Genomic DNA, 56699 nt, shown 5'->3' with positions numbered 1-56699 from the left:
AGCAGGCCGCCGGGCTGCTGACCGAGCAGATCGTGATCCCGGCCGGCTCGAAGTACGTCGGTCGGCGGCTCGGCGACACGAAGGCCCGCACCCGGACCAGCGCGTCCATCGTGGCCGTGCTGCGTCAGGGCGAGGTGAACGTCTCGCCCGACCCCACCTTCCGGTTCGAATCCGGCGATGTGGTCGTCGTGGTCGGCACCCGACAGGGTCTCGACGGCGTCACCTCCATCCTCGCCGAGACCGACCCGGACGGCTGACGCGTATGCACGAAACCCAAATCCTGCTCGTCGAGGTCGGCGCGCTGCTGCTCCTGCTCGGCCTGCTCGGCCGGCTCAGCCGTCGCGTCGGCGTCTCGCCCATCCCGCTCTATCTGCTGGCCGGCCTCGCCTTCGGGCACGGCGGCCTGCTGCCGCTCAACGCCAGCGAGGAGTTCTTCGCCGTCGGCGCGGAGATCGGCGTGATCCTGCTGCTGGTCATGCTCGGCCTGGAGTACAGCGCGAACGAACTGGTCGGCAACCTCCGCTCGGCCGCGCCCGCCGGGGTCATCGACGCGGTGTTCAACGCGCTGCCCGGCTTCGCGTTCGCGCTGCTGCTCGGCTGGGGCTGGGTCGCCGCCGTGGTGCTCGCCGGCGTCACCTGGGTGTCGTCCTCGGGCGTGATCGCCAAGGTGCTCGGCGACCTGGGCCGGGTCGGTAACCGGGAGACCCCGGTGATCCTCTCCGTCCTGGTGATCGAGGACCTGGCGATGGCGCTCTACCTGCCGCTGGTCACCGCGCTGCTCGCCGGGGTCGGCCTGATGAAGGGCGGCATCGCGCTCGCCATCGCGGTGTTCACCGTGGTCGTCGTGCTGGCCGTGGCGATCCGGTACGGGCATCTGATCTCCACCGCGCTCTCCGCCAAGGATCCGGAGGCGCTGCTGCTCGGCGTGCTCGGCCTGACCCTGCTGGTCGCCGGTATCGCGGCCAAGCTCCAGGTCTCCGCCGCGGTCGGCGCGTTCCTGGTCGGCATCGCGCTGTCCGGGCCGGTCGCGCACCACGCCACCCAGTTGCTGTCGCCGCTGCGGGACCTCTTCGCCGCGGTCTTCTTCGTGTTCTTCGGGCTGGTCACCAACCCGCTGGACATGCCACCGGTGCTCCTGCCCGCGCTGCTGCTGGCCGTGGTGACCATGGCGACGAAGGTGGCCACCGGCTACCTGGCCGCCCGTCGGGCCGGGATCGCCGAGCCCGGACGCTGGCGGGCCGGCCTGGCGCTCACCCCGCGCGGTGAGTTCTCCATCGTCATCGCCGGGCTGGCCGTGGCCGCCGTCTACCCGGTGGAGCCGAAGCTGGCCGCGCTCGCCACCGCGTACGTGCTGATCACGGTGGTGACCGGTCCGCTGCTCGCCCGGTTGCCGGACACCCCCTGGTTCAAGCAGTGGCTGCGCCGACGTGCCGCCGCCACCCGACCGGTCACGGTGCCGGTGGGCGACTGACCCGTGGCCGGGCCTGATCGGCTGCTCATCCGGTCCGGCCCGGCCAACGGTTGTCAAATTGATCCCGGGAAGGGCTACCACTGCTCCGCCGAAGCGCGTTAACGTGTCGCCCCAGCAGCCAGGGTCCGCGGGTGGCCGGAGCCCCCGCCAGCGTCAGCGGAAGGTCGGCCGGTGAACGTGCGGGAAGAGACGTTCCACGGCTTCGCCAACCCGGTCGACCCGTCGCCCGCCGAACTGCGGGCCTGGGCGTACCAACCGGACTCGGTGCCACTGGCCTCCATGCCGCCCGACTGGGACCTGCTGGTCGCCGGTGACCACCTGGTGCAGACGCTGTTCGACCTGGCCATGGACCGGTCCTGTCCGGCCCGCCGGTTCGCGCTGCACTGCCTCTACATCTACGCCGCCGACGGCATCCGGACGAACTTCCGCGCGCACCCGAAACGCCGCTTTCGCAAGCTCGTCGAGCAGGCCGAACGGACCGGCGACGACCTGATGCGCAACTGGGCGCACAACAGCCGGGTGCTGCTCGCCCGCCCGGATCTCTTCGTCTACCGCGACTGGTGCGAGGGTGGCCTGGTGCGCGAGAACCGCCGCCTCTAGCTCGGCTCACGGCACCTCGCCTCCGCCGTGATCATGAAGTCGACGGCGATGTCGATCTCCGCCGATGCCGCCAACTTCATGATCACCGGGTCAGGGTGGGCCCGAGTGGCGTCCGGCCCGCACGTCGACGGATCGGTCAGGTCGATCCGCCCTGTTTCTTGCGCCGTTCGTCGTCCCTAGCGCGGTCCACACCGTGGTCGGTCTGGTCGGCGAAGCGCCCTTCCTTGACCTTGTCGCTGAAGCGGCCCTCGGTTACCCGGTCGAATCGCTCCTTGACGTTCTCGGCCACCTTTTCGAGGCGCTCCTCCGCGCGTTCCGCCACTTTCTTCGCCGGTTCCGCCATGGCTCCCCCCGCCAGCCCGGATTCCGTTTCAGGGCTTTCATCCCTGATCAAAGCGTAGTGGAGCGGGCCCCGCCGCGCCCCGGTTTCCGCGACCTCCCCGTCGACCGGCAAGGGCCGGCACGCCTCCGGGAACAGCGGGGGACGTGCCGGCCCTCGGACGAGCGCGAGCAGCAGGTGTCAGCGATCGGGGGTACGACGGGGGCGCCAGACCACGAGCGCGGTGGAGGTGCGGTTGGTGGGCACCAGGTCGCCACGGGGGAAGCCACCCAGCGACTCCAGCTCGGCGATCCGCCGGTACGCGGCGTCCAGCTCCGCCTCCAGCCGGGCCACCCGCTGCTGCGCCTCCTCCAGCAGCCGCTCCAGCCCGATGATCCGCTTCACCCCGGCCAGGTTGATCCCGTCGTCCTGACTGAGCCGCTGCACCTCGCGCAGCAGCACCACGTCCCGGACGCTGTACCGGCGACCGCCGCCGGCCGCCCGGCCGGGCTGCACCAGGCCCAGCCGGTCGTACTGGCGCAGCGTCTGGGGGTGCATGCCCGCCATCCGCGCCGCCACCGAGATCATCAGAATCTTGGCTTCGTAGGCCGGGTCACCCGAGCCGACGTACTCCTCCGACATGCCCGCTCACCTCCGCTGCCGCCGTCAACTGAATCGACGTACCCGCGCGTCGAGATGTTCCCGCGCGGCGGGCGGAGTCTGCGCCGCGAAGGTCTCCAGCGCCGCCCGCGCCTCGTCCGACACCTTCGCCGGGACCACCACGTCGAGCGTGACCAGCAGATCACCGGCGCGGCCGTCATTGCGTACGACGCCCTTGCCGCGGGCCCGCAGCACCCGTCCGGTGGGGGTACCCGGTGGCACCCGCAACGTCACCGTGCCGTCCAGGGTCGGCACCCGCAGGTCGGTCCCGAGCACCGCCTCGGCGTACGTGATCGGGACGTTCAGGGTCAGATCGTCCCCGGTGCGTCCGAACAACTCGTCCGGGCGCACCTTCACGTGCACGAACAGGTCGCCCGCCGGGCCGCCCCGGTCGCCGGGTTCGCCGCGACCGGCCAGCCGGATCCGCTGGCCGTCGGCCACCCCGGCCGGGAAGCGCACGGTCAGCGTGCGGGTCTTGGTGACCCCGCCGGTGCCGTGGCACTCCGGGCACTTCTCCTCGACGATCGTGCCGACGCCCTGGCAGTTGCGGCAGGGCTCGGAGAAGCTGAACGACCCCTGGTTGCGGGTGGTCACCCCGGCACCGTGACAGACCGGGCAGGCCAGCGGCGTGGTGCCCGGCTTGGCGCCGTTGCCGTGGCAGGTGTCGCAGACCCCTGGTGCGCGCAGGGTCAGCGGCAGGGTGACGCCGCGGACCGCGTCCGTGAAGTCCAGCGCCACCTCGGCCTCGACGTCCCGGCCCCGGGCCGGACCGCGCGGGCGTGCCGCGCCGCCGGCGCCGCCACCGGAGAAGATCGTGCTGAACAGGTCGGTGAAGCCGCCGCCACCGAACCGGGCGTCGCCGCCACCGCCGGCACCGCCGCCGCCGAACAGGTCGGAGACGTCGAACGGCGCGCCCCCGGACTGGCCCGTGCCGCGGGCGCCGCGCCGGAACGCGCCCGAGCCGAAGAGCGACCGCATCTCGTCGTACTCGCGACGCTTCTTCTCGTCGCCGAGCACCGCGTACGCCTCGGAGACGGTCTTGAACCGCTCCTCGGCCCCGGCATCACCGGGGTTGTGGTCCGGATGCGACTCCCGGGCCAGCTTCCGGTACGACTTCTTGATCTCGTCCGAGGAGGCGGACTTGTCCACGCCCAACGCGGCGTAGTAGTCCTTCTCGATCCAGTCCTTGGAACTCACCGGTCCACCCCCTTCCACGGGTCGAATCCCGGTCGTCCCGCCCGCCCGGTGCGGGCGGGCGGGACGTCACGGGTCGGCACTACTCCGGGTCCGCGACCGCGACCAGGGCCGGCCGCAGCAGGCGCTCGCCGAGTTGGTAGCCCCGGCGCATGACCTGCACGCAGGTCGGCTCCGTCACGTCGGCGGAGGTCTGGTGCGCCACCGCCTCGTGCCGGGTCGGGTCGAACGGGTCGCCCTGCTCACCGAACGCGGTCAGGCCGAACTTGCCCAGCGCGGCGGTGAGCTGGTCGGCCACACTGCCGAACGGACCCACCAGGTCGCCGTGCTCGCGGGCCCGGTCCAGGTCGTCGAGGATCGGCAGGAGCGCGGTGAGCACCCCGCCGGTCGCCTGCTCCTGGACCAGGTTGCGGTCGCGGTCGACCCGCTTGCGGTAGTTGGCGTACTCCGCCGACACCCGCTGGAGGTCGCGGGTGCGCTCCTCCAGGTCGGAGCGGAGCGACTCCAGCTCGGCGCCGAGCGGCGCCTTGCCGGTCTCGTCGCTCGGCTCGGCCGGCGCGTCGACCACGGGGGGCCCGGCGACCTCGGCCTCGCCGCCGATCTCGTCGACGACGACCTCGGCCTCCTCGACCAGCCCTTCGGCGGGCGCGTCGGCGGCGGCGTCGGCGGCGGACGGGTCGTTCGCCGGCTCCTCCGTCACCTTGCCGAGCTTGCGCTTGTCACGGATGACGACCCGCGGCTCGTCGCCGGCGTCCTTGCCGGCGCCCGCGGAGCCACCCGGCGCCGACCCGGTGGAACCCGGGTCGGCCGCTCGTGGCGTGTCCGTCATGCGGTCACCTCATCCCTCTGCGGTGCGGATCGTGCCGGGGACCGACTGTCACTTCTTGTCCTCGTCCACGATCTCCGCGTCGACCACGTCGTCGGCGCCACCGGCCTGCGGACCGCCGGTCGCACCCGCACCGGCACCCGGCCCGGCCGCACCCGCACCGGGAGCGCCCGGCTCACCCTCCTGCTGCTGCGCGTAGAGCAGCGAGCCGGCCTGCTGGGAGACCTGGGCCAGCTTCTCGTGCGCGGCCTTGATCTTCTCGATGTCCTGCCCGCCGAGGGCGCTGCGCAGCTCGCCGAGCGCCTCGTTGAGCTGGTCCCGGTTCTCGGCCGGCAGCTTGTCGCCGCTCTCGGCGAGGAACTTCTCGGTCTGCCACTGGAGCGCCTCGGCGACGTTGCGGGTCTCCGCCTCCTCGCGGCGGCGCTTGTCCTCGTCGGCGTGCTCCTCGGCGTCCCGGCGCATGCGCTCGATGTCGTCCTTCGGCAGCGAGGAGCCGCCGGTGATCGTCATCTTCTGTTCCTTGCCGGTGCCCAGGTCCTTGGCGTGCACGTTGACGATGCCGTTGGCGTCGATGTCGAACGTGACCTCGATCTGCGGCACGCCGCGCGGCGCCGGCGGGAGGCCGGTCAGCTCGAACGTGCCGAGCTTCTTGTTGTAGGCCGCGATCTCCCGCTCGCCCTGGAACACCTGGATCAGCACCGACGGCTGGTTGTCGTCGGCCGTGGTGAAGACCTCGGAGCGCTTGGTCGGGATGGTGGTGTTGCGCTCGATGAGCTTGGTGAAGATGCCGCCCTTGGTCTCGATGCCGAGGCTCAGCGGCGTCACGTCGAGCAGCAGGACGTCCTTGACCTCGCCCTTGAGCACGCCCGCCTGGAGCGCGGCGCCGACGGCGACGACCTCGTCCGGGTTGACGCCCTTGTTCGGGTCGCGGCCGGTGAGCTGCTTGACCAGGTCGGTGACGGCGGGCATCCGGGTCGAGCCGCCGACCAGGATGACGTGGTCGACGTCGGAGACCTTGATCCCGGCGTCCTTGACGGCCTGCTCGAACGGGCCCTTGCAGCGGTCCAGCAGGTCCTGCGTCATGCGCTGGAACTCGGCGCGGCTCAGCGTCACGTCGAGGTGCAGCGGGCCGGCCGAGCCGGCGGTGATGTACGGCAGGTTGATGTTGCTGGTGGTGGCCGCGGACAGCTCGATCTTGGCCTTCTCGGCCGCCTCCTTGAGCCGCTGCATGGCCATCTTGTCCTGCGAGAGGTCGATGCCGTGCTCGCCGCGGAACGTCTTCACCAGGTGGTCGATGATCCGCTGGTCCCAGTCGTCGCCGCCGAGCTGGTTGTCACCGCTCGTCGACTTCACCTCGACGACGCCCTCGGCCAGCTCCAGCAGGGACACGTCGAACGTGCCGCCACCGAGGTCGAAGACCAGGACGGTCTGCTCCTTGGAGCCCTTGTCCAGGCCGTACGCCAGGGCGGCCGCGGTCGGCTCGTTCACGATCCGCAGCACGTTGAAGCCGGCGATCTCACCGGCCTCCTTGGTGGCCTGGCGCTGCCCGTCGTTGAAGTAGGCCGGGACGGTGATCACCGCGTCGGCGATCTGCTCGCCCAGGTACGCCTCGGCGTCCCGCTTGAGCTTCATCAGCGTCCGCGCGGAGATCTCCTGCGGGGTGTACTTCTTGCCGTCGATGTCGACGGTCCAGTTGGTGCCGATCTCCCGCTTGACCGAGCGGATGGTCCGGTCGGGGTTGGTCACCGCCTGGCGCTTGGCGACCTCACCGACGAGCACCTCGCCGTTGCGGGCGAACGCGACGATCGAGGGAGTCGTACGCGAGCCCTCGGCGTTGGCGATGACGGTGGGCTCACCGCCCTCGAGAACGCTGACGCAGGAGTTCGTCGTGCCGAGGTCGATGCCGACCGCACGTGCCATGTTCGCTTCCTCGCTTCATAACGGGTGAGCAGGTCGGTTGGCCTGCCCGGCGGGGTCGCCCGGAAGGCGGCCGCGCCACAAGTTGAGTGAACTTGACTCAATAGTGCCACGCGATCGGCAAACCGCAAGTCGAGGTTGAGTCGACTCGGCGCAACCTGACCGTTATTACCGTCCGGTTGTCTTACCTTGCGTCGGTCGGGCACGCTTTAGCGGTGACGACGCATGGCGATTCCGCCACCCGTGCCGGCGCGCCCGCCGTCGCAGCCCGCACCGGAACCCCCACCGGCGACGACCAGCCCGCCGAGGCCACGGCGGGCCTGTCCGCCGCGCTCACCGACCTGCGGGCCGCGATCGACGCGGCTCGCTTCCCGCTCGCCCTGCCCTCGGCCGAGTCGGCCCGGCACGCCGCCCGGAGCCTCACCGACCAGCTCGACGACTACCTGCTGCCGAGGTTGGCCCGACTCGACGCCCCGCTGCTCGTGGTGGTCGGCGGCTCGACCGGCGCCGGCAAGTCGACGCTCGTCAACAGCCTGGTCCAGGCGCGGGTCAGCGCGGCCGGGGTGCTCCGGCCCACCACCCGTTCCCCGGTGCTGGTCTGCAACCCGGCCGACGCCGCCTGGTTCCGCCAGGGCGAGCTGCTGCCCGGCCTGACCCGCACCACCGAGCCGAGCGAACACCCGGGCACCCTCCAACTGGTCACCGCCCCGGCGCTGCCGGCCGGGCTGGCCTTCCTCGACGCCCCCGACATCGACTCGGTGGTGGACGCCAACCGGGCGCTCGCCGGGCAACTGCTCGCCGCCGCCGACCTGTGGTTGTTCGTCACCACCGCCGCGCGCTACGCCGACGCCGTGCCCTGGGAGCTGCTGCGCAGCGCCCGGGCCCGGGGCACCGCCGTCGCCATGGTGCTCGACCGGGTCCCGCCCGAGGCCGCCGACGAGATCGCCGCCCACCTGTCCGAGATGCTCGCCTCGCAGGATCTGGGCGCCGCGCCGCTGTTCGTGCTGCCGGAGACCTGGGTGGACGGGCAGGGCCTGCTGCCGGACCGGATGACCGCGCCGTTGAGCGGCTGGTTCGCCCGGCTCGCCGGCGACGCGGAGGCCCGCTCGGCGGTGGTCCGGCAGACGCTCGACGGCGCGCTGGCCGCCCTGCATCCGGTGGTCGAGGGGTTGGCCGACGCCGCCGACGAGCAGATGGCCGCCGCCGAGGCGCTCGACGAGCGGGTCCGGGCCGCCTATCGGGGCGCGGAGCGCACCGTCGACCAGGGGCTCCGGGACGGCCGGCTGCTCCGGGGCGAGGTGCTGGCCCGCTGGCAGGAGTTCGTCGGCACCGGCGAGTTCTTCCGCAGCCTGGAGGCACGGATCGGCCGGCTGCGGGACCGGATGGTCGCGGCGGTCACCGGCCGGCCCGCCCCGGCGGCGGAACTGCGGACCGCGATCGAGTCCCAACTGGTGACGCTGCTGCGCGGGGTGGCCGCCGAGGCGGCCGAGAACGCGTACACCGGTTGGAAGGCGCACCCGGCCGGCGCGGCGCTGCTCGAACCGGAGCTGGCGTACGCGTCGGCCGACCTGCCGGCACGCGGCGAGCAACTGGTCCGCGACTGGCAGCGCGCGGTGCTGGAACTGGTCCGCGTCGAGGGCGGCGACCGGCGGTTCGTGGCCCGCACCGCGGCGTACGCGGTCAACGCCACCGGCCTGGCCGTCATGATCGGCGTCTTCGCCTCCACCGCGTTCATCCCGACCGGCCTGGAGGTCGCCGCCGGCACCGGCACCGCGGTCGCCGGGCAGACCGTGCTCCAGGCCATCTTCGGCGACCAGGCGGTGCGTAACCTGTCCCGCAAGGCGCGGGTGGACCTGCTCGACCGGGTCGGCGCGCTGCTCACCGAGGAGGCCGCCCGCTTCCTGGCCCGCACCGAGGCCGCCCGCCCGGCCACCGACGCCGGTGCGGCGTTGCGCCAGGCGGCGGTGACGGTCGAGCGGGCCCGGCACCGCAGCGGCCTCACCACCGCCGACGGCGCCCCGTCGCCCACCGACACCGACCAGGACGGACGCGACCACCCGTGAGCGCGAGGAGTGAGCCGGTGTTGCGAGCCCCGCAGTCGCGGACAAGGACGGCATCATGACGAACCTCGTGGGACGGATGCGCGAGGCGTTCCGCACCGACCAGCGGATCGACCCGGACGTCCTGATCGCGCGCCTCCAGGCGGTCCAGCGGTTCCTCGGCGCGGTGGACGGCCAGGTACCGGATGCCCAACTGGTGGCCGCGCACACCGTGGTCGAGCGGGCCGGTGACCGGCTCGCCCTCTCCGGCCGGCACACCGTGGTCGCGCTCGCCGGCGCCACCGGCAGCGGGAAGTCGAGCCTGTTCAACGCGCTGGCCCGGATGGACCTCTCCCCGGTCGGCGTGCGCCGGCCGACCACCGGCGTGGCCCACGCCTGCGTGTGGGGCCCGCTCGACGGCGCGGTACGCCTGCTCGACTGGGTCGGGGTGCTGCCCCGGCACCGGTTCGTCCGGGAGAGCCCGCTGGACGGCGACGACGAGTCCAACCTGCACGGTCTGGTCCTGCTGGACCTGCCCGACTTCGACTCGGTGCAGCACCACCACCGGCTGGAGGTCGACCGGCTGCTCGGCCTGGTCGACCTGGTGGTCTGGGTGGTCGACCCGCAGAAGTACGCCGACCGCGTGATCCACACCAGCTACCTGCGCGAGTTCCACCGGCACCGGGACGTGACAGTGGTGGTGCTCAACCAGGCCGACCGGTTGCACCCGACCGCGTTGCCCACCGTCCTCGACGACCTGCGCCGGCTGCTCGACGCCGACGGGCTGGGCGGGGTGCCGCTGCTGCCCACCGTGGCCACGGACCCGGCCGGGCTGGCCGGGCTGCGGGCCGAGCTGGAGAAGACGGTCGCCGAGCGGCAGGCCGCGCTGCGCCGGCTCTCCGGTGACGTGGACGCCGTGGTGACCGACCTCGAACCGCTGGTCGGGCCGGAGCCGCCACGCACCCGGCCGGGTGACGCCTCGGCCCGGGAGCTCACCCGGGCACTGGCCGGGGCGGCCGGCGTGCCGACCGTGGCGCAGGCGGTCCAGGGCGCGTACCGGCACCGGGCGGTGAGCAGCACCGGCTGGCCGCTGGTGCGGAGCTGGCGGAAGCTGCGCCCGGATCCGCTACGCCGGTTGCACCTGCCGGGGCGGGACCCGGACGCGCCGGCCGAGAGCCTGATCTCGGCCACCTCCGTACCCGATCCGACCGCCGCGCAGCGCTCGGCGCTGAACCTGGCCATCCGGGCGGTGGCCGACCGGTCCGGCGCCGACCTGCCGGCGCCGTGGCCGACCGCGGTGACCGCCGCGGCCCGGTCCCGGCTGGCCGAGCTGCCGGGCGCGCTCGACCACGCGGTCGCCGCCACCGATCTCGGCATGAACCGGCGGCCGGCCTGGTGGCGGGTGGTCGGCGCGATCCAGTGGCTGGTCACGCTCGCGGCAGTGGGCGGCCTGGTCTGGCTGGTCCTGGGGTACGCGCTGCGCTTCCTCGGCCTGCCACCGCTGGAACACCCGAAGCTCGGCGAGGTGCCCTGGCCCACCGTGCTGCTGCTCGGCGGCCTGCTGGCCGGGCTGCTGGTGGCGGCGCTGACCCGGCCGGTGGTCGGGTGGGCGGCCCGGCGGGCCCGCGACCGGGCCGAGCAGCGCCTGCTCACCTCGGTCGGCAGCGTCGGCGAGAAGTACGTGCTGGATCCGGTCTGGGCGTTGCTGGCGCGGTACGGCGCGGCACGGAACGCGCTGCACGAGGCCGGCCGGCGCTGAATCGGGTGCGCGGAGCGGTGTGACGGCCGTCGACGCGGCGTAGGGTCGATGCATGGCCACGCCACAGACCCCCTACGACGCGGTGCTGCACGCCGCGCGCGACGTGACGAGGCTCGACTCCGCCCTGGACGCGGAGATGCTCGGCGCCGCGTTGCTGGGCAGCGTCTACGCCGTCGCGGAGCACGACCGACAGCGAGCCGTCCACGAGTTCGTGGCCGGCTTCCTCGCCGCCACGTCACGCCGGCGCAGTGCCGCCGCGACCACCATCCGCGCCGTCTTCGCCGCCCTGGTGCCGGACGCCGAGGGCGCCGCCCGGGTCCGGCCCGGCGCGTACGCCCCGGCGTGGGCCGGCCAGCTCGGCCGGGTGCGCCTCACCGGCACCTGGGCGTACGGCGACGTGTACGGCGACCAGACCTCCTACCTGGCCACGTTCGCCTACGAGGACGAGGAGCAGGGCGGGCCGGAGCACGCCCTGGTGGTCCTCGTCGACCACAACATCGGCATCACCAAGGACGTGTTCGTCGGCGGTCCGGCGGCCCGGATCGTCGAGCAGGCCCGGGAGATCTGCACCGAGGACGAGCTGACCTGGTTCCGTGCCGAGGACCCGGCCCGGATGCACGCGGAGGTGGGCCGCCACCTGGCGGTCACCGACGACCTCGGCGAGCTGCCCGCCCAGGGTTCGCTCGCCACCGATCGGGCCCTGGTGGGCGCCCGCCTGGCGGCCCTGCCCGGGCCGCGACCGCCGACCGGCCCGGCGGTCGTGCCGCCGGCCACCGACGAGGAGCGGACCAGGCTGGTACGCGCCTTCCTCGACTCACCCGAGGCCGCCCGTTTCGGCCTGCCCGAGGTGGCCGACGGCGAGCTGGCCTCGTTGCACTTCTGCCTGGGTCTGCTGCTGGATCACGCGGCGAGCTTCCCGGACGCCGACCCGATGCGGTGGAGCCCGATGGTCGCCGAGCTGTTCCTGCTCGACTGGGTGCACCGTCGTGCCGTGCTGGACATGGACGACGCCGCGATGCTGCCCCGGGTGCTGCGGGCCTGGGCGGCGTACGCGGGCCGGCAGCGAGGGCTGGCGCCACCCGCGACCACCCGGACGGACGAGGCGATCACCGAGATGGTCCCCGAGTTCGCCCGGCTCTACAGCACCGGTGAGCGGCGTAGCGCGGCCACCGCGGCGGTGGCGCAGTTGATGGCCGACGGGGTGGACCCGGACGACCCGGCGGCGCTGGACGCCTGGATCGAGGCGAACCGGCACCGCCTCACCGACGACCCCGCCTGAGCCGGTCCGGCTCACCACTCGGCGACGGCCCCTGACTCGGCTCCGACGTGGGCCCGGAGGTCGGCGCCGAGGTGGGCCCGGACGACGTCGGCTCGGCGGTCGGCCCGGAGGACGGCTCCGAGGTGGGCCCGGACGTCGGCTCGGCGGTCGGTCCGGACGAGGTGCCGGTCGGCTCGGGGGCGGGCGCGGAGGAGGTGGTGGTGGGCTCGGGCACCGGGACCGGATCCTGCGCCGGGTCGGACGCCGAGGGCGAGGGCGAGGGCACCGGCGACGGCCGCGGCGGCCGGACCGGTGTGGGCCGAGGCGGTTCGAGTGGCGCCACCGGCGCGGTGGCCGGCCGGGACCGACGCGCGGAGCCGAGGTCGCTCCGGTCGGGCGGGATCGGGGCGGCCGGGAACGCCGGTCGCGGCGGCGCGGTGGTGGTGACGGCGTCGACCGCGGGCGTGGACGCCGTCGGCACCGGGGCCGGGGTGGTCCGGGGCAGCGGGATGACCACCGGCCCGACCGAGGGCGTCGGGATGAACGGCGTGCCGGCGTCGGGCAGGGCGCTGTTCCCCACGGTCGCCGAGCCGGTGCTGATGGCGGCCAGGATGGGCATCGAGGCGGTGCCGGCGAGCAGCGCCACGGTCAGCAGGTAGCCCCGGCTCGGGCCACCGACGCCGGGGGCACGGTGCGCGCCGACCACCCGGCGGTAGCGGGCGGCGGGCAGGGCCCGGTGCCGGCCCAGGAAGGGGGCTCCGGGAGGACCCTCTGGTTCGGACACCGGCACACTCCTCGTACGCGTCGACGGAACGGAACAGCACGCCCGAATATCCGGACAAAAGCCGCGTGAGCGCTCAACGCCAGCTTGACCGAGTGACAGTCAGTTCACCAGCCGCAACCGCGTGTCGACACACATTTTGTCCGCCGAGGGCCCGTTACCTGTCGGGACAAAAGCGCTCATCCGTCGCGAAGCCGATGGAAGCTCACCGACGGGGGAGGCCATACTGTGGGCCCGCTCACCTCCTCTGCAATCATTCAGGCACGACGGCAACGCAGCCGCTACCTCCGCGCACCCCGCGGCTGGTGCGGAACGGCGCCGGCGCTCCCGGGCCTGGGTCCCCCGACGGACCCCGGCTCACGCCGCGCGGCAACCCTCACCGGGGCTAGGCGCGGTCGCCAGGGACCGACCCGGCAGCAGCCGGGCGGGCGCACGAGGTGCGCGGCTCGGGTCACCCCCGGCGGCGCAGACAGACAGGGAGAGACCGATGGCAAAGGGCGACCCCGGGGCCGCCACCCGCAGCAAGCGGGCCGCACCCCGTACCAGGCGCGCCGCCGCGACCGGCGAACCGGAACTCGTACAGCTGCTCACGCCGGAAGGCGAGCGGATCGAGACCGCGCTCGGCCCGGACGGGACCGAGTACCGCGTCGACTTCACCGACGAGGAGTACCGCGGGCTCTACCGCGACCTCGTGCTGGTCCGCAAGCTCGACGCCGAGGCGACCGCCCTGCAACGCCAGGGCGAGCTGGGCCTGTGGGCGAGCCTGCTGGGCCAGGAGGCCGCGCAGGTGGGCTCCGGCCGGGCGCTGCGCGCGCAGGACATGGCGTTCCCGACCTACCGGGAGCACGGCGTCCTCTACTGCCGCGGCATCGACCCGATCATGCCGCTCGGCCTGTTCCGCGGCGTCGACCAGGGCGGCTGGGACCCGAACGAGTTCAAGTTCAACATGTACACGATCGTCATCGGGGCGCAGACCCTGCACGCGACCGGGTACGCCATGGGCGTCGCCATGGACGGCAAGACCGGCGGCGAGGACGGCGAGGCGGTGATCGCCTACTTCGGTGACGGCGCCACCAGCCAGGGCGACGTCAACGAGTCGTTCGTCTGGGCCAGCGTGTTCAACGCGCCGCTGGTCTTCTTCTGCCAGAACAACCAGTACGCCATCTCCGAGCCGCTGGAGCGCCAGACCCGCGTCCCGCTCTACCGGCGGGCCGGCGGTTTCGGCTTCCCCGGCGTCCGGGTCGACGGCAACGACGTGCTCGCCTCGTACGCGGTGACCCGGCACGCGCTGGACACCGCGCGCAGCGGCCAGGGCCCGTCCCTGATCGAGGCGTACACCTACCGGATGGGGGCGCACACCACCTCGGACGACCCGACGCGTTACCGGATCGCCAGCGAGGTCGAGGCCTGGCAGGCCAAGGACCCGATCGCCCGGATGAAGGCGTTCCTGCTCAAGCAGCAGATCGTCGACGAGTCGTTCTTCACCGAGATCGACGAGCAGGCCCGTACCGAGTCGGTGCACCTGCGGGAGCGGGTGCTCAACATGCCGGACCCGCAGCCGGTCAGCATGTTCGACCACGTCTACCCGCACGGCTCCCCGGAGCTGGACGAGCAGCGGGCCCGGTTCTCGCAGTACATGGAGTCGTTCGAGGGGAGCGCGCACTGATGGCCACGGAGACGCTCACGCTCGGCAAGGCACTCAACACCGGTCTGCGACGGGCCCTGGAGAACGACCAGAAGGTCGTCATCATGGGCGAGGACGTCGGCAAGCTCGGCGGCGTGTTCCGGATCACCGACGGCCTCCAGAAGGACTTCGGCGACCAGCGGGTGATCGACACCCCGCTGGCCGAGTCCGGCATCATCGGCACCGCGGTCGGCCTGGCCATCCGCGGCTTCCGGCCGGTCTGCGAGATCCAGTTCGACGGCTTCGTCTACCCCGCGTACGACCAGATCGTGTCGCAGGTGGCGAAGATGCACTACCGCTCGCAGGGCAAGGTGCGGATCCCGATGGTCATCCGGATCCCCTACGGCGGCGGCATCGGCGCGGTCGAGCACCACTCGGAGTCGCCCGAGGCGTACTTCGCGCACACCGCCGGTCTCAAGGTGGTCACCTGCGCGAACCCGCAGGACGCGTACGTGATGATCCAGCAGGCCATCGCGTCGGACGACCCGATCGTGTTCCTGGAGCCGAAGCGGCGCTACTGGGAGAAGGGGCCGGTCGACCTGGACGCCCCGCTCACCGACGCGTACCCGCTGCACAGCGCGCGGGTCGCCCGGTCGGGCACGGACGCCACCGTGCTGGCGTACGGCCCGATGGTGCGCACCGCGCTGGACGCGGCCACCGCCGCCGCCGAGGACGGCCGGGAGCTGGAGGTCATCGACCTGCGGACGCTGTCGCCGCTGGACCTGACCGCCGCGTACGAGTCGGTGAAGCGCACCGGCCGCTGCGTGGTCGTGCACGAGGCGCCGGGCAACCTGGGCCTCGGGTCGGAGATCGCGGCCCGGATCACCGAGGAGTGCTTCTATTCCCTGGAGTCCCCGGTGCTGCGGGTGACCGGCTTCGACGTCCCCTACCCGGCCGCGCGGGTGGAGGAGGAGTACCTGCCGGACCTCGACCGGGTGCTCGACGCCGTCGACCGCACCTTCGGCTGGTGAGCGGCATGTCCCGGATCAAGGAGTTCAACCTGCCCGACCTGGGCGAGGGCCTGACCGAGGGCGAGATCCTCGCCTGGCTGGTCAAGGTGGGCGACGACATCGAGCTGAACCAGCCGATCGTCGAGGTGGAGACCGCGAAGGCGGCGGTCGAGATCCCGGCGAAGTGGGCCGGCCGGGTGCAGGCGATCTTCCACCCGGAGGGTTCGACGGTCGAGGTCGGCGTGCCGATCATCGCGATCGACACCGACCCGGGCGCCGGGCCGGTGGAGCAGTCGACGACCGGCACGCCCACCGCCGAGCTGCCCTCCCCGTCGGCGGCCTCGCTGGCCGCTGTCGAGGTGGCGCCCGAGGAGGGCATGGTCGAGCCGGGCCTGATCGGTGGCGTGGCGCCGGGTGGGCGTACCGCCGTGCTGGTCGGCTACGGCCCGCGCAACGCGCCGGCCAAGCGCCGCCCGCGCAAGGGCGCCGCCCCGGTCCAGCCCGCTCCGGCGCAGGCCGTTCCAGCGCCGGTCACCCCGGTTCAGGCCGCCCCGGCTCCAGCCCCGGTGGCCCCGACGCCCGCGCTGAACGGCAACGGCCGGGCGGGTGGCGGCCCGGTGCTGGCCAAGCCGCCGGTCCGCAAGCTCGCCAAGGACCTCGGGGTCGACCTGGCCGCGCTGACCGGTTCCGGTCCGCTCGGCTCGATCACCCGCGAGGACGTACAGCGGGCGGCGAGTGGAACCCCGGCGGCCGAGCCGCTGACGGTCACCGCGGCGGCGACGTCGGCCGCGTCGGCCGCGAGCTTCGGCGCGGACCGCGAGCAGCGCATCCCGGTCAAGGGGGTACGCAAGCTCACCGCGGAGAACATGGCCCGCTCGGCGTTCACCGCCCCGCACGTGACGGAGTTCCTGACCGTCGACGTGACCCGGGCGATGAAGGCGCTGGACCGGCTCCGCGACCGGCGCGAGTGGCGGGACGTGCGGGTCTCGCCGCTGCTGCTGGTCGCCAAGGCGGTGCTGCTGGCGGTCAAGCGGTACCCGATGGTCAACTCGACCTGGGCCGGCGACGAGATCGTGGTCAAGGAGTACGTCAACCTGGGCATCGCGGCGGCCACCGAGCGCGGCCTGATCGTGCCGAACATCAAGGACGCCGGCCGGCTGACGCTGCGTGAGCTGGCGGACGCGATGACGGCGCTGGTGCAGACCGCGAAGTCGGGGAAGACGTCCCCGGCGGACATGTCCGGCGGCACGCTCACCATCACCAACGTCGGCGTCTTCGGCGTCGACACCGGCACGCCGATCCTGCCCCCGGGCGAGTCGGCGATCCTCGCCTTCGGCGCGGTACGCGAGCAGCCGTGGGTGCACAAGGGCAAGGTGAAGGTTCGGCAGGTCACCACGCTCGGCCTCTCCTTCGACCACCGGATCATCGACGGCGAGCTGGGGTCGAAGTTCCTGCGCGACATCGGGGACTTCCTGGCCGATCCGGAGGCGGCGTTGCTCGCCTGGACCTGACGTACCACCGCTCCGGCAACGGCCGGTGTGCCACGGGTGAACGCCCGGCACACCGGCCGTTGCCGTTGATGAAGGAATCATCGGCTCAGTGATGAAGATGCCTACGATCCTTAGGCAGGTGGCTCAGCTCACCTTGTAATCGATGGCGATCATGCGTGCGGTGCGCTTAAATAGAGACATCAAGGGCTGACAACCGAATAGCCAGGAGGAGAGACCCAAGATGAGCATGATCGAGCGAATCCGCACCCGCCGCGACGCCAACCGCCGGGCCCGTGCCATCGAGCACGCCCTGCGTTCCGCCAACTCGCCCGCGGTCCGCGCAGAGCTTCTCGCCATCGCCCAGCGTCACATGAGCTGACGCCACCGACGTTCCGCACTCCTCCAGTGGAGAAGACCCGCCCGGCACCCCGGGCGGGTCTTCGGCGTTCCACGTCGTCCGGCACCGGGATTCCACCCCGCCGCACCGCCCGGTACGGTTGGCACGGTCGCCAACCGGCTGCTCCGGACCGACGCGGAGAGTGAAACTCATCGACGTCGGCCGGTGACTTTCGGTGACGGCCGATGCTCCCCCGAGCGTCCCCGGGCGGCCACCGGATACCGTGCGGGGAGCCCGCACGGCCGGTACCCGCCGGCGACGCCGGCAGCCATGCCGACGGTCCCCGGCCGGCATCGGCGGTCGACCTGTGATGGAGGAGGAGCACCCATGACGTCCGAGGCTCCGCACCACCCCGGCCAGGAGCCGGGCGAGGTGTCGCCGGGCACCGGCGGACCGGTGCCGTACGGCGACCAGCCGGCGCAGCAGGACAACGGGTACAACGGCACGCCCGACCTCGGCTGGGCCCCGCCCCCGCCGGCCGGTCGGCCCGCCCCGCCGGCTCCGGCCTGGCCCGCGGCCGACGACCAGCCGCCCGCCTGGGCCCCGCCCGCCGGCCAGCACGTCACCGGTCGCGCCACCGCCCAGGTGCCCCCGCCCGCCGAGTCGGGCGGCCGGGGCGCACAGCCCGCCTGGGCCGGCTCCGAGCAGGGCGCACCGGCCTGGGCCGGCTCCAGCGAGCGTGGCCCCGAGCCGGGCGCACCGGCCTGGGCCGGCTCCGGTCCGGGTGCTCCCGCGTGGGGGCCGGGCGAGTCGGCCCGTCCGGACGCCTCCGCCGAGCCGGCACCGCCGGCCTGGGCCCCGACGTCGGGCGGTCCCGCCGAGCCGACGCCGCCCGCCTGGGCCGCCGAGCAGCACCGTCCCACCCGCGGCGCCGCCGGGGAGCAGCCCGCCTGGGCGCAGCCCGAGGCGGGCGCGCGGGGCACCGGCTACGTCCCGGCGCCGGCCACCGTGCCGAACGAGTCCTGGGTCACCCCCGCCGGCTCGGACGACCCGCACCGCTCCGGCGGATTCACCCCTGCCGCGCAGCAGGGCGATGACGCCGGCCACTCCGGAGGCTGGGCCGTCGGCACCGCAGCCCAGTCGGACGACCCGAATCGCTCCGGCGGTTGGAACCGCCGCGACGAGCAGCCCGGGGCGCAGCCGGACGACCCGAGCCGCTCCGGTGGCTGGAACCGCCGCGACGAGCAGCCCGCCGCGCAGCCGGATGACCGGTCCGGCGGTTGGAACCCGCGCGACACCCAGCCGGCCTGGGTTCCGCCCGGCCAGCAGAGCGGAGCCACCTGGCCTCCGCCCGAGCCGACCGCCCGGGCCGCCGCCAAGGTCTCCGTGCCCGGCGCCGTCCGGCCCGAGCAGGCGTGGTCCACTCCGGAGCAGTCCGACCAGGACAGCCGCTCCACCCGCACCGAGGACGACCCGCACCGTTCCGGCGGTTGGCAGGCGGCCGGCGGGCAGCAGCACGACGAGCCGGCCCGGTCCGGCGGCTGGCCCGCCCCGCAGGGAGAGAACCGGGTGGGCGGCCGGGACGGTTCCACTCGGGACGACGACCCGGACCGCTCCGGCGGTTGGGCCGCCGGCGGGCGCGCCGCCGGCGCGGCCGAGGTCCCGCAGCCGGCCGGCTGGGGCGAGTCGAATCAGCCCCACCCCGCGGGCTGGAACGACGCCCCCGCCCGGCCGCAACGCGACGCCGACGACCAGGCCGGTGGCTGGCACGACGCACCCGCGGTGCCGCAACGTGACGCCGACGACCAGGCCGCCAGCCGCCGCGCTCCGGCGCTGCCGCAGCGTGGCGGCGAGGGACCGGCCGGCGGTTGGGGCGGTGCCGCAGCCGGACCGCAGCAGCGGGAGACCGAGCGGCCGGCGGAGCCGGCCCGGCCCGGGTGGGGCGGTAACCAGGACGAGCGGGCGTCCGCCGAACCCTGGTCGCCCGCCGAGGCATGGGGCCACGCCGACGAGTCACCGCCGGCACCGTCGCGCGGCTGGCAGCCCGCCGAGGACGGACCGGTCTACCAGCCCGCGCCCGCACCGGGCATCTCACCCGGCCACGCGGTACCACTGCCCGCACAGAGCCAGCGGGTGCCGGGGGCCGCGCTGGCGGCCTCACCGCCCGTCGACCATCCCGCCGCCGCGCAGTTCGGCCCGGCCGAGCATGCACCCCAGGCGTACGAGCCGGAGCGCGCTGACGCCGGCTGGGGCGCCCCCCGGTCCGCACCTGAGGAGCCGCAGTCGCCGGCTGGTCCGGTCCTTCCCGGCCCGCGCACCTCGCCCGAGACCGGCACCGCCGGTCCGGTTTCGGCCAGCGCCTCCGTCCCGGTGGCCAGCCGGGTCACCCCGCCGGCCGACCAGGCGGCACATCCGACCGGCGCGTCCACGCCGCAGCCCCGGGTGTACGGCCGGCCGACCCGACCGGAGCCCGAGGACGCCCCGGAGGCGGACGACGCGCACGGCTACCCCGGTCAGGACGCTCCGTCCGCCTTCGCCGGCCCGCAGGCCCGACCGGACGACGGACCCGACTTCGGGCCCCCGTCCCGGGGTGACGACGGACACGGCTTCGGCGGGTCCCCGTCCCGGGGCGACGACGGACACGGCTTCGCCGGGCCGCAGGGGCGTGCTGACGACGCACCCCACTTCGCCGGCCAGCAGTCCCGCTCCGACGACGCACCCGGCTTCGGTGGACCGCACTCCCGGCCGGACGACGCACCCGCCTTCGGCGGGCCGCAGTCGCGGTCCGACGGTCCGCACGGCTACCCCGGCCAGGACGGTCCCCCCGGCTACGGCGGGCCACAGTCCCGGTCCGACGACGACCCGCGCGGATACGGCGACCGGCCGTCCTCGCCGGCCGGCCCGCCGCCGTTCCCGGTCGGCGTGCCGTCCTTCGTGGACCCGCCCGGCAACAACCGCCCCGCCAACGGGGTGCACCCGCAGGACGACGAGCAGCCCGGCGGGTCACGCGACTCCTTCGGCGGCCCCGGCGGCCAGCAGAACCCGTTCGGCGGTCCGGGCGGCCACCAGGACGCGTACGGGGGCCCGGGTGGCCACCAGGACGCGTACGGCGGCCCCGGTGGCCGTCCCGACCCGTTCGGCGGTCCGGGTGGCCAGCAGGACGCGTACGGTCCGCCGGCCGGTGGGCGTGCCTCGGTCGCCGTACCGGGTCAGGGTCCCGGGGGTGAGCCGGGCGGCTTCCCGCCCGCGTTCCCGCCGCCCTCCCCGCAGGCCCCGCCGGCCTGGTCCCCGGAAGGGCCGGCCGACGACTCGGATCAGGGCCGCTTCGACGCGTTCAAGCCGGACGCCGAGCCGAAGACCGAGGCGCCCACGCCGAAGGTGCGCAACGGTCGGGTGCTGGCCCTGGTGCTCATCGCGGCCGTGCTGATCCTCGCCGTGCCGCTCGGCCTGCTCACCCTGCTCGGCAAGATCGGCGGTGACGACAAGCCAGCGGGCTTCGACCCGGCGGTCGGCTCCTGCATCAAGCAGACCGGCACGACCGCCGTGGCTGCGGACTGCGGCGAGCAGGGCGCGTTCACCGTGGTGTCGAAGGTGGACAACAAGGACAAGTGCGCCGACCTGTCCCAGCCCACTGTCGTCCTCCAGGGCGGCGGCACCAACCGGGTGCTCTGCCTGAAGCCGGCCGGCCAGTAACTCTCCCGTGAAGCGCCCGTCCCCTCCGGGGACGGGCGCTTCACGTTGTCCCCACCCCACACGCCGGGAGGTCGGTGGTGCGGCACCATGGGGGGATGAGCGCACGAGTACGGGCACCTGAGCTGCGCGGTCGTGGCTGGCTGAACACCGGCGGCAGAGCCGTCACGCTGGCCGACCTGCGTGGCAAGATCGTTTTGCTGGATTTCTGGACCTTCTGCTGCATCAACTGCCTGCACGTGCTGGACGAGCTGCGCCCGCTCGAGGAGAAGTACGGCGACGTGCTGGTCGTGATCGGGGTGCACTCGCCGAAGTTCGAGCACGAGAAGGACCCGGACGCGCTGGCCGCGGCCGTCGAGCGGTACGGCGTGCACCACCCGGTGCTCGACGACCCCGAGATGGACATGTGGCAGCAGTACGCGGCGAAGGCCTGGCCGACGCTGTCGGTGATCGACCCGGAGGGCTACGTGGTGGCCACCATGGCCGGCGAGGGGCACGCCGAAGGGCTGGCCCGGCTGGTCGACGACCTGATCGCCACACACGAGGCGAAGGGCACGCTGCACCGGGGCGAGGGCCCGTACGTCCCGCCGGCCGAGCCGGAGACGGCACTGCGCTTCCCCGGCAAGGTCGTCCCGCTCGACGGCGGCAACCTGCTGGTCTCCGACTCGGCCCGGCACTCCCTGGTCGAGCTGACACCGGACGCGGAGACCGTGGTGCGGCGGATCGGCGCGGGCACCCGTGGCCGCACCGACGGCCCGGCGGCCGGCGCGACGTTCGCCGAGCCGCAGGGGCTCTGCCTGCTGCCCCCGCACGTGGCCGAGGTGGCCGGCTACGACCTGGTCGTCGCGGACACGGTCAACCACCTGCTGCGCGGCGTACGGCTGGAGACCGGCGAGGTGGTGACCGTGGCCGGCACCGGGCGGCAGTGGCGCTCGACGGTCGACGACCACGCGCACGACGCGCGCGCCGTCGACCTCTCCTCCCCCTGGGACGTGGCCTGGTACGACGACCGGGTGGTCGTGGCGATGGCCGGCATCCACCAGCTCTGGTGGTTCGACCCGATCAAGCGGACCGCCGGCATGTACGCCGGCACCACGGTCGAGGCGCTGCGGGACGGTCCGCTGCCGGACGTCTGGATGGCTCAGCCGTCCGGATTGTCCGTCTCGGCCGACGGTTCCCGGCTCTGGATCGCCGACAGCGAGACCAGCGCGGTCCGCTGGGTCGAGGCGGGCGAGATGCACACCGCCGTGGGTCAGGGGCTGTTCGACTTCGGGCACGTCGACGGCCCGGCCGATCAGGCGTTGCTCCAGCATCCGCTGGGCGTGTGCGCGCTGCCGGACGGCTCGGTGCTGATCGCGGACACGTACAACGGCGCGGTGCGCCGCTTCGATCCGGCGACCGGCCAGGTCGCGACCGTTGCCGACGGGTTGGCCGAGCCGAGCGACCTGGTGGTCACCCCGGCGGGGGAGGTGCTGGTGGTCGAGTCGGCCGCGCACCGGTTGACCCGGCTGGCGCCCGGCGCGCTGACGGCGGCCGGCGCGAGCACGGTGGCGGGTGCCCGGCACCGGATGGAACGCAAGCCCACGGACGTGGCGGCCGGGGAACTGACGCTTGACGTGATCTTCACGCCGGCGCCGGGGCAGAAGCTCGACGACACGTACGGGCCGTCGACCCGGCTGGTGGTCTCGGCGTCCCCACCGGAGCTGCTGGTCGACGGCGCCGGCACGACCACCGACCTGTCCCGGCGGCTGGTGGTCAGCGGGGACGTGGCGCAGGGGGTGTTGCAGGTGACCGCCCAGGCGGCGACCTGTGACGCCGACGTCGAGCACGCCGCCTGCCACCTGACCCGCCAGGACTGGGGCGTGCCGGTCCGGGTGGTCACCGACGGCGCCACCCGTCTCCCGCTGGTGCTGCGCGGCCTCGACGAGTGATAAGAGGGGCCCCCTCCTATGCAGAATGCGTTAACCGGGGGCCCCTCCTTTCACCCGAACGGAGTGAGCGTGACCCCCGCGTCGACGAGTGCGGCCCGGACCAGTTCGGCGCACCGCACCGCGCCGGGTGTGTCGCCGTGCAGGCAGATCGACTCGACGGGGCAGGAGACCACGCTGCCGTCGACCGCGACCACGGTCCGCTCGACCGCCATCCGGACGGCCCGCACGGCGACCTGGTCCGGGTCGGTCACCAGCGCGTTCGGGGCGCTGCGCGGCACCAACGCCCCGTTGGGCAGGTAGTTGCGGTCGGCGAAGCCCTCGGCCACCACCCGCAGGCCGGCGCCGACCGCGAGCTGGGCGAGCACGGTGCCGGGCTGGCAGAGCACCGGCAGCTCGTGGTCGTACCCGCTGATCGCCGCCACCAGCGCGGCGGCCTGCGCCTCGTCGCACGCCGCCGCGTGGTATAGCGCGCCGTGCGGCTTGAGGTAGCGCACCCGGGTCCGGTAGAGCCGGCAGAACGCGTCGAGCGCCCCGAGCTGGTAGATCGTCTCGTCCCGCAGCTCGGCGAAGTCGTAGGCGATGTGTCGGCGGCCGAAGCCGGCGAGGTCCCGATAGCCGACCTGCGCGCCGACCGCGACGCCGCGTTCGGCGGCGGCGGCGCACACCCGGTGCATGGTGGCCGCGTCCCCGGCGTGGAAGCCGCAGGCCACGTTGGCGGAGCTGATCAGCCCGAGCAGCGCCTCGTCGTCGCCGAGCCGCCAGCTACCGAATCCCTCACCGAGATCCGCGTTGAGGTCCATGGAACCTCACCGTAGTCCCCGGGCGGGCCTGGGCGAGCGCTGTCACGTCGTCCACCACCCCGATGACCGGGTAGCCACCGGTGGTGGGGTGGTCGGCCAGGAAGATCAGCGGCTGGCCGTTCGGTGGCACCTGCACCGCGCCGAGCACCAGGCCCTCGCTCGGCAGTTCGCCGGCCACCGCGCGGGGCAGGGCGGCGCCGGCCAGCCGCGCGCCGACCCGGTTGCTGTCCGACCCGACGGTGTACGCGCTGCCGTGCAGCAGGTCTAGCGCGGCGGGCGTGAACCAGTCCTGCCGAGGGCCGGGGCGCACGGTCAGCGACACCTCGGTCGGCACCGGCCGGGTGACGGTGAGGTCCACCGGGGGCGGCGGGCCGGCCGGTGTGCCCAGCGGCAGCCGGTCCCCGTCGCGCAGCGGCGGCGGTCCGAGGCCGGAGAGCGTGTCGGTGGACCGGCTGCCGAGGACCGGCTCGACAGCGATCCCACCGCTGACGGCCAGCCAGGTCCGGACCCCGGCGTGGGCCGGACCGATCCGCAGCACCGCGCCGGCCGGCAACGTCAGCGGTCGCCCGACGTCGCCGGGGCGCCGCTCGACCTCGCCGGGGAGCCGCCCGGCTGGGCGCCCCTCGGCGGGCCCTGGGCCGGCGGTCCGTGAACGCTGCTCGACGAGCACGTCGGCGGGGGCGCCGGTGAGCGCCACGGTGACCGCCCGGGTGACGCGCAGCACGCACCCGGTCAGGGTGATCTCCAGGCCGGCGGCGTGCTCCGGGTTGCCGGCGAGGCGGTTGGCCAGGCGCAGGGCGGCCGGGTCGAGCGCGCCGGACCGGGGCACGCCGAGGTGCGCCCAGCCGGGCCGGCCCTGGTCCTGGACGGTGGTGAGCGCGCCGGCCCGCAGCACCTCGATCATGGGATGTCGACGAACCGGAGGCGGGTGCCGGGCGTGAGCCGGGCCGGCGGGTCGGCACGCACGTCGAAGAGGGTCAGCTCGGTCCGCCCGACCAGCAGCCAGCCGCCGGGTGAGGCGGCGGGGTAGATGCCCGCGTACGGGCCGGCCAGCGCGACCGAGCCGGCCGGCACCTGGGTACGCGGGGTGGTGAGGCGCGGCACGGCCAGCTCGGGCGGCAGCCCGGTGAGGTAGGCGAACCCGGGTGCGAAGCCGCAGAACGCGACGCGGAACTCGGTACGCCGCAGCCGGTCGACCACTGTCGACACGTCGACGCCCCAGTGGCCGGCGACGGTGGGCAGGTCTTCGCCGTCGTACGTGACGGGCACCCGGACCTCGGCGGCGGTGGAGCGGCCGGTGGTGTTCCGGGGCCGCCAGCCGGCGATCCGCGCGGCGGTGGCCGCCGGGTCGGGCACACCGTCGAGCAGGACGGTGACCGCGGCGGGGACGATCTCGACGGCGGCCAGCTCACCGGCCGCGCGCCGGTGCCACAGCTCGGCGCGCCACGCCTCGACCTGGTCGGGGTCGTCGCAGTCGAGCAGCAGGGCGTGCGCCCCGACGGGTCGGATCCGCATCCGGTCATCCTCGCGTCGTCGGGCGTGACGGTCCACACTACTTGCAAGTAACCTACGGTGTCGTAACCTGATGAGGTGACCACCTCCGCACCGCTCCGGCTCCGGCCGGTCGACATCGGAAAGCCGCGCATGCGCGGCTGGCTCCACGCGTACGCGTTCTTCGCCGCGCTCGTCTGCGGCATCGTCCTCTGTTCGATCGCCGCCACCCGGCCCGGCTGGGCGCCGCTGGTGAGCTGCCTGATCTACAGCCTCACCGTGTGCGGGCTCTTCGGCACCAGCGCGCTCTACCACCGGCGGGTCTGGTCCGAACGCGGCTATCAGATCATGCGCCGGATGGACCACTCGATGATCTTCGTGTTCATCGCCGGCACCTACACCCCGTTCTGTGCGCTGCTGCTGGACACCCGGCACGCCACGATCATGCTCAGCCTGGTCTGGGGCGGCGCGCTGGCCGGCGTCGCGGTCAAGCTGATCTGGCCGCACGCGCCCCGCTGGGTCTCCGCCCCGCTCTATCTGGCGCTCGGCTGGGTGGCGGTGGCGATGCTGCCGGAGATCCTGCACTCCGGCGGCGTCACCGCGCTGGTGCTGCTGAGCGTGGGCGGCGCGATCTACAGCGTGGGCGCGGTGTTCTACGCGCTACGCCGGCCGAACCCGTGGCCCACCGTCTTCGGCCACCACGAGTTCTTCCACGCGTGCACGCTGGTCGCGGCGATCTGCCACCACATCGCGATCTACTTCGCGCTGTTCGCCTGAGCCCGTCCGCCCGAAGCCGGCCCGTCCGAAGCCGGCCCGGACAAAGCCGGCCCGGACATGCACGAGGGCCCCGCGCCGTTGCGGGGCCCTCAGGTCTCGGGGTGGGTCAGGCCGGGTAGCCCGAGCCCGGGCGGCGCACCTCGCGGTACTCCTCGCGCACGACCCGGTCGCCCTGCACCGGCACCACCGGCTCGGCGACGACCTGCTGACGCACCGGCGCGGCGACCACGCGGCGGCGGCTGTTCCAGAAGTAGAGCGTCGTGAGCAGACCGGCGAGACCGGCGAGCATGAGCACCCAGCCCACCACGTTGAGGTTCAGCCATCCCAGGTTGGCGTCGATGGCGAACGCGAAGATCGCGCCGAGCGCGATGAGGAAGATGCTGGCACCGATGCCCATGACGTCGCCTCCTTGGCGTCCTGCTGGCGTTTCTGCCCGCCGCGGCCATGGATGAGGTAGCGGCACACATCGACATACCCAGGCGCTCCGATCGCCAATCAGGCAAGCTGGGCGGATGACGGACGGCAGGAACCGGCAGCGGACATTGGTGCTGTTGCGGCACGCCAAGGCCGAGCAGTCCCGGGACGCCCCGGACGCGGAACGACCACTGACCGCGCGGGGTCACGCCGACGCCGCGGCGGCCGGCGCCTGGCTGGCCCGGCACGGGCTGCTCCCCGACGTGGTGCTCTGCTCGCCGGCCCGACGCACCCGGCAGACCTGGCACGGGGTGGCGCTGGGCCTGGCCGGGTCCCCGCCGGAGGGCGGCCCGGCGGGCCCGGCCCCCGCCGTCCGCTACGAGCCGACCGCGTACGAGGCGCATCCGGACGAGCTGCTGGAGCTGGTCCGGTCGGTGGATCCGGCGGCCGGCACGGTGCTGCTGGTCGCGCACAACCCGGGCATCTCACTGCTCTCGGCGCTGCTCGACCCCGAGCGGGCGGACCCCGAGGGCCTGCGCACCACCGACCTGGTGGTGCACGAGCCCACCACCGAGTGGGCCGCGCTCTCGCGCGCCCCCCTCACCACCCGCCACACCGCCCGCAGCTGAAGTGCAAGGAGGGGCCCCCTGTTAACGCATTCGGTAGAGGCGGGGCCCCTTCTTAACCCGCCGCGCGAGGCACCGGCAGCGGGGCGGGGCGGTCAGGACGGCGGGGCCGTCGGCGGCGGCGGGTCGGGCGGCGGCGGCATCATCGCGGTCGGGTGGGAGAGCCGGTTCTCCTCCACGATGAGCGTGCGAGCCCGCTTGCGACGGTCCTGCCAGAACCACAACGTGGTCAGCAGGACGCCCAGCCCGGCCAGGATGAAGACCCAGCCGACCGCGCGCAGGTCGATCCACCAGACGTTGGCCCGGATGGCGAAGGTCATGATCGCGCCGAGCGCGATGAGAAAGATGGCGCTGCCAATGCCCATGTGCGCTGCACTCCCCCGTGCGGTGGCCCTTGGGCGTACTCCGGTCGTGGTCCGCGACGGTTACCCGCCCACCGGCCGGCCTATCCACCTCCGGCGCCACCAACGACGGCGGCCGGCGGGCTGTCGCCCACCGGCCGTCGAGGTGAAAGGGGAGGAAGTACCCGTGAGGGCTTAGAACGCCTCCTCCGGAAGGTCCATGATCTCCAGGTCGGCACCCTCGATGATCCGTCGGTCGGCGCCGATGCGGGGCAGCACCTCGCGGGCGAAGAAGCGGGCGGCGGCCACCTTGCCGGTGTAGAACGCCTTGTCGCTGGCGGAGACCTCACCGGCCAGCGCCTTCAACGCCACGTCCGCCTGCTTCTGGAGCAGCCAGCCGACCACCAGGTCGCCGATCGCGAGCAGGAACCGGCGGCTGCTCAGGCCGACCTTGTAGAGCGCGCGGGCGTCGCCGGCCTGGGCCTCGCCCAGCCACCCGGTCATCACGCCGATCATGTTCTGGATCTCGGCGAGCGCCTTGCCGAGCGCCTGCCGCTCCTCCTTGAGCTGGCCGTTGCCGGCCTCGGAGGCGATGTGCTCCTGGATCTCCCCGGCGACCGCCATCAGCGCCTTGCCGTTGTCCCGGACGATCTTCCGGAAGATCAGGTCGAGGCTCTGGATGGCCGTGGTGCCCTCGTACAGGGTGTCGATCTTGGCGTCCCGGACGTACTGCTCCAGCGGGTAGTCCTGGAGGAAGCCGGAGCCGCCGAACGTCTGGAGCGACTCGTGCCCGAGCAGCTCGTACGCCCGCTCCGAGCCGACGCCCTTGACCAGCGGCAGCAGCAGGTCGTTGACCCGCTTGGCCAGCCTGGTGGCCTTCTCGTCGCCGGCCGCCTCGGCGAGCGCGACCTTGTCCTGCCAGCTCGCGGTGTAGCAGACCAGCGCGCGCAGGCCCTCGGCGTACGACTTCTGCATCAGCAGCGAGCGGCGCACGTCCGGGTGGTGGGTGATGGTCACCCGCGGCGCGGTCTTGTCGGCCTGCTGGATCAGGTCGGCGCCCTGCACGCGGTTCTTGGCGTACTCCAGCGCGTTCAGGTAGCCGGTGGAGAGCGTGGCGATGGCCTTGGTGCCGACCATCATCCGGGCATACTCGATAATCATGAACATCTGGCGAATGCCGTCGTGCTTCTCGCCCAGCAGCCAACCCTTGGCCGGTACGCCGTGCTCGCCGAAGGTCACCTCGCAGGTGTTGGAGACCTTCAGGCCCATCTTGTGCTCGACGTTGGTGGCGTAGACGCCGTTGCGCTCGCCCAGCTCACCGGTCTCGGCGTCGAAGTGGAACTTCGGCACCACGAAGAGGGACAGGCCCTTGGTGCCGGGGCCACCGACGCCCTCCACGCCGACCGGACGGGCCAGCACGTAGTGGACGATGTTGTCGCTCAGGTCGTGCTCGCCGGAGGTGATGAAGCGCTTGACGCCCTCGATGTGCCACGTGCCGTCCGGCTGCTGGACCGCCCGGGTGCGACCGGCGCCCACGTCCGAGCCGGCGTCCGGCTCGGTCAGCACCATGGTCGAGCCCCACTGCTTCTCGATGAACAGCCGAGCCCACTTCCGCTGCTCCTCGGTGCCCTCGACGTGCAGCACGTGTGCGAACGAGGGGCCGGAGGCGTACATCCAGACCGGGGCGTTGGCGCCGAGCACCAGCTCGGCCAGGGACCACCAGAGCGCGCGGGGGGCGTTCGTGCCGCCGAGCGCCTCCGGCAGGTCGAGCCGCCAGAACTCGGAGTCCATGAACGCCTGGTACGACTTCTTGAACGACTCGGGCAGCGGCGCGGTGTGCGTCGCCGGGTCGAAGACCGGCGGGTTGCGGTCGCTGTCGGAATAGCTGGCGGCGAGGTCCTCGCGGGCCAGGCGGTCGACCTCGGAGAGGAAGCTACGGGCGGTGTCGACGTCCAGGTCCGTGTACGGCTCCTGGCCGAACGTCCGGTCCGCCCCGAACACCTCGAACAGGTTGAACTCGAGGTCCCGAAGGTTGCTCTTGTAGTGGGTCATGCTCGCTGGCCCCGCTTCCGGACAGGTGTTACCGATCAGTAACTCCAGACTGTATTACTCACCGGTAGGCAACGACAACCCGATCTCGGAAGTGACAGCGATTACACACTTCCCATTCACCCGTCGGCGGCGCCGACCTCCCAACTCGGCACCGGGGCCGCCGCCGCGCTGCGCGGGCCGGTGTACTCCATCAGGACCAGCGCGATGTCGTCGTCGAGCCGGTCCTGCACCCACTCGACCAGGGCGGTCTCCAGCGAGGCGAGCCCGTCGCCGACCGTCCCGTGACCGAGCAGCCGCCAGGCGCGGTCGGCGGTCGGGAAGAACTCGCCGTCCCGCCGGGCCTCGCCCAGCCCGTCGGTGAACAGCAGCAGCCGGTCGCCCGGCTCCAGCCGTTCCACCCGGGGCCGGACCACCGGCATGAAGCCCAGCGGCGGCGCCGGGGCCGGCGGTTCCAGTGGGATCACCGCGCCGCGGCGCAGCAACAGCGGCGGCGGATGTCCACAGTTGACGATGGTGAGCGTGCCGCCGCGCTCCTCGACCAGCGCGGCGGTGACGAAGTCCTCGTCGCCGACGTTGCGGGCCACCGCCCGGTCCAGGTCGGTCACCACCGCGCGCAGATCGGCCCGCTCGTAGGCCACGTGCCGGTAGGAACCGAGCACGATGCTGGCCAGCCGGACCGCGTCCAGCCCCTTCCCGCGGACGTCCCCGATGATCATCCGGACGCCGTACGGGGTGTCCATCACCTCGTACAGGTCGCCGCCGATCTCGGCGGTGGCCGTGGAGGAGATGTAGCGCGCGGCCACCGCCAGCGTGCCGACCTGCGGACCGAGCGGACGCAGCACCGCCTGCTGGGCGACCGCGGCGAGCCGGGTCAGCTCGGCGATGCGCTCCGTCTGACGCTGCCGCACGGCCGCCGTGGCGGCGGAGATCGCGGTGGCCAGCACGATGGCGGCCACGCTGACGGTGGTCACCAGCGGCATGCCCTTCTCGGCCGCGGCGAAGGCGACCCCGGCCGCGGTGGCCAGCGCCCCCACGGCCAGCACCACCCGCCAGGAGGCCAGCGCGCCGGCGAGGACGGGCGCGGCGGCCATCAGCGCGAGGTAGTGCACCGGCCGACCGTCCGCCGCCTCCGCCGCCGACACGATCGCGAGCAGCGCGAGGGCCGCGCCGAGACCGGCGCGGGATCCGGGGCTCAGCGGGCCGCGGCCCGGCTGGAAGGGTTGCGTACGTACATCGGACAGCATGCCTGATGGATGTGAACCGGAGAACGAACGCGGCCCGTCCGTCGCGGAAGTTCTGCCGGACCGGCTGTCAGCCGAGCACCTCGTAGCGGACGTCCACCTCGCCGAGACCGGTCGAGGCGATGGCCGCGAACGCGGCGCGGGACAGGTCGATGCACCGGCCGTCGATGTACGGGCCCCGGTCGTTGATCCGGACCACCACCGACTTGCCGTTGGCCGGGTTGGTGACGCGCACCCTGGTATTGAACGGCAGCGTCTTGTGCGCGGCCGTCAGCGCGTCCGGGTCGAACGTCTCGCCGTTCGCGGTCATCTGGCCCTCGTCGTAGAAGGACGCGCCGCAGGAACCGCTCTCCACCACCTTCGGGGCGGCGGTCTTCTTCTTCGTCGCGGTCGGCTTCGGCGCCGCGGTCCGGGCCTTGCCCCGGGACGCCGGCTGGGTGCGGGTCGGCTTCGGGCTCGGGGTGGCCTTCGGCGACGGGCTCCGGCTCGCGGTGGCGGAGGCGCTCGGCGACGGCGCGGCCGAGGTGGGGACCGCCGTGCTGGGCGGTGCCTCGAGCAGGGGGGCCGGCGCGGCGGGCGGATCGGCGGCGGTGAGCTGCACCGCGCCGACGGTGCCGCCGACCGCGAGCGCCACGCCGACCGCCGCGGTGGCGGCGATGCCGGCCGGCGAGGAGAACAATCTGCGGGTACGAAGGTGCCTAGCAGCCACCGGGCCGGTCCTTTCGTCAACTCAACAAACCGGCCCGGACCGTAACGAGAGAAGCACTTCCGAAGTCAACGTGATCATGGTGGTATGGCCGCATTTGCCGTGGTACGTGTAGCCGATCAAGCCACGGCCGTTGGGCCGAACGGTGGACGGGTTGGGCAGGATGGAGGCGTGCTGAACCGTCGCCTGGCCGAACTGTTCCGCTGGGCCGACCCCGGGCCGGACAGCAGCCACCTGGTCAGCGACCTCTCCGGCTGGTGGCGTGATCCCGAGGTGCTCGCCGAGGTAGGGCCGGCGCTGGCCGGCCTCTTCCCCGACGCGCGCCCGACAGTGGTGGTCGCCCCCGAGGTGACCGGGCTGCTGCTCGGCCCGCTGGTCGCGGTGGCCGCCGGCGCCGGGTTCCTGCCCGCGTACAAGGATGGTGGCGAGCGACGCCGGATCGGACCGACGCGGTGGGCCGGGACCCCGCCGGACCACCGGGGGCAGCGGCTGCGGATCGGCGTGGACGGCCGGCGGCTCGGCCCCGGCGACCGGGTACTGCTGGTGGACGACTGGGTCGACACCGGCGCGCAACTGGACGCGCTGTGCCGGCTGGTACGCGACGCCGACGCCGAGCCGGTCGGCGCCGCCGCGCTGGTCGCCACCTGCCCGCCGGACGTCGGCGAACGGCTGCGGGTTCGCGCGCTGCTCACGGGTGACGACCTGCCCTGAGGGGTTGACCTCAAGCTCGCTTCAACCCCGACCATCGGCGGATGGACGACGGCATCCTCGACGAGGCATACCACCGACTGCACCGCACCGGCCCCGAGTTCGAGGGCTGGCTCTCCAACCACGGGCCGATGGCCGCCGAGGCGTTGGTCCGACACGGGCAGGGCGCCCGCGTGCACCGCTGGCTCGACGGCTACCTGCGCCGGCTCGACGACCTGCCCCGTGGACTGCGGCCGATCGACGACTGGCGGGCCGCGCTCGGTGACCCGAAGCGGGCCGGCGACTGGCTCGACCACTTCGACCGCGAGCTGCGCGACCGGCCGTGGCGGGAGGTGCTCGGCGAATGGTGGCCCCGGCTGCTGCCCGGGATCGCGGCCGGGGCCACCCATGGTGTGATCCGGGTCGGACACGCGGTGCGGGTGCTGCACACCGACGGGGAGACGCCGGAGCGCCGCGCCGAGCTGGGCCAAGCACTCGGCTACTGGGCGGCCCGCTGGCAGCCGGTCCCCGGCGCCGGCCCGCTCACCGGCCACGCCGACGCCGCCGCCGCGCTGGCCGGGGTGCCCCGGATAGGGGACCGCAGCGGCGGCATCCGGGAGCGACTCGGTCGGCTGACCGGGGAGCCCGGATGGTCGACAGCGGTCACCGCGCTGCGTCCACCGGCCGACCCGGAGCGCGCGGCCCGCACGCTCACCGACGTGGTGCACCGCGCCGCGCTGGACTACCTGCGGTTCGGGCACGGCGAGCCGGTGATGCTGGTGCACGCGGTCACCGCGCCGACCGCGGTGCTGCGTACCCTGCCGGCTCTGGACCCGGCGCTGCGGGCGCCGAGCGTCGCCGCGGCCTGGGCCGCGACGGCGGCCGTGACCTCGGTGTACGCCGCACCCGCGCCGACCGCCGCCACGCCTGTCGACGGGCCCACCGAACCGGCCGAGGTGTTCGCCCGGGCCGCCCGGCACGGCGACGAACACGTGGTGAAGCTGGCCGACGCGGCGCTGGAGGCGTACGCGGCCACCGGCGACGAACGGGTGCTGGCCGCGCCCGGCCACGCCGGCCGGCTGATCTGACCGGTGCCGTAACCTCCGGGGCATGTGGCCCCGGATCGGTGGACTGCGCGCGCTCGCCCTCGGCACCCCCGGCGAGCTGCGCACCAGACTGAACACGCTCGTGCTCAGCGGCGCGAAGACCGCCACCGCCGGGTTGATCGGCGAGTACGCCGACGAGCACGAGGAGCTGGAGCACGTCGGTGAACGGCTGGCGCTCGTCGACGACCACGACGCGCAGGTGGGCGTGGTCGAGATCACCGGCGTCGAGGTGGTCCGCTTCGCGGACGTGCCGTGGGACTTCGCCCGCGCCGAGGGCGAGGGCGACCGGTCGATCGAGGAGTGGCGGGCCGGCCACGGCGCCTACTGGGCGCGGCAGGGCACCCCGGTCACCGACGACAGCCGCATCGTCTGTCTCCGCTTCCGGCTGGTGTGTGAAGGCGGGGGCCCCGCTTAACGCATTCTGCATAAGCGGGGCCCCCGCCTAACACCTAGCCGACCCGGCGCAGCTCCGGCAGCAACGCCGCCGCCTCGGTCAGCACCGCCTCGTCGCCGGCGTACCAACTGCTGGCCCGGGGCCAGTGCGTGATCACGTCGGTGAAGCCCAGCCGGGCCGCCCGAGCCGCCTGCTCCGCGAGGAAGTCCGCGCTGGTCAGCGAGAAGACCGGAGCCGAGTCGAGCGAGAGGTAGCGGTCCAGCGTGGCCGGGTCCCGGCCGGCCTGTTCCAGCGTCCGCGTCATCCGGTCGGACAGCTCGGCCACCGTGTCCCACCAGCCCGCCAGGTCGTCACCGTCGAGGCCGGTGGTCACCCAGCCCTGCCCGAACCGGGCGACCAGGCGCATCGACCGGGGACCGTTCGCGGCCAGCACGAACGGCACCCGGGGCTGCTGGACGCAGCCGGGGTTGTTGCGGGCGTCCACCGCCGCGAACCACTCCCCGCGCCAGGTCGTGCCGTCCTCGCGCAGGATCAGGTCGAGCAGTTCGGTGAACTCCGCGAACCGGTCGACCCGCTGCCGGGGCGGCAGCGTCTCGCCGCCGAGCACGGCCGAGTCGAAGCCGATACCGCCCGCGCCCAGCCCGAGCAGCACCCGCCCGCCGGAGACGTCGTCCAACGCGGTCACCTGCCGGGCGAACGCCGCCGGATGGCGGAAGTTCGGCGAGGCCACCAGCGTGCCGAGCCGGACCCGGGAGGTCACCGAGGCCGCCGCGGTCAGGGTCGTCCAGGAGTCGAACCACGGCCCGTCGACCAGGTCACGCCAGCCCAGGTGGTCGTACGTCCAGGCGTGGTCGAAGCCCCACTCGTCCGCCTGCGCCCACCGCCGGCGCGCCTCCGACCAGCGTTGGTCCGGCAGGATCACGATGCCAATCCGCATGATCCCCAGCGTACGGCCCGGACCGTTCCGCTACGTGGTCACCAGATCGGCCACCACACAGGCGATGTTGTCCGGCGCGCCCGCCGCGTACGCGAGATCGACCAGGTCCCCGACGGCGGTCTCCGGGTCGTCCGCCCCGGCCAGCGCGGCGTGCAGCGCGCCCGGGTCGACCACCGCGGCGAGGCCGTCCGAGCAGAGCAGGTAGCGGTCACCGGGCACCGCGGTCCGCAGCGCCAGGTCCGCCTCCACCTCGCCGCCCGCGCCCAGCGCCCGGGCCAGCAGCGCCCGCTGCGGGTGCGCCCCGGCCTCGGCCGGCGTGAGCCGCCCCTGGTCGACGAGCGTCTGCACGTACGTGTGGTCCTGGGTGAGCCGGGACAGCTCGCCGCCCCGCAGCAGGTAGGCCCGGGTGTCCCCGACGTGCACCAGGGCGAGTCGGGTGCCCCGCCGGACGATCGCGGTGAGCGTGCTGGCCGGCCGGTTCGCGTCGGTGGCCTGCGCGCGTACCGCCCGGTCGGCCCGGCTCACCGCGTCGCCCAGCGCGGCGAGCAGATCGCCCGCCGGCGCGTCGGCCGCCGCCAACGGCCGCAGCGCGTCCACCGCTGCCGCGCTGGCGGTCGACCCGCCCGGACCGCGTACGCCATCGGCGACCGCGAGCAGCGTGTCGCCGGCGTACGCGACGTCCTCGTTGGAGTCGCGGACCGTGCCGGTCTCGCAGCGCGCCGCGTACCGGAAGGTGGTGTTCTCGGACATGGTGGTGCCCCTCTCGGTGAGCTGGTCGACGAGGAGCGCGACGGTCCGCGCGCGGGCGGCGGTATGCGCGCTGACCCGCTGCCACCAGGCGTCGAGCGCCTCGGCGGCGGCCGGCGGCGGCAGCGCGCAGACGGCCCGGACCTCGGCCAACGGCATGCCGGCCCGGCGCAGCGCGGCGATCAGCCGCGCCCGGTCGAGCTGCTCCGGCGCGTAGTAGCGGTAACCGGAGTGCGGGTCCACGGCGGACGGCGGCAGCAGCCCGCAGTCGTCGTAGACGCGCAGCGCCTTGGCGGTCAGTCCGGCCGCGCGGGCGAACGCCCCGATGGTCAGCAGCCGCACGTCGCTCTCCTCCTCGCGCCGGCCCCCGGTGGGCCGGCCCGGACCACGGTGCGGCTTGCCGCAGGGGACGGGTCAAGAGCGTTGACCATATATCGAAGACTTATATATGTTGTCGACATGACCCAGATGCGGGAGCCGACGTTCCTGATCCTCACCTCGCTCGCCGGCGGGCCGAGGCACGGCTACGGCATCACCCAGGAGGTCGCCACGCTCTCCGCCGGGCGGGTGAGCCTGCTGCCGGGCACGCTCTACACCGCGCTGGACCGGCTCACCGCCCAGCGCCTCGTCGAACCGGACCGCGAAGAGGTGGTGGACGGCCGGCTGCGTCGCTACTACCGCCTCACCGCGGCCGGTCTCGACGCGCTCACCGTCGAGACCGGCCGGCTACGCCAACTCGCCACCGTCGCCGAGACCCGGCTGCGGGCCCTGCGCCCCCGCACCGCCTGAAGCTGCCTCCCGCCCGCACCGCAGACCGTAGGGGAGACCATGTCGCTCGCCCACCAGTACCGGCGGTTGCTCCTCGCCTACCCCCGCGCCTACCGGCGGGAACGCGGCCCGGAGATCCTGGGACTCCTGCTGGACTCGGCGCCACCCGGGCGAACCCGACCCACGCTCCGCGAGGCCGCCGACCTGGTCCGCGGTGGGCTCCGCTGCCGGCTCGGCCGGCCCGCGAGCCGTACCGTCGGCGTCTGGGCGGTGCTGACGGCGTTGATCTGCGGACTGTTCACCGCCGCGCTCGCCGCCCGGCTCGCCTGGGAGACGTCCCGGCCGCAGCCCGACCGGGCCGAGTTCACCGCCGTCTTCACCGAGGCGTTCCCCGGCCACCGGCTGAGCGACGACGTGTCGACCGCGCCCGCGCTCTTCGTCTACTACAACCAGCCGCTGCGACTCAGCCAGTGGCGTGGGCTCGTCCTCGGTGACGGTGGCGAATACCAGGAGGGCTCGGCATCCGGATCAGCATCCGGCCCGATGCCGACGCCCCCGGACCGCACGCTGACCACTGCCGTGCGACGCCTGGAGGCCGACGGGTGGCAGGTGTCCGAGCCGACCTCGACCGTGCTCCGGACCTGCGATGCCGCCAGTTGCCGCCAGGCCGGCGAGCCGGTCGAGACCGTGCTGGTCGCCCGGCGCGGCGACACCGTCCTGCGGGCCACCTTCAACGACCCCGACACCTACGGTTCGTACCTCTCGGTGGAGGTTCAGCGGACGACGCCGCCCGCCGTGGTCCCCGCCGCCGCTCTCGCCGGGCTGGTCGGCGGCGCCCTGGCCTGGCTGGCCTTCGGCTGGGCGAGCCGGCGCACCGACGGTCGACGTGGCGTGCCACTACTGCTCGGCATCACCCTCGTCCTCTGGTGGACGCCCGCGGTGCTCGCCACCCCCTCCCTGGTCGGGCACCACCTGGACGAACCGCATCCGAGCTGGCATCCGCTCTGGGAGTGGCTCGGTCAGCCGGCGCTCTCGCTGTTCTTCCTGGTCGGCCTGGCCGGCGCGGCGACGCTGTCGACCATCGCGCTCGTGCCGCGCCGCGAGCCGCATCCGCTGACGCTCAGCCCTGGGTAAGCTTGGCCAGCATCCGGCCCAGGTGCGCTGCTCAGGCGGGCCGACCGTCTCGGTGACGGTGAGGAACGCCGGTCGCTCGCCGAACGGCGGCGCGAAGACCGCTGGTACGCCCAACTCCTCCCGCAGCTCGCGGCGCACGGTGTGCACGGGGTGCTCGCCCGGCTCGACGTGACCGCCGCTGGGCAGCCACCTGCCGGCGTTGCGATGGTCGACCAGCAGCACCGCGCCGTCGGACGGGTCGCGGAGCAGGAAGTAGGCGACCAGGTGCGGCGACGGGGTGCGCGGTTTGACCCGGCGGAAGATGTCCTCCGTACCGGCCAGCCAGACCGACGCCGCCGCGCGGTGCCGGGCCTCCTGCTCGTCGCCCGGCGCCAACGCCTCGACCAGGGCCCGGATCTCGTCGCGCATCCCGCGATGCTGCCACCCGGGTACGACGGACGCCGGCGACTAGCCTGGCCCGGTGCCGGAACTCGAACGACTCGCCACTCATCACGCCTACGTGCTGTACCGGTTCGAGCGGGAGAACCGGGCCTACTTCGCCCGCTACGTGCCCGACCGCGGCGACGACTACTTCGACCTGTTCGCCGACCGGCTCGCCGCCCTGCTGGACGAGCAGGACCGCGGCATCTGCCACTTCCACGTGCTGGTCGACGACGACGGTTTCGTGCTCGGGCGGTTCAACCTGGTCGACGTGGCCAGCGGCAGCGCCGAGCTGGGCTACCGGGTGGCCGAACGCGCCGCCGGACGCGGCCTCGCGCAGCACGGCGTACGGCGGGTCAGCGAGCTGGCCCGCGACGGGTACGGGCTGCGCCGGCTGGTCGCCGACGCGGCGCTGGCGAACCCGGCGTCCCTGGCGGTGCTCCGACGGACCGGGTTCGTGGCGGCCGGTGCGGTGGTGCTCAATGGGGAGCCGGGGCTGCGACACGTCCTCGACCTGCACCCGACTCCGGAGCAGCGTCCTCAGGTAGGCGGCACGCCCCGGAGGGATCAGCGGTGAGGGAGGTGTCGGTCGACGTCCCGTCGCCCCTGAGCGGCTGCCTCGACCACTGCGAGGTCGAGTGCGTCCGTCTGTGCTGCGGGATCGACGCCCTCTCCACCGATCCCGCTCTCGTCGCGGCCTGGGGCCGTCGGGTGGGGCCGGACGCGGTGGCCGAGGCTCGGCGTCAGCTCGCCGCGTTGGTGGAGGTCGTCCGGGACCGCTCGCACGTCGTCACGTCGACGTTCCTGAACCACCGCACGCACGACGACGCCGCGCGGGATGAGTTGCTGGACCTCCTGGCCGAGTTGGAGGCGGGATTGGCGCGCCGGCATCGGTCCTGAAACCGCGATCCGGCCCCGCGGCACGGCGATCGCCTGTCGTCACGACTGTGCCGGGAACAGCTTCCAGTGCCCCTCGGTGACGACCTCGACGCTGCCGTCGATCACGGTGATGGCTGTTGAGTCGTCGATCGCGTATGCCGGACCCGACATGCCGGCGGCCCACTTCTCGGCCTCGGCCATGGTGTTCTCCGGCAGGTCCGGGTGATCCAGGTGCGGGAAGATCGAGAAGTCGACCACGCCCAACGCCTCGTCGGTCCCGCCGGGTGGGGTCCAGGCGACGAATTCGGCCCCGACCCGGGGGGCCATCACCATGCTGCCGGCGCTCGCCCCCACCCAGACCGCATCCAGCGACGGCAGCAGTTCCGCCAGCCCGGACTGCCGCATCCAGTGGCTCAGATACAGGGCGTCCCCGCCGCCCACCAGCAGGGCGTCCGCCTCCCGGATCCAGGGCACCCAGCAATCTTCACCGACGCTGGGCAACGCGGTCAGTTCCAGCACCCCCAACGACTTCCAGCCCAACTCGCACATCGGTATGACGGATTGACCGGTGATGAAGCGCCACGCCCCGGCGGGACCGCCCATGGCGTATCCGGCGGTCGGAATGCATAGGGCGTTGGCGTCGGCGATCGGTTTGCCCAGGAGGCCGACCAGCTCGTCCTGGATGCTCGCGTTCTTGATGCCCGCGGACGTGAGAAGAATCTTCAAGATCATCCCCCGATGGATCTTCGTCAGTCCCCGGAGAATAGTCCCCTGACCGCGAGTTCGACGCCCGCTCGCCGTCCCGTGTCGACGTGCGTTTCGTCGAGACCGGCGGCCAGCCGCCTGACCTGCGGCATGCTCCTGCGGTTCAAGTGATGTTCAGGCCGGACAGTCGCATCACGCCGCGAGGATTGATCCAATCAATGCAGCCTCGGTCCTCCGTGTCGATCCCGGTGTAGTCGCCGAGATCCAGCGATGCCATCATCTCCAGCACGAATTCCTTGTCCCGCGGGACCGTGACCTTGCCGTCGCGCACCATGCCGATCAGCCGTTCGCGCCAGCCGCCGAACGAGGAATCGTTCTCCTCGGCGTACTTCGCGCCTTCGATGAGTTGGCAGAGGCAGGTGACGAAGGCGGGATTGTCGAACGACACGACCGCGAGTGCGCGGTCATTCTTCGAGAACAGGTGGCAGAACGTCTCCAGCAGACACCAGGCCCGTTCGAAGTAGAGGTCGTCTGTCGCGAACTGCACCACCTGGCAGGACGAATACAGCCGGGCGGTGTCACGTAGGCCCTTGATGAAGATGGCTTCTTCCTCGGGGGTGCGGTCCGGCTGTGGGAGGCTGCAGTAGTCGTAGAAGAAGACGCAGTCCGGGTTCGCGTGGGCAAGCGTCTGGAGGAAGTAGAGCTGCGGATAGACCAGGACACCGTTTTTGTCGACCTCGGCCGGCCACTGGTCGGGATGTTCCCGGAAGCTCCACGTGTGTGAGATGGCCAGGGTTCGGCCGGCGCTCCGTTTGAAGGTGGGATCGATCTTCTGCCAGGGGTCCAGGGGGCCGTCGCACTGCAGAAAGTAGTCGGCCGTGATGAGGTGGTCGCCGACGCTTTCGAACCAGTCGGCATTCAGCCCCGCCGGGACGGGAAGGCGGTACCGATTCACCATGGGACTGGCGTCGAGCGCGAGGCGCAACCGGCTGTAGGTGTCGTCCCACGATCCCCAGTAGTCCTTGAGCGGATCCTCATCCACCCCTCTACTCTGCCAACGGAGCACGCGTCGGCAGGTCGGCTGGATGTCCAGCCCACACGATCTGATCGACATCCATGTCGAGCCTGCGTGCCCCCAGCAGCGAGGCCGATCCGGTGACCCGTCGGCCGCCTCGGAGCCCCTGGAGACGCGGAAGCCCTGGCGGGACGTGGTCCTGACCAGGGCTTCCGTGCGTGGAGCGGGTGACGGGAATCGAACCCGCACTGTCAGCTTGGGAAGCTGATGTTCTGCCATTGAACTACACCCGCGAGCGGCACCACTGTACCTGAGGTCACCACCCCCGTGCACCCAGGTACCCCCGCCAGGCGGCCGGCCGGGTCGATCAACGGATGTTGCACGCCGGCAACATATGGCCGTTCTCAAATCTCTCGATGGGATGTAACGTCTGCCACACGTTTCCGACTCGGCGTGACACACCCCCTGGCACGCCGTCAGAAAGAGGTGGGCCCATGGGACTCCGTCCCAACCTGCTGACCCGGCGTACCGCCGGTGTCGCGACGTCGACCCTCGCGCTGCTGCTCAGCACCGCCGCCGTCGGCGTCGTCCCCGCTGCTTCGGCCTTCTCGGCCGCCCCGGCCGGCGTGTGCGCCGAGCCGGCCGACGCCCACGCCGACGCCCGTGTCGCCAAGGGCGGCCACGCCAAGCTCGACCCGAACCACCTGACCGCCAAGCAGGTTCGCGACCGCGAGGCCGACCTCGCCGCCGCGCAGCGCGAGCGGGCCAACTTCCGGACCGGCGCCGTCACCCCGCTGGCGACCGTGACCATCCCGGTCGTCGTGCACGTCATCCAGGAGAACAGCACCCGCGCCGGCGGCAACATCCCGGACTCGTTGATCACCCAGCAGATCAGCGTGCTCAACCAGGCGTACGCGGGCTCGACCGGCGGCGCTGCCACCGCGTTCAGCTTCCAGCTCTCGAAGATCAACCGGGTGACCAACCCGTCGTGGTACCCGATCGTGCAGGGCTCCTCGGCGGAGCGGTCGATGAAGACCTCGCTGCGCACGGGCGGCAAGAACACGCTGAACATGTACCTCGGTGAGCTCAGCGACGGCCTGCTGGGCTGGGCGACCTTCCCGAAGCGGACGCTTGACAAGATGGACGGCGTGGTCGTGCTCAACGAGTCGCTGCCCGGCGGCTCGGCGACCAACTACAACCAGGGCGACACCGGCACCCACGAGATCGGCCACTGGCTGAACCTCTACCACACCTTCCAGGGCGGCTGCTCGGGCTCGGGGGACAGCGTCTCCGACACCCCGGCCGAGGCCTCCCCGGCGTACGAGTGCCCGACCGGTCGGGACACCTGCTCCACGACCGGCAAGGACCCGATCACCAACTTCATGGACTACACCTACGACTCCTGCATGTACCAGTTCACCGCCGGCCAGGCGAGCCGCATGCTGACCGCGTGGAACGCCTACCGCGCGGCCTGATCGCCTCCGCACCACGTACCGGTGCCGGCCCCGTCTGCGGACGGGGCCGGCACCGTCGTCTTCCGGGCCCGGTCAGGCGGCCGGTCGGCGGGTGTCGAAGCCGTGCCGACCACGGCGGCCGTCCGGGACGAGCGCGTCACGCCGGGCCGCGGCCGGGGATGGTGACGCCGGGGTGGCGGACGCGGGTGCGACCTCTCCCGGGTCCAGCCAGAGCCGCATCTCCGGGCGGCCGGCGCCGATCTGGGTGACCGGGTCACGGCGGGTCAGCATCGCCACGTCCACGGAGAACTCGAAGAGGCGCCAGTCACCCTGCGGCGCCGCCCGGCCGACCCGGGTCAGCCGGTCCACCGTCGCCGGATCGGTCACCGGAACGGCGCGACCGGCCAGGTAAGCCTCGTCGTCGCTCTCCTCCGGCGGGAAGGAGTGCAACGCGTAACGGCCGTCGCGTTCGAGGTCGCGGCGCTTCGGCGAGTCGATGACGAAGCACCAGAGACCATCGTCGGTGATCAGCGGCGAGACCGGGTGCACCCGTGGGCCACCGTCGGCGCGGACCGTGGCGAGGTAGCCGAAGCCCGGCCCGTACTGCTGCATCAGAAGGCGGATCTCGGCCGCGAGTCGGGGTTCGTCGGCGGCGAATTCGGACCAGGAAGCCATGCCGACAGTCTATCGAACACGTGTACGAAGAAGTAGTCCGACACGCTGGTCACCACCGTCTGTCGCTAGAGTGTTCCGATGCTGCTCTCCGACCGCGACCTGGTCTCCGAGATCAAGGCGGGCACGCTCGCGCTGGAGCCCTTCGAGCCCACGCTGGTACAGCCGTCCAGCATCGACGTACGCCTGGACCGGCTGTTCCGGGTCTTCAACAACCATCTCTACACCCACATCGACCCGTCGCTGCAGCAGGACGACCTGACATCGATGGTGGAGGTTCCCGAGGGGCAGCCGTTCGTGCTGCACCCGGGGGAGTTCGTACTCGCCTCCACGCTCGAGGTGATCTCGCTGGGCGAGGAACTGGCGGGCCGCCTGGAGGGCAAGTCCTCGCTGGGGCGGCTGGGTCTGCTCACCCACTCCACGGCCGGCTTCATCGACCCGGGCTTCTCCGGCCACGTCACGCTGGAGCTGTCCAACGTGGCGAATCTGCCGATCACGCTCTGGCCGGGCATGAAGATCGGCCAGCTCTGCATCTTCCGGCTCTCGTCGCCGGCCGAGCACCCGTACGGCTCGGCCGTCTACGGCTCGCGCTACCAGGGTCAGCGCGGCCCGACGCCGAGCCGGTCGTGGCAGAGCTGGCGCACCTGGCCGACCCGCTGATTCCGAGCGTGGTTGTTAAGAGGGGCCCCCTGTTATGCGGAATGCGTTAACAGGGGGCCCCTCCTTACACCTCAGCCGGGGCGGCCGTAGCTGTTGATGTCGCCGTCGTCGACGCGCTTCATGGTGATGGGCTTGCCGGACTGGGAGGCGTGCACCACCCAACCGTCTCCGACGTACATCCCCACGTGGTGCAGGTCGCCGTAGTAGAAGACCAGGTCACCGGCACGCAGCTCGGCGCGGCTGACCCGCTTCGTCACGTCGTGCTGCTGGCGGGCGTTGTGCGGCAGCGAGACCCCGGCCTTCGCCCAGGCCGCCATGGTCAGGCCCGAGCAGTCGAAGTGGTCCGGGCCGGCCGCGCCCCACACGTAGATCTTGCCGATCTGGGCGCAGGCGAACTTGACCGCCACCCCGGCCGCGCCACCGGGGTACCCGGCGGGACAGGGAGCCGGACGCAGCGGACCGCCGCCACCGTTGCCGTACACCTTGAGCCGCAGCTTCTGGAGCTTGGCGATCTCGGCGTCGATCTGCTTCTTCTTCGCCGCGAGCTGGGCCTCGGTGCGGCTCAGGTCGGCGACCATCGCGTCCAGCGGCTTCTTCTTCGCGGCCAGCTCGTCGCGCAGCGCGGCGATGTCGCGGACCTGCTCCTGCTGGTGGTGCGCGAAGCGGTCGAGCATTTCCAGGCCGGTGACCAGCTCACTCGGCGAACGGCTGCCCAGCAGCGCGTTGACGGTGGAGAGGTTGTCGCCCTTGTACGCGTCGGCGGCGAGCCCGCCGACCTGGCCGAGCGCGGCGTCCACCCGGGCCTGGAGCGGGGCGATCTGCTTGCCGAGCGCGTCGGCCTGCTTGCGGCGCACCGCGAGCTGCCCGCGGACGGCGTTGACCTGTTCGATGACGGGTTCGAGCTTGTTCCAGTCGCGGTCGATCTGGGCCTCGATCTCGGCGACCGAGGGTTCCGCGTGCGCCGCCGTCGCGCCACCGGTCAGGACGACCGCGGCGCCGACCAGGGCGGCGAGTGTGGTGGTGAAGCGGGACCAGCGGAAACGCGGCACGGCGGCGGACCGGTCGACGGACCGGCTCGACGTCGGCCGCGGGGCATGGTGGGCCACCGGGCGTCCGTACTCCTTCTGCCTGACCGCCTACCGGGTTAGCTGACGGGTTCGGGCGGGAAGGGAAGCGCCCTACCGCAGTCGCTGCGGATTCACCCCAGGTACCTGGGTCCCCGGTTCGCCCGTGGGCGACTCGGCGGTGTCGGACCGTCACCGACCGGGTTGGACGGTGAAACATGCGGCCGACGATTGACCAGAGTAAGGATTCCCGTTATCGATCCGCAACCCGAACGGCCGTGACACTCCGTACCGGATGCGTCGCGCGAACGCGAATGAAGATTTCTTTCGCGTCGGATTACTGCCCGGAAAGGTATTGACCCTCGTGGGTGGGCGGAGTGAGGGTGGAACGCAGTGACCCCCATCCCTGTCCAGGAGGTTCGATGCACCTCTCAGCCCCGCCGTCGAGCAGACGGATCCTGCTCGCCGCCGCCGTGGCGGCGGCCACCGCGCTGGCCACCACCGGCCCGGTGAGCGCCGCGCCGCAGGCCAGCCGGCCCACCGGCGACCGCCAGCAGCAGTACGCTGCCGCGGCGGCCGAGTACGGCGTACCGCAGAACGTGCTGCTCGGTGTCTCCTACCTGGAGTCGAGGTGGGACACCCACCCGGGCCAGCCCAGCACCAGCGGCGGCTACGGCCCGATGCACCTGACCGACGCCGCGCACGTGCTGGCCACGTCGGGCAGCGCGCACGTGGACGAGGACGAGGACCCGCGCGGCGACGACGCCCGCCCGCTCCGGCTCGACCCGGCCACCGCCGCCGCGCCGACCCGGGAGACGCCGCTGCCGACCGCCTCGCTCCAGACGCTCGACGCCGCCGCCACGCTCACCGGGCTGGACGCGCAGACGCTGCGCACCGACCCGGCGGCGAACATCCGCGGTGGCGCGGCGCTGCTGGCGTCGTACCAGAAGGCACTGGGTGGGCCGGTCGGCGCCGGCAGCGACGTCGCGGCCTGGTACGGCGCGGTGGCCCGCTACTCCGGCGCGGACACGTCCGACGCGGCGGCGGCCTTCGCCGACGAGGTCTACGACCAACTCGGCCAGGGCGCGGCCCGGACCACCGACGACGGGCAACGGGTCACGCTGGCCGCCACCGCCGCGCAGCCGGACCGCGCCGGGCTGGCCCGGCTCGGCCTGCGTCACGCCGCGCGGCCGGACGGGCTGGAGTGCCCGGTGCGGCTGGCCTGCGAGTGGATTCCCGCCCCCTACGAGCAGCTCAGCGCCGACCCGGGCGACTACGGCAACCACGACCTGGGCGACCGGCCGAAGCAGCAGAAGATCGAATACATCGTCATCCACGACACCGAGGGCTACTTCGCCCCCAGCGTCGACCTGGTGAAGCGTGCCGACTACCTGGGCTGGCACTACACGCTGCGGTCGGTGGACGGCTACGTCGCCCAGCACATCAAGGCCAAGGACGTCGGCTGGCACGCCGGGAACTGGTACGTCAACGCCAAGTCGATCGGCCTGGAGCACGAAGGCTTCGCCGGGCAGGGCACCTGGTACACCGAGGCGATGTACCGCAGCTCGGCCAAGCTGGTCCGGTACCTGGCGCAGAAGTTCGGCATCCCGATGGACCGGCAGCACATCATCGGCCACGACAACGTGCCCGGCATCACCGCCGCGAACGTGGGGGGCATGCACTGGGACCCGGGCCCCTACTGGGACTGGTCGCACTACTTCGACCTGATGAAGGCCCCGTTCCGGACCACCGGCACGTCGCGTACCGGGCTGGTCACCATCGACCCGGACTTCGCCACCAACCGGCCCGCGTTCGTCGGCTGCAACCAGCAGCCGCCGGGCGTCCCGACGCCCACCCCGCCGGCCGCGCCCTGCCCGTCGCGCGGCTCGTCGGCGGTGGTGCTGCGGACCGCGCCGAGCGCGGACGCCCCGCTGGTCAACGACCTCGGGCTGCGCCCGGACGGCACGCCGGACACGATGTACATCTCCGACCACGGCGCCCGTGCCTCCGCCGGACAGACGTATGCGGTGGCCGGCCGCCAGGGCGACTGGACCGCGATCTGGTACCTCGGCCAGAAGGCGTGGTTCCACAACCCGGCCGCCGCGCCCACCGCGAAGTGGGGCACCGGCTTCGTGGTGACGCCGCGCCCCGGCAAGGCCACCGTCCCGGTGTACGGCCGCGCCTACCCGGAGCAGGCCGCCTACCCGGCGACCATCCCGTACCAGGCCATCTCCCCGCTGCAGTACACGTTCGCGGCCGGCCAGCGGTACGCGGTCGGCGGTGTGCTGCCGGGCGAGTACTACCGGGCGGTCTCCTACGACGGCTCCGCCCCCGGTGACCGCACCGTGGTCCGCGGCAAGAACCGTTACGTGCAGGTCCAGTTCGGCCACCGGATCATGTTCGTGAACCTCGACGACGTGCTGATCCTGCCGTCGCCGCTCGGCGCGCCACGCTGACGACCCACCAGACGGAGGAAGGCCCCCGGTCCTCCGGACCGGGGGCCTTCGCCGTGACGCGGGTCAGTACGGTCGGCGGTAACCCGCGACCGGCATGTACTCCACCTTGGCCACCTGGACCGGTTTGCCGGTCCGTGGCGCGTGCACCATCAGGCCGTTGCCCAGGTAGAGCCCGACATGGTGCAGGTCGCTGAAGAAGAAGACCAGGTCACCGGGGCGGGCCTCGCTCGCCGAGATCTTCCGGCCCTCGTTCCACTGCGCGCCGGTGAAGTGGGTCAGCGAGATGCCCGCCGCCTTGTACGCGTACTGGGTGAGGCCGGAGCAGTCGAACGAGTTCGGGCCGGTGGCGCCCCACACGTACGGGTCGCCGACCTGGGCGCACGCCGTCTTGATCGCGGTCCGCGCGGCGCTGCTCACCACCCCGTCGATCGAGGGGCAGCCCTCCGGGCGGATCGAGGTCACCGGCAGCATCCCGGTCAACCGCTTGATCTCGGAGTCGATCTGCTTCTTCTTCGCCGCCAGGTCGTTCTTCCGCTTGACCTCGGTAGCGATCAACGCGTCCAGCTTCTGCTTCTGCGCGTTGTACTTGTCGCGGGCCGCGAGCACGCCGGCGATCTGCCGGCGCTGGTCGTCGGCGATCCGGTCCAGCATGACGAGCTGTTCGGCCAGCGTCCCCGGCTTGGTGCTCACCAGCAGCGCGCCCATCTCCTGGGACGGGCCGCGCATGTAGTACCGGGAGGCGATGTCGCCGACCTTGTTCATCGCCAGCGTCGAGGCCAGCTCCAGCGGGACCATCTTCTTCTTCAGCTCGACCGACTTCTTCTGGTCGGCCTTGAGCTGGGCGCTGACCTTGTTGTACTGCTCGATAGTGGGTTCGAGCTGCTCCCACTGCTTGTCGATCTGCGCGTCGATCTCGTCCACCGAGGGCGCCGCGTGCGCCGGGGCCGCCAGCATCCCGGCGCCGACCGCGACGGCCGCGACCAGGGTGAGGAGACGGCGTACCACCCGGTGGACCCCGGCCGGCCGGCCGGAGGAAGCGCTCGGGACGTGACGTTGAGGGGGCATGGTTGCCACCGGCACGGACTCCTTTGCAACCGACCGGCGGGCGCCTCGCGAGAGGGAAGATCGAGGCGGACGACCCACGGCGGTCGGTGCATCACATTAGGGAAGGCACCGGGGTGGAATCAAGGCGGCCGTCTGTTCAATCACGCGTCCGCAATCGCTTGCACACCAAGGGTATTCATTCACGTGCCGACAATGGCCGTCAATACGTCGTCGAGCGTCACCACACCGAGGGGCCGTCGACCGTCGCTGACCAGCACCATGTGCCGGCGCTCCCGCCGCATGGCCAGCAGCAGATCGGCGAGCGTACGGTCCGGGGGCACCACCGCCAGCGGCCGGTAGACCTCGGCCGGCACCGGGGCCCGTCGGCTCGCGCCGGCGTACCCGAGCACGTCCTTGACGTGCACGAAGCCGAGCACCCGGCGGGTGGCCCGCTGCACCACCGGGAACCGGGACCGACCGGTGCGGGTCGCCAGCACCTCCAGCGAGGCCGGTGAGACGTCCTCCGCCACCGTGGTCACCGTCGACCACGGCTGCAAGGCGTCAGCGGCGGTACGGCTGTGCAGGGCGAGCGCACCGGTGATCCGGGCGTGCTCCTCGGCGTCCAGCAGCCCCTCGGTGCGAGCCTGGGAGACCAGGCCGGCCAGTTCCTCGGCGGTGAACACGGTCTTCACCGCGTCCGTCGCCTCCACCCGCCACCACCGCAGCACCTGCCGGGCCGACCACTTCATCGCCAGCAGCAGCGGCTTCGTGGCCAGGCAGAACGCGAGCATCGCCGGGCCGAGCCAGAGCGCCGACGGCTCCGGGCCGGCCAGCGTGATGTTCTTCGGCACCATCTCGCCGACCACTGTGTGCAGGAACACCACCACGGCCAGCGCGATCACGAACGCCACCGGGTGCACCGCCGAGGCGGGCAGCCCGACCGCGGTGAAGGGCACCTCCAGCAGGTGCGCCAACGCCGGCTCGGCGATCGCGCCCAGACCGAGCGAACAGACCGTGATGCCGAGCTGCGCGCCGGCGATCATCAGCGGGATCTGGTTCATCGCGGACAGCGCCCAGCGGGCCCGCTTCGACGTCGCCGCCAGCGGTTCGATCACCGTCCGGCGGGACGCGATCAACGCGAACTCGCTGCCCACGAAGAAGGCGTTGCCGAGCAGCAACACCAGGGCCACCAGCAGCTCAGGCACCGTCTTCGGGCTCCTCGGGACGCAACACGCGGACCTGCTCGATCCGGTGCCGGTCCACCTCCACCACGGTGAACTCGTAGCCCGCCTCGTCGACCGTCTCGCCGGCGACCGGGATGTGCCCGAGGCGGGCCATCAGGAACCCGCCCAACGTCTCGTACGGCCCCTCGGGCAGCCGGAAACCGGTCTGCTCGACCAGCTCGTCGGCGCGCAGCAGGCCGTCGACCAGGACGGTTCGTTCCCCGCCCGGCACGGTCAGCTCCGCCGGCCCGAGGTCGTCCACCGCAGCCGGATCGAACTCGTCGGCGATCTCCCCGACCAGCTCCTCGACCAGGTCCTCCACGGTCACCACGCCGTCCGTGCCTCCGTACTCGTCGACCACGATGGCCAGGTCCGCGCCGGCGTCCTTCAGCGCGGCCAGCACGCCGTCCAGGTCCAGGCTCTCCGGCACGTACACCGGTTCCCGGGCGACCGAGGCGACGGTGGTGGCGGCCCGCCGGGCCAGCGGCACCCCGAGCGCGTCGGGCACCCCGACGACACCGGTGACCAGGTCGAGCGTCTCCTCGTACACCGGGAACCGGGTGCGGCCGGTCCGCCGGGACAGATCGAGCAGCTCGGCGACGGAGGCGGTGGCGCGCAACGCGATCACGTCCACCCGGGGGGTCATCGCCTCGGCGGCCCGCTTGTCGCCGAACCGGATGGTGCGTCGCAGCAGCATCGCGGTGTCCGGTGGCAGCGCGCCGGCCCGCGCCGAGATCGCGGCCAGCAGCCCCAGCTCCTCCGGTGAACGGGCGCTGGCCAGCTCCTCCTGCGGCTCCACGCCGAGCCGGCGGACCAACCGGTTGGCGGAGTCGTTGAGCAGCCGGATCAGCCAGCCGAAGGTGCGGGAGAAGGCGCGCATCGGCGCGGCGGTGGCCAGCGCCGCCGGCATCGGCCGGGCCAGCGCGAGGTTCTTCGGCACCAGCTCACCGAAGAGCATCGAGAGCAGCGTGGCCAGCGCCAGGGCGAGCAGGCCGGAGAGGTGGTCCGCCCCGCCGAACGGGCGCAGCACCGGCGCGACGAGCCGGGCCAGGGCGGGCTCGGCCAGGTAGCCGGTGAGCAGCGCGGTGATGGTGATGCCGAGCTGCGCGCCGGAGAGCTGGAAGGACAGGTCACGCAGCGCACGGCGGACCGTGGCGGCCCGGGCGTCCCCCTCGCCGGCCCGCCTGTCGATCTCCGCCCGGTCCACCGTGACCAGGGCGAACTCGGCCGCGACGAAGAAGGCGTTGCCCGCGGTCAGCAGCACGAAGCCGACCAGGGGCAACAGCGTCAGAACGAAAAGGCCGTCGATGGGCGTGATTGTGGCACGCGGGCGGGGATGGCGCGCCACCCGTAGCGTGGCGGATATGCACGGTCTGCTGCTCACCGACGAACTGGTCCTGCTCGCCTACGACGATGCCGGCGCGAACCGGCTCGGCCGCCCGCACCTCGACTACGGCCTCGCCGGCGCGGTGCTGCTGGAGCTGGCGCTGGCCCGCCGGGTGGAGGTCACGGACAAGCGACTGGTGGTGGCCGATCCGACCCCGACCGGCGTACCGCTGCTCGACGAGGCGCTGGCCACCGTCGGGGACGGGCGGCCCCGCACGCCGAAGGACTGGATCGGCAAGCTGGCCAAAGGGCTGCCGGACCGGGTGCTCGACGGGCTGGTCGACGCCGGGGTGCTGCGTCGGGAGTCCGACCGGGTGCTGCTGGTCTTTCCGCGTACCCGCTATCCCTCGCCGACCGGCGCGGAGCCGGCGGCGGAGACCGCGGCCCGGCAGCGGATGGTGGACGCGCTGGTCGGCGACGGCCCGGTCGACGCGCGGACCGCGGCGCTGCTCACCCTGACCGGCGCGGTCGGTCTGGACCGGAAGCTCTTCCGCGAGCTGCCGAAGGAGCGGGTCAAGGCCCGGCTGGCCGAGATCGCCGCCGGGGACTGGGCCTCCGCCGCGACGAAGAAGGCGATCGAGGAGATGCAGGCGGCGGTGATGATCGCGACCACCACCACGGCCGCCATCGCGGTCACCACAGCGAGCTGAGACGACGGCGGCGGCACCGCCCGGGTGCCGCCGCCGTCGTGGTCCGGCTCGTGCCGGGGTACGCCTCAGCCGGCCGCCGGCGCGGTCTCCTTCTCGCCGGCCGGCGCTTCCGGCTTGACCGAGCGCAGCAGCACGCTCGCCACGTCGACCACCTCGACGTCCTCGCCGGCGCCCTTGCCGTTCACCCCGTCGTTGAGCATCGTCGAGCAGAACGGGCAGCCGACCGCGATGGTCTTCGCGCCGGTGGACATGGCCTCCTCGACCCGGTCCACGTTGATCCGCTTGCCGATCTTCTCCTCCATCCACATCCGGGCGCCACCGGCGCCGCAGCAGAAGGAGCGCTCGCTGTTGCGCGGCATCTCGGTCAGCTCGCCCTGCATCGAGTCGCCGAGCACCTCGCGGGGCGCGGCGAAGATCCGGTTGTGCCGGCCGAGGTAGCAGGGGTCGTGGTAGGTGACGCCACCGTCGACCGGCTGCACCGGCGTGAGCTTGCCGGCGCTGACCAGGTGGGCCAGCAGCTGGGTGTGGTGCACCACCTCGAACTCGCCGCCGAGCTGGCCGTACTCGTTGCCGAGCGTGTTGAAGCAGTGCGGGCAGGTGGCGACGATCTTCCGCTTGCTCTTCTCCCGGCCGTCGAACGCCTCGTTCAGCGTCTCCACGTTCTGCTGGGCGAGCATCTGGAACACGAACTCGTTGCCGATCCGGCGGGCCGGGTCACCGGAGCAGGTCTCGCCCTCACCGAGGATGGCGAAGCTGACGCCGGCCTCGTTCAGCAGCGTGGCGACCGCCCGGGTGGTCTTCTTGGCCCGGTCCTCGAACGCGCCGGCGCAGCCGACCCAGAAGAGGTACTCGAAGTCGTCGACCTCGCCGACCCGGGGCACCTCGAAGTCGAGCCCCTTGGTCCAGTCCTCGCGGGTGTTCTGCGGCGCGCCCCACGGGTTGCCCTTGTTCTCCAGGTTGCGCAGCATCACGCCGGCCTCGGACGGGAAGCTCGACTCGATCAGCACCTGGTAGCGGCGCATGTCGACGATGTGGTCGACGTGCTCGATGTCCACCGGGCACTGCTCGACGCAGGCGCCGCAGGTGGTGCAGGACCAGAGCACGTCCGGGTCGATGACGCCGCCTTCCTCGGCGGTGCCGATCAGCGGCCGGTCGGCCTCGGCCAAGGCCAGCACGTCCATGTGGGCGAGCTGCGCCTCGGTGGCCTTCTCCTCGCCGGTCAGGTCCTTGCCGCCGCCGGCCAGCAGGTAGGGCGCCTTGGCGTACGCGTGGTCGCGCAGGCTCAGCACCAGCAGCTTCGGCGACAGCGGCTTGCCGGTGTTCCAGGCCGGGCACTGCGACTGGCAGCGGCCGCACTCGGTGCAGGTGCTGAAGTCGAGCAGGCCCTTCCAGGTGAACTGCTCGACCTGGGCCACACCGAACTGGTCCTTCTCCGGGTCGGCCTCCTCGAAGTCGAGCGGCTTGCCCTCGCTCGTCATCGGCCGCAGCGGGCCCAGGCCGGAGCCGGCCGCCTTCTGCGGATCGCGCTTGAAGAAGATGTTGGGGAAGGCCAGGAAGCGGTGCCAGGCGACACCCATGGTGACGTTCAGCGAGATCACGATGAGCCAGGTCATCGAGATGACGATCTTGATGAGGGCGGCCACGCTGACGCCGGCCTCCCAGTCGGGGAGCACCGAACCGACCGCGTGGCTGAGCGGGGTGGCCCAGACCGGGTACTCGAAGTGGTCGGTGGCGACCTTGAAGCCTCGGATGACGAAGCCGAAGATCAGGACCAGCAGCACGACCCACTCGACGAAGTAGCCCTGCCACATCGTCGAGCCGGTGAAGCGGGAGCGGTTCTCCGGCCGGTTGGGCCGGTTGCGCAGCCGGATCGCCATCAGCACCAGGATGCCGACCAGACCGAGGATGCCGATCCACTCGGTGACCAGCCCGAAGACGGTCCAGTGCCCGACGATCGGCAGCCCGCCGCCGGTCGAGACCACCTCGAAGTAGGCCTCCAGCACCAGCAGCGACAGCACGATGAAGCCGACCATCACGAACCAGTGGGCGGCCCCGACCACACTCCACTTGAGCATGCGGGTGTGGCCGGCGGTCTCCACCAGCATCTTGGTGGTGCGCGCGCCCTTGTCGGCGAACCGCTCGGGCGCGGGCTGCCCGAGCCGGATGACGGCCGTCATCTTCATGACCGCGCGTACCGCAAGCCACACCGCCACCGCGGTGATGGCGGCCGCGAGGATCGTGGTGACGATCTGGACGCTGCCCATCGAGTTGGCCTCCCGGTCTGCTGCTTGTCAGTGCAGCCTACGCGGAAGGTTACTCAGCAGTAACGTGAGTCTTCTCGCATCGGCCACGCCGCCCTGCGGACACCTTAGGTGGGCCGGCGCCCAGGCGCCGGGCAGGGGCGGCGTGGCGTGACGTGTGCGAGGTGAAAACCAGCCGGTCAGCGCCAGCGGGAGAGCAGGATCAGCGAGGAGACCATCGCGCCGAAGCCCACCGCGAGGTTCCAGTAGTTCCACGAGGCGACCGGATACGCCTGCTCGGAAAGGTAGTAGACCACCAGCCAGGCGATGCCCACCACGATCAGCGCGACGGCGGTGACAGGCAGCCAGATCGGGCTAGGCTTGCGCGTCGACGCCGTCGCCGTCGGACGGACGTCCGTCGGCGGGGTGTACACCTTCTTCTTGCGGACCTGAGACTTGGGCACGACGCTCTCCAGAGGGGGGTACGACCTCGTCCGGCCTGACAACCGGGCGCGGGGGCGACGGTCCATGGCCAATAATGTGTCGACAGCTAGCGTAGTCCCGACGGACCGTCCAGGCCACGAATGGGGTCGGGCCGGTGCACGGAGTTACCGAAAAGAGCGGACTTTTCGGGTCGAGCAGGTCGGTTCGCATCGGCGCGGGCCGGAACGAGACGACGGGAAAGGGAACGCCCGGTGGAGTACACGTCCGGCGCCGCCTCCTGGCAGAAGGTCCTTCGCCGCGCGGTCGCCGGTCTGCTGCCCCGGCGGGCACGCCAGCGCCGCCCCGGCTGGTCGATCGGCGTACCGCTGATCGCCGCCGCGGCCGGGCTGCTGTTCACCACCACCGCGACCACCGCCGGCGGCACCCCGCTGCGCGAGGACCGGCGGCCCCAGCTCACCCAGCTCATCGAGGACCGCCGCGAGCAGGTCGCGGCCAGCGAGGCGAAGGCCGCGCGGCTGCGCGACGAGGTCGAGGAGCAGACCGAGGCGCTGGCCGGCACCGACGGGCCGGTGAAGACGCAGCGGGACCGGGCCGCCGCGATCCGGCAGGCCGCCGGGTTCACCGCGCTCACCGGCAGCGGCATCACGATCGAGCTGAACGACGCCGACTGGGGCCCCGGCCAGCCGCTGCCCAAGGGCGCGAGCAACGACGACCTGGTCGTGCACCAGGGCGACGTGCAGGCGGTGGTGAACGCGCTGTGGGCCGGAGGCGCGGAGGCCATGTCAATCATGAACGTCCGCGTGCTCAGCACCAGCGCGGTACGCTGCGTCGGTAACACCCTGCTGCTGCACGGCCGGGTTTACTCCCCTCCTTTCAAGATCGTGGCCATCGGTGACCCCGCCCAGTTCCAGCGGGCGCTCGCCGCGTCCGAGGGAGTCCGGGTGTTCAAGGAAGTGGCCGACCACTACCAACTCGGCTACAGCGAGCAGACCTCCACCGTGACGGTGCCGGCGTTCGAGGACTCCACCGCGCTGCAATCGGCGACGGTGCCCCGGTGACCGGCGACGAACCCCGGGAACGCGACGACCGCCGTCGCGCCGGATCGGAGGAGCCGACCGCGTTCCTCCGGAAGGTCGAGCGCCCCGCGCCCGCCCCGGCCCGGGTCGACCTGCCGTGGCCGGACGACGGCCCGGCCCACTCCGCCCCGGCACGGCGCGGCCCCACCGCCCGCCCGGTCACCCCGCCGGCCGCCCGCTCCGCCGACCCACCGCCGGCCTGGCCGGGCAATGCGGCCCGCCCGCCCGCCGCTGCCTCGCGCGCCGAGGCGTACCCGCCGTCCCGCCGACCCGGCCGGCCCGCCGCCGCCCCCGAGGGGCGGTCGCCGGAAGGCCGCAACGGGCTCGGCGCCCCACCGCCCGGCGGTACGCCGGCCGGCCGAACCGCGGAGAGGCCCGGCGTCGACAGCCGGCGGTACGCCGGTCCGACGGCTCCCACCGACCCCCGGCGGTTCGACCCGCCGGGTCGGGGAGCGCACTCCCGCCCGTCCGCCGAGGCTCCCTACGGCCGCCGCGCCGGCCTGGACCCCTCCGACGCCCCGGCCGGCCGTCCCGGCGGGATGCCCGGTGCCGGCAGAGCGTCCGGTGCGGGCGTGCGACCGGCCGCGCCGGGTGACGAGCCGACCGACTTCATCCCGCCGGTGGCCGGCCGGCCCGAGCGGCGCTCCACCGCAACCCAGCAGCACACCGGCGCACCCGAGCGGCACCCCGGCAGACCCGAGCGACACGTCAGTGGTCCCGAGCGGCACGCCGCCGGACCCGAACGGCACCCCGGCGGACCGGAGCGGCACGCTGCCGGACCCGAACGGCACGGCGTACCCCGGTCGGGTGGCCCGACCGGTCGCGGCCCGGACCCGGCCCCGCCGGCCGACCCCGGCGCGACAGCGGTGCTGCCCGCCGTCACCCGCCGACCGGCCGACCCCCGGTCGGACGCCACCGGCCTGATGGGCGCGGTGCCCCCGGCGCCGGACCCCGGCGGCGACGACGGCGAGCCGCCCGCCGAGCCGCCACGGCCCCGGCGCGGCGAGCGGGTGGTGCAGCTCCGACCGGAACAGACCGGCGAGGGATACCGAAGCGTCTACTCCGAGCTGACGCGGCCCACCACCGGCTCCCGGCTGCGCACGGCGGTCCGTGGCGCGGGCGAACTGCTGATCACCTTCGGCCTGGTGGTGCTCCTCTTCGCCGGCTACGAGATCTGGGGCAAGTCGGTCATCGTCGACGCCCACCAGAACGACCTGACCGGTCAGCTCGCCCAGGAGTGGGCGGCGGACCCGACGGTCGGCCCGACCCCCGGCCCGAGCACGAAACCGAAACCGCCGGCCGAGGGCAAGCCGGTCGCCGGCCTCTACATCCCGAAGCTCGACAAGCACTGGGTGGTGGTCGAGGGCGTCACGCCGGACGACATCCGGTACGCCCCGGGCCACTACCCGGACAGCGCCATGCCCGGCGAGGTGGGCAACTTCTCCGTCGCCGGGCACCGCATCCGGTCCACGTTCTGGCGGCTGGACGAGCTGTCCTCCGGCGACGCCATCGTGGTCGAGACCAAGGGCGAGTGGCTGGTCTACCGGGTCTACCAGCAGCGCATCGTCAAGCCGTCCCAGGTCGAGGTGGTCGCGCCGGTGCCGGGCAAGCCGGGCGGCCGGGCCACCGAGAAGCTGCTCACGCTGACCACCTGCAACCCCAAGTTCGACAACTACCAGCGGCTGATCATCCACGCCCGATTCGACCGGGCCCAGGCCAAGTCGACGGGCCGACCGGCCGAGCTGGAGGGCTGAACCGTGTACGCGTGGATCTGGCGGAAGCTGCCCCTGGGCCTGCCCGGCAAGCTGGTCGGGTCGGTGCTGCTGGCCACCGCCACCGTGGCCCTGCTCTGGTTCGTGGTCTTCCCGTGGGCCGAGCCGCTGCTGCCCTTCGACGACGTGCAGGTCACGCAGGACTCCGGCGTGCCCGGTGACGCCCCCGGCGGCGGCCTCACCGACCCGAGCGGGCAGCCCGACCAGGACGAGGAACTCCCCTACAGCACCGAGACGAACAACGCCCCGCCCACCGCCCCGGGCGGGTGACCCCGATGCGCGTCCTGGTGATCGACAACCACGACTCGTTCGTCTTCAACCTCGTGCAGTATCTCGGCCAGCTCGGCGCGGACTGCGAGGTCCGCCGCAACGACGAGATCGACGTCGCCGAGGTGGGCCGGGTCGGGGCGGT

At 72.9% G+C, this 56699-nt stretch carries 54 protein-coding genes, 1 tRNA gene, 1 pseudogene and 1 riboswitch (2 of these 57 only partly in view); of the genes and pseudogenes, 30 read left to right on the top strand and 26 right to left on the bottom strand.

What is annotated here, in order from left to right; translation table 11 throughout:
* The 3 genes from C8054_RS19470 to C8054_RS19460 all read left to right on the top strand — a co-directional run.
* A protein-coding gene (locus tag C8054_RS19470) for a cation:proton antiporter regulatory subunit (protein ID WP_107158231.1) crosses the window boundary here: on the top strand, nt 1-257 show its 3' portion. It extends 244 nt beyond the left edge of the window; 257 of the gene's 501 nt are visible here — the last part of the coding sequence; its start codon lies beyond the left edge, outside the window; it ends in the stop codon at nt 255-257.
* Between the two features lie 5 nt (nt 258-262).
* The gene (locus tag C8054_RS19465) at nt 263-1471 is read left to right on the top strand and encodes a cation:proton antiporter (protein ID WP_107158230.1); all 1209 of its coding nucleotides are present in this window, start codon (nt 263-265) and stop codon (nt 1469-1471) included.
* A gap of 171 nt (nt 1472-1642) precedes the next feature.
* Entirely contained in the window at nt 1643-2071 is a 429-nt protein-coding gene (locus C8054_RS19460) for a hypothetical protein (protein WP_107158229.1), read from the top strand.
* Nucleotides 2072-2207: 136 nt separating this feature from the next.
* Here C8054_RS19460 and C8054_RS19455 read toward each other — a convergent pair whose 3' ends face one another.
* The 5 genes from C8054_RS19455 to dnaK form a co-directional block, all read right to left on the bottom strand.
* On the bottom strand, nt 2208-2414 hold the full coding sequence (locus C8054_RS19455) for a hypothetical protein (RefSeq protein ID WP_107158247.1): 207 nt from the start codon (nt 2412-2414) through the stop codon (nt 2208-2210).
* 177 nt (nt 2415-2591) lie between these two features.
* Complete coding sequence (locus C8054_RS19450) at nt 2592-3032, bottom strand: heat shock protein transcriptional repressor HspR (RefSeq protein ID WP_107158228.1); 441 nt, start codon at nt 3030-3032, stop codon at nt 2592-2594.
* Between the two features lie 24 nt (nt 3033-3056).
* Nucleotides 3057-4247 carry a molecular chaperone DnaJ gene (gene dnaJ / locus C8054_RS19445; protein WP_107158227.1) on the bottom strand — a complete coding sequence of 397 codons (1191 nt, stop codon included), beginning with the start codon at nt 4245-4247 and terminating at the stop codon, nt 3057-3059.
* A 79-nt stretch (nt 4248-4326) separates the two neighbouring features.
* Nucleotides 4327-5073 carry a nucleotide exchange factor GrpE gene (grpE, locus tag C8054_RS19440; RefSeq protein WP_107158226.1) on the bottom strand — a complete coding sequence of 249 codons (747 nt, stop codon included), beginning with the start codon at nt 5071-5073 and terminating at the stop codon, nt 4327-4329.
* Between the two features lie 48 nt (nt 5074-5121).
* Nucleotides 5122-6990 (bottom strand): molecular chaperone DnaK, encoded by a 1869-nt coding sequence (gene dnaK / locus C8054_RS19435; RefSeq protein ID WP_107158225.1) that lies wholly within the window; start codon nt 6988-6990, stop codon nt 5122-5124.
* A 212-nt stretch (nt 6991-7202) separates the two neighbouring features.
* Between dnaK and C8054_RS19430 the strand changes: the two genes are divergently transcribed.
* The 10 genes from C8054_RS19430 (at nt 7203) to C8054_RS19390 (ending at nt 22906) form a co-directional block, all read left to right on the top strand.
* Nucleotides 7203-9050 (top strand): GTPase domain-containing protein, encoded by a 1848-nt coding sequence (locus C8054_RS19430; RefSeq protein WP_107158224.1) that lies wholly within the window; start codon nt 7203-7205, stop codon nt 9048-9050.
* 55 nt (nt 9051-9105) lie between these two features.
* Nucleotides 9106-10785, top strand: coding sequence for a GTPase (locus C8054_RS19425; protein ID WP_107158223.1), 1680 nt, complete (start codon nt 9106-9108; stop codon nt 10783-10785).
* A gap of 52 nt (nt 10786-10837) precedes the next feature.
* Nucleotides 10838-12064, top strand: coding sequence for a hypothetical protein (locus C8054_RS19420; protein WP_107158222.1), 1227 nt, complete (start codon nt 10838-10840; stop codon nt 12062-12064).
* Between the two features lie 47 nt (nt 12065-12111).
* Nucleotides 12112-12702: a hypothetical protein gene (locus C8054_RS19415; RefSeq protein ID WP_233219724.1), complete on the top strand. Its 591-nt coding sequence runs from the start codon at nt 12112-12114 to the stop codon at nt 12700-12702.
* Between the two features lie 609 nt (nt 12703-13311).
* Nucleotides 13312-14490 (top strand): pyruvate dehydrogenase (acetyl-transferring) E1 component subunit alpha, encoded by a 1179-nt coding sequence (pdhA, locus tag C8054_RS19410; protein WP_107158221.1) that lies wholly within the window; start codon nt 13312-13314, stop codon nt 14488-14490.
* A complete protein-coding gene (locus C8054_RS19405) occupies nt 14490-15479 on the top strand; it encodes an alpha-ketoacid dehydrogenase subunit beta (protein WP_107158220.1) in 990 nt (329 codons plus the stop codon). Before pdhA ends, C8054_RS19405 begins: the two co-directional genes overlap by 1 nt.
* Before the next feature lie 5 nt (nt 15480-15484).
* Nucleotides 15485-16969: a dihydrolipoamide acetyltransferase family protein gene (locus C8054_RS19400; protein WP_107158219.1), complete on the top strand. Its 1485-nt coding sequence runs from the start codon at nt 15485-15487 to the stop codon at nt 16967-16969.
* A 220-nt stretch (nt 16970-17189) separates the two neighbouring features.
* Complete coding sequence (locus C8054_RS32325; protein WP_199199845.1) at nt 17190-17327, top strand: hypothetical protein; 138 nt, start codon at nt 17190-17192, stop codon at nt 17325-17327.
* A 345-nt stretch (nt 17328-17672) separates the two neighbouring features.
* Nucleotides 17673-20978, top strand: a complete 3306-nt coding sequence (locus tag C8054_RS19395) for a hypothetical protein (protein WP_107158218.1) — start codon at nt 17673-17675, stop codon at nt 20976-20978.
* Nucleotides 20979-21073: 95 nt separating this feature from the next.
* A complete protein-coding gene (locus C8054_RS19390) occupies nt 21074-22906 on the top strand; it encodes an NHL domain-containing thioredoxin family protein (protein WP_107158217.1) in 1833 nt (610 codons plus the stop codon).
* 50 nt (nt 22907-22956) lie between these two features.
* Here the strand turns inward: C8054_RS19390 and C8054_RS19385 are convergent, their stop codons facing one another.
* From C8054_RS19385 to C8054_RS19375, 3 genes are read right to left on the bottom strand one after another with little or no spacing between them, the layout of a single operon-like run.
* Nucleotides 22957-23706: a LamB/YcsF family protein gene (locus C8054_RS19385; RefSeq protein ID WP_107158216.1), complete on the bottom strand. Its 750-nt coding sequence runs from the start codon at nt 23704-23706 to the stop codon at nt 22957-22959.
* On the bottom strand, nt 23681-24610 hold the full coding sequence (locus tag C8054_RS19380) for a biotin-dependent carboxyltransferase family protein (protein ID WP_107158215.1): 930 nt from the start codon (nt 24608-24610) through the stop codon (nt 23681-23683). The genes C8054_RS19385 and C8054_RS19380 overlap by 26 nt, the downstream gene beginning before the upstream one ends.
* Nucleotides 24607-25221, bottom strand: coding sequence for an allophanate hydrolase subunit 1 (locus tag C8054_RS19375; protein ID WP_107158214.1), 615 nt, complete (start codon nt 25219-25221; stop codon nt 24607-24609). The genes C8054_RS19380 and C8054_RS19375 overlap by 4 nt, the downstream gene beginning before the upstream one ends.
* A gap of 75 nt (nt 25222-25296) precedes the next feature.
* Between C8054_RS19375 and C8054_RS19370 the strand changes: the two genes are divergently transcribed.
* A complete protein-coding gene (locus C8054_RS19370; RefSeq protein ID WP_107158213.1) occupies nt 25297-25974 on the top strand; it encodes a hemolysin III family protein in 678 nt (225 codons plus the stop codon).
* 106 nt (nt 25975-26080) lie between these two features.
* On the opposite strand, the gene C8054_RS19365 is transcribed toward C8054_RS19370, so the two are convergent.
* Nucleotides 26081-26371, bottom strand: coding sequence for a DUF6458 family protein (locus C8054_RS19365; RefSeq protein WP_107158212.1), 291 nt, complete (start codon nt 26369-26371; stop codon nt 26081-26083).
* A gap of 115 nt (nt 26372-26486) precedes the next feature.
* On the opposite strand from C8054_RS19365, the gene C8054_RS19360 reads away from it, so the two are divergent.
* Nucleotides 26487-27017, top strand: coding sequence for a histidine phosphatase family protein (locus C8054_RS19360; protein ID WP_107158211.1), 531 nt, complete (start codon nt 26487-26489; stop codon nt 27015-27017).
* A 92-nt stretch (nt 27018-27109) separates the two neighbouring features.
* Here C8054_RS19360 and C8054_RS19355 read toward each other — a convergent pair whose 3' ends face one another.
* The 4 genes from C8054_RS19355 to C8054_RS19340 form a co-directional block, all read right to left on the bottom strand.
* Nucleotides 27110-27379, bottom strand: a complete 270-nt coding sequence (locus tag C8054_RS19355; RefSeq protein WP_013283345.1) for a DUF6458 family protein — start codon at nt 27377-27379, stop codon at nt 27110-27112.
* Between the two features lie 171 nt (nt 27380-27550).
* Nucleotides 27551-29407 carry an acyl-CoA dehydrogenase gene (locus C8054_RS19350; RefSeq protein WP_107158210.1) on the bottom strand — a complete coding sequence of 619 codons (1857 nt, stop codon included), beginning with the start codon at nt 29405-29407 and terminating at the stop codon, nt 27551-27553.
* 116 nt (nt 29408-29523) lie between these two features.
* Complete coding sequence (locus tag C8054_RS19345; protein ID WP_107158209.1) at nt 29524-30651, bottom strand: PP2C family protein-serine/threonine phosphatase; 1128 nt, start codon at nt 30649-30651, stop codon at nt 29524-29526.
* A 67-nt stretch (nt 30652-30718) separates the two neighbouring features.
* Entirely contained in the window at nt 30719-31357 is a 639-nt protein-coding gene (locus C8054_RS19340; protein ID WP_107158208.1) for a septal ring lytic transglycosylase RlpA family protein, read from the bottom strand.
* A gap of 168 nt (nt 31358-31525) precedes the next feature.
* On the opposite strand from C8054_RS19340, the gene C8054_RS19335 reads away from it, so the two are divergent.
* The 3 genes from C8054_RS19335 to C8054_RS19325 are packed head-to-tail and all read left to right on the top strand — an operon-like array spanning nt 31526 to nt 33562.
* The gene (locus C8054_RS19335) at nt 31526-32065 is read left to right on the top strand and encodes a phosphoribosyltransferase family protein (protein WP_107158207.1); all 540 of its coding nucleotides are present in this window, start codon (nt 31526-31528) and stop codon (nt 32063-32065) included.
* A gap of 41 nt (nt 32066-32106) precedes the next feature.
* The gene (locus C8054_RS19330) at nt 32107-33129 is read left to right on the top strand and encodes a questin oxidase family protein (protein WP_107158206.1); all 1023 of its coding nucleotides are present in this window, start codon (nt 32107-32109) and stop codon (nt 33127-33129) included.
* A 22-nt stretch (nt 33130-33151) separates the two neighbouring features.
* Nucleotides 33152-33562 carry an ASCH domain-containing protein gene (locus tag C8054_RS19325; RefSeq protein WP_107158205.1) on the top strand — a complete coding sequence of 137 codons (411 nt, stop codon included), beginning with the start codon at nt 33152-33154 and terminating at the stop codon, nt 33560-33562.
* A gap of 34 nt (nt 33563-33596) precedes the next feature.
* On the opposite strand, the gene C8054_RS19320 is transcribed toward C8054_RS19325, so the two are convergent.
* Nucleotides 33597-34478, bottom strand: coding sequence for an LLM class flavin-dependent oxidoreductase (locus tag C8054_RS19320; protein ID WP_107158204.1), 882 nt, complete (start codon nt 34476-34478; stop codon nt 33597-33599).
* A gap of 30 nt (nt 34479-34508) precedes the next feature.
* Nucleotides 34509-35567: a MerR family transcriptional regulator gene (locus C8054_RS19315; RefSeq protein ID WP_107158203.1), complete on the bottom strand. Its 1059-nt coding sequence runs from the start codon at nt 35565-35567 to the stop codon at nt 34509-34511.
* Between the two features lie 126 nt (nt 35568-35693).
* Here C8054_RS19315 and C8054_RS19310 point away from each other — a divergent pair, with 126 nt between their 5' ends.
* Both C8054_RS19310 and C8054_RS31750 read left to right on the top strand, forming a co-directional pair.
* A complete protein-coding gene (locus tag C8054_RS19310) occupies nt 35694-36014 on the top strand; it encodes a PadR family transcriptional regulator (protein ID WP_107158245.1) in 321 nt (106 codons plus the stop codon).
* A gap of 39 nt (nt 36015-36053) precedes the next feature.
* Complete coding sequence (locus tag C8054_RS31750; protein ID WP_146179936.1) at nt 36054-37127, top strand: hypothetical protein; 1074 nt, start codon at nt 36054-36056, stop codon at nt 37125-37127.
* 69 nt (nt 37128-37196) lie between these two features.
* On the opposite strand, the pseudogene C8054_RS19305 reads toward C8054_RS31750, so the two are convergent.
* Nucleotides 37197-37535: pseudogene (locus C8054_RS19305) on the bottom strand (NUDIX domain-containing protein); the annotation flags it as partial.
* A 52-nt stretch (nt 37536-37587) separates the two neighbouring features.
* Here C8054_RS19305 and C8054_RS19300 point away from each other — a divergent pair.
* Both C8054_RS19300 and C8054_RS19295 read left to right on the top strand, forming a co-directional pair.
* Nucleotides 37588-38124, top strand: coding sequence for a GNAT family N-acetyltransferase (locus tag C8054_RS19300; RefSeq protein ID WP_107158202.1), 537 nt, complete (start codon nt 37588-37590; stop codon nt 38122-38124).
* On the top strand, nt 38121-38447 hold the full coding sequence (locus C8054_RS19295) for a DUF6331 family protein (RefSeq protein WP_107158201.1): 327 nt from the start codon (nt 38121-38123) through the stop codon (nt 38445-38447). The genes C8054_RS19300 and C8054_RS19295 overlap by 4 nt, the downstream gene beginning before the upstream one ends.
* Nucleotides 38448-38486: 39 nt before the next feature.
* Here the strand turns inward: C8054_RS19295 and C8054_RS19290 are convergent, their stop codons facing one another.
* The 3 genes from C8054_RS19290 to C8054_RS19280 all read right to left on the bottom strand — a co-directional run bounded on the left by C8054_RS19290 (nt 38487) and on the right by C8054_RS19280 (nt 40439).
* The gene (locus C8054_RS19290; RefSeq protein ID WP_107158244.1) at nt 38487-39152 is read right to left on the bottom strand and encodes a Type 1 glutamine amidotransferase-like domain-containing protein; all 666 of its coding nucleotides are present in this window, start codon (nt 39150-39152) and stop codon (nt 38487-38489) included.
* A 142-nt stretch (nt 39153-39294) separates the two neighbouring features.
* Nucleotides 39295-40173 (bottom strand): hypothetical protein, encoded by an 879-nt coding sequence (locus C8054_RS19285; RefSeq protein WP_107158200.1) that lies wholly within the window; start codon nt 40171-40173, stop codon nt 39295-39297.
* 192 nt (nt 40174-40365) lie between these two features.
* A tRNA-Gly gene (locus tag C8054_RS19280) sits at nt 40366-40439 on the bottom strand.
* 201 nt (nt 40440-40640) lie between these two features.
* Here C8054_RS19280 and C8054_RS19275 point away from each other — a divergent pair.
* Nucleotides 40641-41621, top strand: a complete 981-nt coding sequence (locus tag C8054_RS19275; RefSeq protein WP_107158199.1) for a zinc metalloprotease — start codon at nt 40641-40643, stop codon at nt 41619-41621.
* A 72-nt stretch (nt 41622-41693) separates the two neighbouring features.
* Here the strand turns inward: C8054_RS19275 and C8054_RS19270 are convergent, their stop codons facing one another.
* Nucleotides 41694-42275 carry a pyridoxamine 5'-phosphate oxidase family protein gene (locus tag C8054_RS19270; protein ID WP_107158198.1) on the bottom strand — a complete coding sequence of 194 codons (582 nt, stop codon included), beginning with the start codon at nt 42273-42275 and terminating at the stop codon, nt 41694-41696.
* A gap of 78 nt (nt 42276-42353) precedes the next feature.
* Between C8054_RS19270 and dcd the strand changes: the two genes are divergently transcribed.
* Nucleotides 42354-42932, top strand: a complete 579-nt coding sequence (dcd, locus tag C8054_RS19265) for a dCTP deaminase (protein ID WP_107158197.1) — start codon at nt 42354-42356, stop codon at nt 42930-42932.
* A 71-nt stretch (nt 42933-43003) separates the two neighbouring features.
* On the opposite strand, the gene C8054_RS19260 is transcribed toward dcd, so the two are convergent.
* The gene (locus C8054_RS19260; RefSeq protein ID WP_107158196.1) at nt 43004-44038 is read right to left on the bottom strand and encodes an NlpC/P60 family protein; all 1035 of its coding nucleotides are present in this window, start codon (nt 44036-44038) and stop codon (nt 43004-43006) included.
* Nucleotides 44039-44051: 13 nt separating this feature from the next.
* Nucleotides 44052-44187: riboswitch (cyclic di-AMP (ydaO/yuaA leader) on the bottom strand.
* A gap of 231 nt (nt 44188-44418) precedes the next feature.
* On the opposite strand from C8054_RS19260, the gene C8054_RS19255 reads away from it, so the two are divergent.
* Nucleotides 44419-46452, top strand: coding sequence for an N-acetylmuramoyl-L-alanine amidase (locus C8054_RS19255; RefSeq protein ID WP_107158195.1), 2034 nt, complete (start codon nt 44419-44421; stop codon nt 46450-46452).
* Nucleotides 46453-46515: 63 nt separating this feature from the next.
* On the opposite strand, the gene C8054_RS19250 is transcribed toward C8054_RS19255, so the two are convergent.
* From C8054_RS19250 to C8054_RS19240, 3 genes are all read right to left on the bottom strand, one after another.
* Nucleotides 46516-47517 (bottom strand): NlpC/P60 family protein, encoded by a 1002-nt coding sequence (locus tag C8054_RS19250; protein ID WP_199199843.1) that lies wholly within the window; start codon nt 47515-47517, stop codon nt 46516-46518.
* A 179-nt stretch (nt 47518-47696) separates the two neighbouring features.
* Entirely contained in the window at nt 47697-48701 is a 1005-nt protein-coding gene (locus tag C8054_RS19245) for a hemolysin family protein (protein WP_107158194.1), read from the bottom strand.
* On the bottom strand, nt 48694-50001 hold the full coding sequence (locus tag C8054_RS19240) for a hemolysin family protein (protein ID WP_107158193.1): 1308 nt from the start codon (nt 49999-50001) through the stop codon (nt 48694-48696). The genes C8054_RS19245 and C8054_RS19240 overlap by 8 nt, the downstream gene beginning before the upstream one ends.
* An 82-nt stretch (nt 50002-50083) precedes the next feature.
* On the opposite strand from C8054_RS19240, the gene C8054_RS19235 reads away from it, so the two are divergent.
* Nucleotides 50084-50755 (top strand): GPP34 family phosphoprotein, encoded by a 672-nt coding sequence (locus C8054_RS19235; RefSeq protein ID WP_233219723.1) that lies wholly within the window; start codon nt 50084-50086, stop codon nt 50753-50755.
* Nucleotides 50756-50820: 65 nt separating this feature from the next.
* On the opposite strand, the gene C8054_RS19230 is transcribed toward C8054_RS19235, so the two are convergent.
* Together C8054_RS19230 and C8054_RS19225 are read right to left on the bottom strand one after the other, a co-directional pair.
* A complete protein-coding gene (locus tag C8054_RS19230; protein WP_107158191.1) occupies nt 50821-53019 on the bottom strand; it encodes a (Fe-S)-binding protein in 2199 nt (732 codons plus the stop codon).
* Nucleotides 53020-53195: 176 nt separating this feature from the next.
* Entirely contained in the window at nt 53196-53459 is a 264-nt protein-coding gene (locus C8054_RS19225; RefSeq protein WP_107158190.1) for a cell division protein CrgA, read from the bottom strand.
* Between the two features lie 231 nt (nt 53460-53690).
* On the opposite strand from C8054_RS19225, the gene C8054_RS19220 reads away from it, so the two are divergent.
* The 4 genes in view from C8054_RS19220 to C8054_RS19205 are tightly spaced (at most 5 nt apart) and all read left to right on the top strand, a layout consistent with a single transcriptional unit that may run on beyond the window.
* Nucleotides 53691-54497 carry a DUF881 domain-containing protein gene (locus C8054_RS19220; RefSeq protein ID WP_107158189.1) on the top strand — a complete coding sequence of 269 codons (807 nt, stop codon included), beginning with the start codon at nt 53691-53693 and terminating at the stop codon, nt 54495-54497.
* Complete coding sequence (locus tag C8054_RS32825; protein ID WP_233219722.1) at nt 54494-56269, top strand: class E sortase; 1776 nt, start codon at nt 54494-54496, stop codon at nt 56267-56269. Before C8054_RS19220 ends, C8054_RS32825 begins: the two co-directional genes overlap by 4 nt.
* A gap of 3 nt (nt 56270-56272) precedes the next feature.
* Entirely contained in the window at nt 56273-56557 is a 285-nt protein-coding gene (locus tag C8054_RS19210) for a hypothetical protein (protein ID WP_107158188.1), read from the top strand.
* Nucleotides 56558-56562: 5 nt separating this feature from the next.
* Nucleotides 56563-56699 carry the start of an aminodeoxychorismate/anthranilate synthase component II gene (locus tag C8054_RS19205; RefSeq protein WP_107158241.1) on the top strand. It continues 514 nt past the right edge of the window, so only the first 137 of its 651 coding nucleotides appear in the window; its start codon is at nt 56563-56565; its stop codon lies off the right edge, out of view.

Source organism: Micromonospora sp. RP3T (genome assembly GCF_003027925.1).
GTDB lineage: Bacteria > Actinomycetota > Actinomycetes > Mycobacteriales > Micromonosporaceae > Micromonospora.
The sequence above is the reverse complement of the archived record's forward strand: the minus strand, read 5'-3'. Positions and strand labels throughout refer to the sequence as shown.

Bases quoted from the DNA above. Each gene is read 5' to 3' on its own strand.
- C8054_RS19390 (WP_107158217.1), top strand. From the start codon at position 21,074: ATGAGCGCACGAGTACGGGCACCTGAGCTGCGCGGTCGTGGCTGGCTG.
- C8054_RS19270 (WP_107158198.1), bottom strand. From the start codon at position 42,275: ATGGCTTCCTGGTCCGAATTCGCCGCCGACGAACCCCGACTCGCGGCC.
- C8054_RS19355 (WP_013283345.1), bottom strand. From the start codon at position 27,379: ATGGGCATTGGCAGCGCCATCTTTCTCATCGCGCTCGGCGCGATCATG.
- C8054_RS19360 (WP_107158211.1), top strand. From the start codon at position 26,487: ATGACGGACGGCAGGAACCGGCAGCGGACATTGGTGCTGTTGCGGCAC.
- C8054_RS19230 (WP_107158191.1), bottom strand. From the start codon at position 53,019: ATGGGCAGCGTCCAGATCGTCACCACGATCCTCGCGGCCGCCATCACC.
- C8054_RS19465 (WP_107158230.1), top strand. From the start codon at position 263: ATGCACGAAACCCAAATCCTGCTCGTCGAGGTCGGCGCGCTGCTGCTC.
- C8054_RS19330 (WP_107158206.1), top strand. From the start codon at position 32,107: ATGGACGACGGCATCCTCGACGAGGCATACCACCGACTGCACCGCACC.
- C8054_RS19405 (WP_107158220.1), top strand. From the start codon at position 14,490: ATGGCCACGGAGACGCTCACGCTCGGCAAGGCACTCAACACCGGTCTG.
- C8054_RS19275 (WP_107158199.1), top strand. From the start codon at position 40,641: ATGGGACTCCGTCCCAACCTGCTGACCCGGCGTACCGCCGGTGTCGCG.
- C8054_RS19385 (WP_107158216.1), bottom strand. From the start codon at position 23,706: ATGGACCTCAACGCGGATCTCGGTGAGGGATTCGGTAGCTGGCGGCTC.
- C8054_RS19320 (WP_107158204.1), bottom strand. From the start codon at position 34,478: ATGCGGATTGGCATCGTGATCCTGCCGGACCAACGCTGGTCGGAGGCG.
- C8054_RS19450 (WP_107158228.1), bottom strand. From the start codon at position 3,032: ATGTCGGAGGAGTACGTCGGCTCGGGTGACCCGGCCTACGAAGCCAAG.
- dcd (WP_107158197.1), top strand. From the start codon at position 42,354: ATGCTGCTCTCCGACCGCGACCTGGTCTCCGAGATCAAGGCGGGCACG.
- C8054_RS31750 (WP_146179936.1), top strand. From the start codon at position 36,054: ATGTCGCTCGCCCACCAGTACCGGCGGTTGCTCCTCGCCTACCCCCGC.
- C8054_RS19255 (WP_107158195.1), top strand. From the start codon at position 44,419: ATGCACCTCTCAGCCCCGCCGTCGAGCAGACGGATCCTGCTCGCCGCC.
- C8054_RS19420 (WP_107158222.1), top strand. From the start codon at position 10,838: ATGGCCACGCCACAGACCCCCTACGACGCGGTGCTGCACGCCGCGCGC.
- C8054_RS19425 (WP_107158223.1), top strand. From the start codon at position 9,106: ATGACGAACCTCGTGGGACGGATGCGCGAGGCGTTCCGCACCGACCAG.
- C8054_RS19235 (WP_233219723.1), top strand. From the start codon at position 50,084: ATGCACGGTCTGCTGCTCACCGACGAACTGGTCCTGCTCGCCTACGAC.
- C8054_RS19250 (WP_199199843.1), bottom strand. From the start codon at position 47,517: ATGCCCCCTCAACGTCACGTCCCGAGCGCTTCCTCCGGCCGGCCGGCC.
- C8054_RS19375 (WP_107158214.1), bottom strand. From the start codon at position 25,221: ATGCGGATCCGACCCGTCGGGGCGCACGCCCTGCTGCTCGACTGCGAC.
- C8054_RS19395 (WP_107158218.1), top strand. From the start codon at position 17,673: ATGACGTCCGAGGCTCCGCACCACCCCGGCCAGGAGCCGGGCGAGGTG.
- C8054_RS19365 (WP_107158212.1), bottom strand. From the start codon at position 26,371: ATGGGCATCGGTGCCAGCATCTTCCTCATCGCGCTCGGCGCGATCTTC.
- dnaK (WP_107158225.1), bottom strand. From the start codon at position 6,990: ATGGCACGTGCGGTCGGCATCGACCTCGGCACGACGAACTCCTGCGTC.
- C8054_RS19380 (WP_107158215.1), bottom strand. From the start codon at position 24,610: ATGATCGAGGTGCTGCGGGCCGGCGCGCTCACCACCGTCCAGGACCAG.
- C8054_RS19325 (WP_107158205.1), top strand. From the start codon at position 33,152: ATGTGGCCCCGGATCGGTGGACTGCGCGCGCTCGCCCTCGGCACCCCC.
- C8054_RS32325 (WP_199199845.1), top strand. From the start codon at position 17,190: ATGAGCATGATCGAGCGAATCCGCACCCGCCGCGACGCCAACCGCCGG.
- C8054_RS19400 (WP_107158219.1), top strand. From the start codon at position 15,485: ATGTCCCGGATCAAGGAGTTCAACCTGCCCGACCTGGGCGAGGGCCTG.
- grpE (WP_107158226.1), bottom strand. From the start codon at position 5,073: ATGACGGACACGCCACGAGCGGCCGACCCGGGTTCCACCGGGTCGGCG.
- C8054_RS19310 (WP_107158245.1), top strand. From the start codon at position 35,694: ATGCGGGAGCCGACGTTCCTGATCCTCACCTCGCTCGCCGGCGGGCCG.
- C8054_RS19350 (WP_107158210.1), bottom strand. From the start codon at position 29,407: ATGACCCACTACAAGAGCAACCTTCGGGACCTCGAGTTCAACCTGTTC.
- pdhA (WP_107158221.1), top strand. From the start codon at position 13,312: ATGGCAAAGGGCGACCCCGGGGCCGCCACCCGCAGCAAGCGGGCCGCA.
- C8054_RS19455 (WP_107158247.1), bottom strand. From the start codon at position 2,414: ATGGCGGAACCGGCGAAGAAAGTGGCGGAACGCGCGGAGGAGCGCCTC.
- C8054_RS19345 (WP_107158209.1), bottom strand. From the start codon at position 30,651: ATGCTGTCCGATGTACGTACGCAACCCTTCCAGCCGGGCCGCGGCCCG.